The sequence below is a fragment of the Serratia sp. X10 genome, from assembly GCF_017811775.1.
GTDB classification, from domain to species: Bacteria; Pseudomonadota; Gammaproteobacteria; order Enterobacterales; family Enterobacteriaceae; genus Serratia; species Serratia ureilytica.
In genome coordinates this window covers 618,704-675,775 of record NZ_JAEIOH010000001.1, presented here as the reverse complement: position 1 = coordinate 675,775, position 57,072 = coordinate 618,704, and the positions used below count along the sequence as shown (strand labels likewise).

The window sequence follows — 57,072 nt, the reverse complement described above, 5'->3', positions numbered from 1 at the left end:
AGATCCTGCAGGACGCCGATCGTCTCGACGCCATTGGCCTGATTGGCGTAGCCCGCTGCTTCTATATCGGCGGCCGCATGCGCAGCGCGCTGTATGACGCTGCGGACCCGCGGGCCGAACATCGTCAATACGACGACAAGCGTTTCAGCCTGGATCACTTCGAAACCAAGCTCTTCAAGCTGCAAGACGGCTTCCAGACCGCCGCCGGGCGACAGATGGCCGAGCAGCGCACCGAACGCATGCGACGCTTTGTCGACGATCTGCTGGAAGAGGTGTAACCTGGGCTTACGGGGCATTTTCGTTATGCCCATAACATTTTCGGTCACATAACGCCGTTAAACTGAAAGCCAACTTCACCGAACGGGCGGCAAAGATGAAAAAGTTGACGTTGAAAGAGATGACGGAAAGCGAGCAACGGGAAGTCAAAACCGAGCTGGACAAAGCGCGTAAAAGCCACGGCCGGCCGCTGACCAACGCCGAACAGCACAAGGTCAAAGATGCAGTGGTGGCGCGCATCATGGCCGCCAGAGCGAAGCTCGCCAAGGCAGAGCGCGCGGAACGCAAGGCCAACCGCTACCGGCCAAGCGGCGACACCTTCAGTTGGTCCGCCACCATCGGTACCCGCCCGCCGCGCTGAGCCAGCCAAACAATCCCCGCCGCCGCGGGGATTGTCGTTTATTAGCCAAATTCATCTGCCCTCACCCATCATGAATAACAATGTTATCAATCTGTTGTAAATTGACAGCCTGATGAAGAATATTCATTATCACCCCCACATCCTCTTTTCACGAGACTGCCATGGCCTATCCGCGCAACGTTAATACACCGATTCTCCCGGCGTTGCCCGTTGGCGGTTTGGCGGCGGTTACATCGAAGAAACAGACGCTCATTTGACCGGGGCGAGCTGTCCCGTCAGATGAGCTGACTGGATGGCCTGCAACGCCCCGCCTTCAATTTTCTCATCTGGCTTCTCTGTCGGTCACACAGAAGGAATATTTTATGGCCTCATTTTCGGGTATTTGGGTGGCGATGGTTACCCCTTTCAATCAAGATGCCGTCGATCTGCCGGCGGTTAAACGCCTGGCGCGGCACCTGCTCGACGCCGGCATCGACGGTCTGGTGGTCTGCGGCTCTACCGGTGAAGCCGCCGCGCTAAGCAAGGAAGAACAGCTGGCGGTGCTCGACGCCGTGCTGGAGGTGGCGCCCGCCCATCAGGTGGTGATGGGACTTTCCGGCAATAACATGGCCGCCACGCTGCAGATGCAGCAGGCCATTCAACTGCGCGACATCGCCGGCGTGCTGATCCCGGCGCCTTACTACATCCGCCCTTCGCAATGCGGCCTGATAGACTATTTCACCCAGTTGGCCGACGCCTCCACCGTGCCGGTGATCCTGTACAACATTCCGCAGCGCACCGGCATCGCCATGGAGCTGGCCACGCTGCGCCGGCTCGCACGTCACCCGCGCATCACCGCCATCAAGGATTGCGGCGGCAACCCTGACGCCACCATGGCGCTGATCGCCGACGGCGAAATCGATGTGATGACCGGGGAAGACAATCTGATCCTCACCACGCTGTGCCTCGGCGGCACCGGCGCCATCTCAGCCGCCGCGCATGTTCACCCTGAACGTTTCGTCCAGCTGGTGCAGCAGGTCGCCGCCGGCGATCTGGCCGCGGCGCGCAGCAACTTCTATGAGCTGTTGCCGATGATCCACCAGATGTTCAGCTTCCCGAATCCGGCGCCGGTCAAGACCGTGCTGGCCCAACAGGGGCTGATCGCCAACGAACTGCGCTCGCCGATGCAGGTGGCGCCACAGGCGCTGCAGCAGCAGATCGCCGCGACGCTGGCGCAGCTGCAGCCCGCCGAGGCGATCGTCGGTTAAATTTGTTAGCTAAGCCGCTGTAATTTTGGCGCTGTGGGACTACGATGAGAGGTTAAGCATGCCCGTCATTCGTCATCAACAAGGAGCTTCCGATGAAACTGTTCTATAAAGCCGGCGCCTGTTCGCTGTCCCCGCATATCGTGCTGCGTGAGGCAGGGCTGGATTTTACGGCGGAGAAGGTCGATCTGGCGCAGAAGAAAACCGAGAGCGGCGCCGATTATCTCGCCATCAACCCCAAGGGACAGGTGCCGGCGCTGCTGCTGGATGACGGCAGCCTGCTGACCGAAGGCGTGGCGATCGTGCAATACCTGGCGGACCGCGTGCCGGACCGCAACCTGATCCCGGCGGCGGGCACCCTGTCGCGCTACCACGCGATCGAATGGCTGAACTACATCGCCACCGAGCTGCACAAAGGGTTCAGCCCGCTGTTCAACCCGAAGACGCCCGAGGAATATAAAACCATCGCGCGCGCCAGGCTGGAGCAGCAGTTCAGCTATCTGGATTCGGTGCTGGCGAAGCAGCATTTCCTGTTGGGAAGCCGTTTCAGCGTGGCCGACGCCTACCTGTTCACCGTGCTGCGCTGGGCATTCGCCCTGCAGTTCGATGTGCGCCAGCACGCCCATCTGGCGGCCTGGTTCGATCGCGTTGCGGCGCGCCCGGCGGTGGATGCGGCGCTGAACGCCGAAGGACTGAAGTAAGGTTCAGCCTCGGCGGCTCTCGCCGGGGCCCGATGCCGCTTACAGTTTGACCGCTTTGAACTCGCTGCGCGGCTGCACGATCCGATCCTGCGCCGCCACCACCTGCAGTTCGTACTCGCCCATCTCCTGCGTGGTCAGCATCACCTCATACACGGCGGCGGTCACGTGCTCCAACGCTTTATCCAGCGCCTCGCCCTTCAGCAGATCCACCAGCAGCAGACCACTGGTCAAATCGCCGACGCCGACCGGCTGACGCGCCCCGAAGTCCACCAGTGGCCGGCTGATGTGCCAGGCTTCGTCCGCCGTCACCAGCAGCATTTCGAAACAGTCGGTGTGATAGCCGGCACGGGCCAGATGCTTGACCAGCACCAACCGCGGCCCCTTGGCGATCAGCGCTCGAGCGGCCTGCACCGCGTCGTCCACGTTGGCGACGGCCATCTGGCTCAGCATTTCCAGCTCCAGCAGGTTCGGCGCCACCATGTCGCTGCACGGCAACGCCTGACGGCAGTGAAACTCGGCCACCCCCGGCGCCACGATGCAGCCCTTTTCCGGATGTCCCATCACCGGATCGCAGAAATACCAGGCGTTCGGATTCGCCTGCTTAACCTGACGCACGATCGCCAGAATATGGTCGCCCTGCTCCGGCGAACCGATATAACCGCTCAGCACCGCATCACAGCGCTTCAGCTGATCGATATTGGCGATGCCCTGCGCGATCTCGCTCAGGTGGCTGGCCGGCATGACGCAGCCGGTCCACTGGCCGTATTGCGTATGGTTGGAGAACTGCACCGTGTTCAGCGGCCAGACGTTGACGCCCATGCGGCGCATCGGAAACTCCGCCGCACTGTTGCCGGCGTGACCAAACACCACGTGCGACTGGATAGAAAGAATGTTTTTCATCGGAACAACTGACCTCGCCATGCCGTGTGCATCAGCCCGCGGCGAAATGAAAATGGGTGCATAACGCGAAAACGTCATACCGGCGCTGTTAAAAACAAGAAATGAGAGGAATTTTTATGCTTTCGACGGCGGCATATTGTAGCGAAAAGTCCGATTCAAAAAAAGCCGAGAACCGCCATGCAAGGCCTCTGCGACCTGAAAATCCGGGATCTTCCCACGGCCGCTGAATTGCATTTCGACGACATTAGCCATGACGTGATGGTCATTAGCGGCCGCCTCGCGTCGTGGGAGGCCGCACTTTCAACAAATACAGAATTTCCTTAGGTTCACTCACATTGCAATCAGGCTGTTTTGGGCTGTACTTGTCGATGCCTCGCACTTATTTTAACAACACACAGGGAAATATCATGAGCCTACTGACCTTGCAACAAGGTGTAGCCAAGCTGTTCTATGCCACATTGGGCAAAAAAGCCGATGATGACGCGTTGAATTATTTCGCCAAAAAACTGGAGAAAGGCGATTACACGCAAAGTGAATTAGCCAATATGTTTATTCGTTCGCAAGACGGGCAACATCGCTACGATGGCCTGACCACCAGCCAAAAAATACAATACATCTATCAGAATACCACCGGCGCACAGCCGGATGCCTTGACGCTGAACGCGCTCACCACGCAGGTCAACGCGGGAAAATCTCTCGGCAACCTGACGACTGAATTGATCGCCAACGTCATAAACTACACGGGCAACGATGCCGGACTGCAAGCTCAACAACAGCATTTGCAGACGATCGTCAACACCACGCTGTATCCTTCAGAGCTGCTGCAACCGTCACAGCTCTCTGCAGCAGCAGATGTACAAGGTCTCTATTATCTGCTCGGTAGCATGACCCATTCCGCCGCCGTCCAATACTGGAGCGACCTGCTGGTTAGCGGCAAGAAAAACACCGTCGACATCGCCAATGCATTCATCGCCTCGAAAAGCTATATCCATTCACTCAGCAACGACGATTTTGTCAGGAAAATATTTTCGACGGGGTTTGGTAAAAGCGCCAGTGAGAGTGACCTGCAACAATACGTGAAGGGATTGAACGATCACAGTGAAACACGCGGTGATGTCATAGTGCGCATGATGGATGACATCAGAAATGACGCCGCCGCCACCACCGCCAAGCAAAACTTCACGGCGGCAACTCATGTCTATGGACCAGGTGAATTACCGCCGCCCGTTTATACCGAAGCGGTGATGGCACTGTACCTGACGGTTGCCGGAACCGCCGCTGACGCCACTGCGCTCGATACCTTTAGCCGTTTGTTGGCCAGCGGCACCTCTCACAGCGATCTGCTTAAAATGTTGTCAAGCGCTTACCAATTCCGCAACGCCGGAGATTATCAAAAGATTTACCTCAAACTCTATGGCCAGCCACTCGACAGCGCTTCAGCGCAGGCTATCCTGCTGAAGGCCGGCAACGACAATATCAAGGCTTCCTCGCTGATTATCGATGCCTTCCGCGAAGGCAAATTCCCACTGGATAATCACCCCTACCCGCCCCAGGCCAGTCTGCTGAAAAACTTCGATATAAAATTGGGCGATGCATTGGGCTATCAACGGGACTTCAACGGAACGTTCAGCCTGTCGGATAGCGGTAAACTGGTGGCCAGCATTAATGGCAGAGGGGATCATGAGGTCACCAATGCCGAGATAGTCACGTTGAGTCAGATCAACCTCAACGTCAATACGCCCACGAACCTTGATGTGACAGCCTTGAAGAATGTTAATTCCATCGTGCTGTCCGGTCTCTATGCTACGAACACCATGGTGCTCTCTTCGCTGGGCAATAAATTCGTTTCTCTGCGCCTCAACGATGCCAATATCGCCAATGCGGATGCCGCTTTACCCATCAGCTTTTTAAACGTCGTGGTTGAAGGAAGCAGCAGCCTGAACAATGCCCATATCAGCCTGATGGCGAAAAACTTGCTCTGGGCCGGCAATGGCGTCAACGGCGGCGCCAACCATATCGGCAGCCATTTTTTGGCAGAGGCTAAATCCGCGAGTTCGTCCACTATCACAATGCTGTCAGCTAACTTCATTACCAAATCAGTTTATCTGACCACAAATCAGCTCGGTAATCTCGACGGCAGTATCGTCAGCAACGTCAACCAATTCAGATATTTTGACTATATCGATCTGACTCACTACAAAGGAACCGGCGACATTTATCTCGACGGAAAATGGGTTGCCAGCGAAGGCAGCAAGGTCTTCGACTTTGGTCTTTTCAGCCAAAATGCCGGCATCCACAACGCGGCTTACGCCAACGTATCCTCCCTCACCCAAGCCGAGTTGCCCCTGAGCAACGGCAACGGTTATACCGGCCACGCCGGTGGGATTATTTCGGCTTATTCCGGCGACCTGACACTGCTTAACGTCAGCAATGACTCGTTCAAACTGGCCGGCGGTCTGACAAGCAACAGCCATATTCATATTCATGATACCCGGCAAAGCGATACCCGCTTTACGTTGGAATTCACCAAAGACAGCGGCAAGTTCTTCGATTTGGATATGGGCACGTTCAGCTTTACCTCTGACCATAAACAAACGCTGGAAGTCTATATGGGCAGCAACGCAGAAATGGTGCAAAACCGCACCATGACGCTCAGCGGCGGGGACAACTCAATTTCCGACCTGCTACTGACCGGTGCGATGTATGCCGGCGATCAAGCACTGGTGCTCAACCTCACCGTCGCGGCGGATTTCAGCGATAATCTGCAAACCATTCGCGGAAACGACTACATCGATCGCCGCTTTTATTCGGATATGAAGCTGCAGTTAGTGGCGGAGAAAGGCGGCACCGGTGGCGGCAGCTTCTACAACACATTGAACTCCTTGGCCAACAAAGACGATTTCAGCACTGTCATCAACGCATTGAACGGGCATCAACTGACCATCGACGATACCGGCCTGACGGTGTTGAAAGCACAGGTAAAAGGTAATACCACGGTGGACTCGGCACGGACACTCTCCTTCAGCGACAGTAAAATAGATGACATGGTCACCTTGAACGTCGGCTATCAGAATAGCGTGATCAATGTCGGTGATGCCGCCAGCCAATGGGTCTTCTCCAAGGCCGGCGATAAAACCGCCACGCTGTATGGCAGCGCGACCAGCGCCACCGAACTGCAGGCGGCGTTTAGCGGTCTGACGGGCGCCAACAACGCCCAGGCGCTGTTCTCGCAGGTTCTGGCGAAAATGACCAACGGCGCCAGCACTCACCAGTTGGCGGAAGTCGGTTTGCTTAAACTGGATAAGTCGGTCTATGTCATCGTGGATAAAAATCATAACCAGACGTTTGACGCCGATGATGTGGTGTTCTCGATCGGCAATCAGGATCCCTATCTGGCCGCCGTCTCTCTGCACTACCATGCGCCGGCCGTCACCGTGAACGGTCTTGCGGCCGAAAATTCGCCGTCGGAGGCGTTTGCCTAATCTTCATCCGCGCCATGCGAAAAAAAAGCCCGGGGAGACCCCGGGCTTTTCATGTCATGTAGCCTGACGCTTACTGCCAGTCCACCAGACAGTAGTGTTTCTTGCCGCGGCGCAGCAGCGTGTAACGGCCAAACAGACGATCCGCATCGCTGAAGCGGTATTCGGCATCCGACTGTTTCTCGCCGTTGATGGTCACCGCGTTGGAACCGATCATGGTGCGCGCCTGGCCACGTGACGGCACCAGTTCGGCATTCACCAGCGCCTGTTGCAGATCGGCGTCGCGCTCAAGTTTGATGGTCGGCATGCCGTCCTGCGCCAGCTGGGCGAAGTCCGCTTCGGTCATGTCATGCAGCGCGCCGGAGAACAGGCTCTGGGTGATGCGCTTGGCGGCCGCCAGGCCTTCCGCACCGTGCACCATGCCGGTCACTTCTTCCGCCAGCACGTACTGGGCGCGCGGCGCCTTGCCGCTGTTCTTGTCTTCTTCTTCCAGCGCGTTGATCTCTTCCAGGCTCATGAAGGTGAAGAACTTCAGGAAGCGGTAAACGTCGGCGTCGGCGGTGTTGATCCAGAACTGGTAGAACTTGTACGGGCTGGTTTTTTCCGGCGCCAGCCAGACCGCGCCGCCTTCGGTTTTACCGAACTTGGTGCCGTCTGCTTTGGTGATCAACGGCACGGTCAGGCCGAACACCTGCTTCTGATGCTGGCGACGCGTCAGATCGATACCCGAGGTGATGTTGCCCCACTGATCGGAACCGCCGATCTGCAGCTCCACCTGGTGGCGGTTGTACAGTTCGGAGAAATCGAAGCCCTGCAGCAGGTTGTAGGAGAACTCGGTGAAGGAGATGCCGGAGTCGTCGCGATTCAGGCGCTGCTTGACCGCTTCCTTGTTGATCATCTGGTTGACGGAGAAGTGCTTGCCGATATCACGCAGGAAGGTCAGCACGTTCATGCCGCCGAACCAATCGTAGTTGTTGGCCGCGATAGCGCTGTTGCTGCCGCAGTCAAAATCGAGGAACGGGGAAACCTGTTTGCGGATCTTCTCCACCCACTCGTTCACCGTATCGGTGGTGTTCAGCTTGCGCTCCGCCGCTTTGAAGCTCGGATCGCCGATCAGGCCAGTGGCGCCGCCCACCAGCGCTACCGGTTTGTGGCCGGCCAGCTGGAAGCGCTTCAGGCACAACAGAGGAACCAGATGGCCCAAATGCAAGCTGTCAGCGGTCGGATCGAAACCGCAATACAGTGCAATTGGCCCTTGCGCCAGTCGCTCCGCTAACGCTTCCTCATCCGTAACCTGGGCAACGAGGCCCCGCTCTTGCAGTTGTTTAATCAAGTTGCTGCTTGCCATCAATGACTCCATGTATAAACGAATGCACCTTTGCCGGTACACGGCCTTTCGCCCAGTGGCGAAATAAAAATTCAGGGTAGAGCATAGAATAAAGCGCCGGCGGCGTCAGCACCAGCGCTTAGAGGGGGATTTTACGTCTTCAAGGTGCCAGTCGGTCAATTTTCCAGTCATTCCCGTCCCGCTGATACAGGAAACGGTCATGCAGGCGGTGGGCGCCGCCCTGCCAGAACTCGACGGAGTCGAATTTCACGCGGAATCCGCCCCAGAAACTCGGCAACGGCACCTCGCCCTGCTGGAACTTTTGCTTCAACTCGAGGAATTTGCTTTCCAGCACGCCACGCGCGGAAATGCGTGACGACTGCTGCGACACCCAGGCGCCGATTTGGCTGTCCTTCGGCCGGCTATGGAAATACTTCAGCACTTCGAGGGTCGACAGGCGCTCCGCCTGACCGAGGAAAATCACCTGACGATCGAGCATGTGCCAGGGGAACAGCAGGCTGATATGCGGGTTTTGCGCCAGCTGCTGCGCCTTGCGGCTGCCGAGGTTGGTGTAAAACACCAACCCCTGCTCATCGAAATGCTTGAGCAGCACGATGCGCTGATACGGCTGGCCGCGTTCGTCGACGGTGGCGACGCACATGGCGGTCGGATCGGCCAGGCGCGCGTCGCAGGCCTGTTTCAGCCAACGCTCGAACAGCTCGAGCGGATTGGCGGTCAGATCGTTGCGGCGCAGGCCGCCTCGGGTATATTCACGGCGCAGGTCCGCAACATCAAACTCATTCTTTTCAATCATCTGGGTTATCGACCAACTGAAAAATCCGTCGTTACATTCTGCGCCTGCGGCGCCAGGAACTCAATCGCTCCGACGCCGCCGCTGACCGTCACTCCGTCAACACGCAGTCGCTCATGACTACCTTGCCGTTGCGCTCAAGATAGGCATTGCGGTCTTTCGACCAAAAAGTGTATTTGCCGTCGCTGTATTTGGCGCCGGTCAGCGCCAGCACCTGCTTGAGATGCAGCTGCTCGCCATCCATCAGCAGGCTGACTTCGCTCGCCTTGCCGTCGAGCGCCACCGTCAGCGGCGTAGTGCCGCACTGGTAGTGCATCGTCTGGCTGCTCTGCGGCAGGATGTAGCTGCAGCCGGACAGCGCCAGCGCGCCGGCGACGAAAATGACTTTTTTCATGCTGTTGCTCCTTAGAAAAATCCTTCACAGGCTATCCTAACAGAGCTAACGGCCCCTCAATGGCAAAACCGGATAAATCCCACCCAGCAACGTTTCACGGCTGGCGCCGGTCACCGAAGGCAGGTTGCCGGCCTGGCCGGACAGCGTGCGAAACGCCAGCCAGGCGAAGGCCAGCGCTTCCATGTCGTCGCCGCTGACGCCGCAATCGTCGGTCAGGCCGACCTCAGTGCCCGGCAGCAGCGCCGACAGGCGCGCCATCAGCAGCGTGTTGCGCGCCCCGCCGCCGCAGACCAGCAGGCGCTCACACCCGCCGGCCAGCTGCACCTGTTCGCTAATGCTGACGGCGGTCAGCTCCGTCAGCGTGGCCTGCACGTCGACCGGCGCAATCGCCGGTAATCCGGCCAGCTGGCGCTCCAGCCAGGCGATGTTGAAATACTCGCGGCCGGTGCTTTTCGGCGCAGGCAGCGCGAAGTAAGGGTCCGCCAGCATCTGCTGCAACAGCGGCAAACAGACGCGCCCCTGCATGGCCCAGCCGCCGTCCTGATCGTAAGGTTGCGCGCGGTGGCGCCAGATCCAGGCGTCCATCAGCATGTTGCCCGGCCCGGTGTCGAAACCGCGCACCGGCGCACCAGGCAACAGCAGAGAGAGGTTGGCGATGCCGCCGATGTTCAGCACCATACGCCGTTCGACGGGATGCCCCAGCAGCGCCTGATGAAACGCCGGCACCAGCGGCGCGCCCTGCCCGCCGTAAGCCATGTCGCGCCGGCGGAAATCGCCGACGGTGGTGATATTGGTCAGTGCGGCGATGCGGTTGTTGTCGCCGAGCTGCATGGAGAAACGCGCATCACCTTCCGGTTCGTGCCATACCGTCTGGCCGTGGCAGCCGATGGCGGTGATATGATCCGCGTCGATGCCGGTTTGCTTCAGCAGGCCGAGCACCGCCTCGCCAAACAGCGTGCCCAGCTGTGCGTCCAACCGGCCGACCGCGGCCAGCGTGGTTTGCTGCCCCTGGCACATCCCCAGGATCTCTTTTTTCAGCGCGATCGGCATCGGATGGCTATAGCTGGCCTGCTGCGCCACCATGCGATCGTCAATCGCGGCCAATACCACATCGATTCCGTCCAGACTGGTGCCGGACATGACGCCTATATAGCGGCCTGACTTCATAGCAACATCCTCTAACCCGCACGGTAAGCAAATTTTATCCTGACAAATAAACCAGAATTGACGAATTAACGCCATGAATTATGATGCTTTTTTTACGCGCCGTGAGCCAGATGCGTCGCTGTGGCACATTTTATGTGTTAAACCGTGCGTTAACCGGCAACGGAATGTCGGTGAGGCTGTCATAAAGGTAAACCGCGGTTTATTATTGGTTGAACAGAGAAAAGTTAAGCTGCGTGCAGCGATGAGGCATGGCGCTGTATCAACTTTCAGCCATACTTTGTCTATCATTTTCACTGAATCTTGCCTGGTGAGCTTTGCCAGGTTATGGACTACTACCATCAGGAGTTTTATATGATCAAGCGTCTTCTCGTCGTTGCCGTCGCCGCCGTTACGTTGGCTGGGTGTGCCAATGAATCCATGTCCGGCGATGTCTACTCGTCCTCGCAGGCCAAGCAGGTGCAGAACGTCACTTACGGGACGCTGGTTTCCGTGCGTCCGGTTAAAATTCAGGGCGGCGAAGGCTCCAACGCCTTGGGGATGATCGGCGGCGCGGTAATTGGTGGGTTGTTGGGCAACACCGTTGGCGGCGGCACCGGCCGTACGTTGGCTACCGCGGCGGGCGCTATCGCCGGCGGCGCGGCGGGCAACAGCATCGGTGAAGTGGCCGGTCGTACCTCAGGCTACGAGCTGGAAATCAAAACCGACCAGAAAGAGAACATCGTCGTGGTGCAGAAAGCAGGCGACACCAAGTTCAGCCCGGGTCAGCGCGTGCGCATGGCGCGCATGGGCGACACCATCACCGTCTCTCCGCTGTAAGTCAGCAGGCGGCACACGGCAAACCGGAGGCAATCGCCTCCGGTTTTATTTCTGATGCTGTGAAACTGTAATCGTAGAAAAATAAGAATATTATTATTTGTTCTGCAGTTCGGTGATATTTTGTTCTAACTTGCCAATCAGCCCTACCAACAGATGCACTTCGTCGGCGGTAATGCCGCTTAAAATCTCACTGCGCGTAGACGTGATCACACTGTCGACTTCCCTGATGATCGGATCGGCCGCTTCGGTCAGCTTGATGCGCTTCGCGCGGCGATCGTTGGCACAGGTGTGACGCGTGATAAGCCCCTTCTCCTCCAGTTGGTCCAGCGTGCGAACCAGTGACGGTTGCTCGATACCGATCGCCTTGGCCAGCTGGATTTGCGACTGCTCCGGCGGCAAGCGATTGATATTGTGCAACGTAACCCAATGCGTTTGGGTCAGCTCCAACGGCTTGAGCCGATGATCGATGAGCGCTCGCCAAACACGAACCAATCGTGCTAAATCTGAACCTAATGTTGACTCCACTTACCCCTCCTTATAATTAGCATGCTAACATTACCTCCCAGAGCTTAGACTATTTTGGGTAACTCACATTAAAAACACAAATGTATATAATGTATATTGTGGAAATAACCACTATTTTTAGCCGCTATTGTTTAATCGTTATGCAAATATTCAACATATTCACCCGTAGGGATTGTTAATGTGAATACATCATGGTTACACGCCTCATCGCCCTTACCCGATTTGGTCCTGGGGGCATCGCTTTATTTTCCACCCATATTTAAAGCTTTTTTGCTAGGACTGGTCTTATGGCTGCTGATTCATCAGCTGCTCAGGGACTGGATGTATTCCGGTGAAATCTGGCACCCCATGTTGATGGACCTGTCCATTTTCGTCCTGACCGTCAGCGGTTCCTTATGGATTTTAGCGAGTTGGTAACCCATGCAGCATAAAACATTAAAATACTTTTCTACGGTGATCGTCTGCGCCATTGCCGTCTGCGCCGGTTGGTGGCTCTGGAATTATTATATGCAATCCCCATGGACCCGTGACGGAAAAGTGCGCGCAGAACTCGTCAATATCACCCCTGAGGTTTCTGGAAGATTAGAGAAAATAAGTGCGAATGACAATCAATTCGTACCTGCGGGAAGTCTGATTTTTACCCTCGACCCGGTGCCTTATCAGATCGCGCTGGACAATGCCGAGGCCGCGGTGGCAAAAGCGCAATCGGATCTGGCCAAGGCAGACCACGAAGCCGCCCGACGCCGCGGGTTGCCGCGCAACGTTATTTCCGCTGAAGATTTGGATGAGTCCAATTTAGCCGCTCAGGCAATGAAGGCCGCCTATAAAGCCGCCCTGGCCAACCTGGAACAGGCCAAATGGAATTTGAGCAAAACTAAAATTTACGCACCGACCGACGGTTATATCACCAATCTGCAGGCGCGGGTCGGGAACTACGCCAACGCCGGCACGCCTTTGGTCGCACTGGTGGATGTCCATTCGTTTTATGTACTCGGTTATTTCGAAGAAACCAAGCTGAAACATATAAAAGAAGGCAATAAAGCCGATATTGTCTTATATAACGGCAACACCCCGCTGCAGGGGGAAGTAGAGAGTATCGGCCGCGCCATTTACGATCAGAGCGTTGACAGCAACAACGATCTATTAATGGATGTTAAGCCCAATGTTCCCTGGGTGCGTTTGGCTCAGCGCGTGCCGGTGCGGATAAAATTGCTCAACGTACCCGCCGATTTGACACTGGTTGCCGGCACCACCTGCACCATTTCGATTCATCAGCGGAACTAAAGTGTGAACCTGCCCTTTCTGGAGTGGAGCCGTACCCCTTGGGGTAAGGCGACCGGCGGCCAATGGCGCTATGCGCTGCGCAACTCGCTGGCGATGTGTCTGGCGCTGTGGGTGGCGTTCGTGCTCGAGCTCGACGAACCTTATTGGGCGCTCACCTCCGCCGCGGTGGTCAGCTTCCCCACCATCGGCGGCGTGATCAGCAAAAGCATCGGCCGCATCTTCGGCAGCCTGGTGGGCGCCGCCGCCTCGGTGGCGATCGCCGGCCACTGCCTGAACGATCCCTGGCTGTTCACGCTGTTCATCGCCGCCTGGATCGGGCTATGCACCTATATCTCCAACCATTATCAAAACAACGTTTCCTACGCGTTCGCGCTGGCGGGCTATACCGCCGCCATCATCGCCTTCGGTACGGTCAACGTCACCGATACCCAGCAGATCTTCGATATCGCCCAGGCGCGGGTTTGCGAAGTGATCACCGGCATTCTGTGCGGCGGGTTGATGATGATGATCCTGCCCAGCACCTCCGACGGCGAAGCCTTGTTGACTTCGCTGCGGCGCATGCAGCAACGGCTGCTGGAGCACGCCGCCATGCTGTGGCAACCGGAGGTCACCGCGCAGATGCGCACCTCGCACGAAGGGGTTATCGGTCAGATCCTGACCATGAACCTGCTGCGCATTCAGGCGTTTTGGAGCCACTACCGCCTGCGGCGGCAAAATAATCTGCTCAACTATCTGCTGCACCAGCAGCTGCGCATTACCAGCGTCATTTCCAGCCTGCGCCGCATGCTGCTGAACTGGCCGGATCGCCCCGCCAATCTGATGCCGGTGCTGACGCAACTGCTGGATGAATTGCGCGATCCCGCCACCGACAAATACCGTTTGGCGCGCCTGCTCCAGCAGATTGCCCCGCAAGATGCAGCGGACTACCGCCATCGCGCCTTCTGGCTGCGTTTGCGTGATTTCTGCTGGCTTTACCTACGCTGCAACCGCTGGCTGCAACGATTGGAAAGCGCCACGGCGGTCAGCGTTCTCCAGCCGCCGCGCGTCACCTCGCTGGCGCGCCATACCGACAGCTACGAAGCCGCCTATAACGGCCTGCGCACCTTTTTATGCATCGTGATCGGCTGCGCCTACTGGATCAACACGCAGTGGGACGCCGGCAGCGCGGCGCTGACGCTCACCGCCATCAGCTGCGTGCTCTACTCCTCCACGCCTTCGCCAATCAACAGCGTCAGCACCTTGCTCAAGGCGGTGCTGCTGCTCTCGGTCGCCTGCTTCGTGGTGAAATTCGGTTTGATGATCCAGATTGATGATTTCTGGGTGTTCTGCGCCTTCCTGTTCCCGATCCTGGTGACCATGCAGATGCTCAAACTGCAGAATCCGCCTTATGCCGCGCTTTGGGGGCAGCTGATCGTCTTCATGGGCTCATTTCTGACCGTCAGTAATCCGCCGAGCTATGACTACCAGTCCTTTATCAATGACAACATCGGTAAAATTGTCGGTGTGCTGCTGGCCGGGCTGGCGTTTCAGATCCTGCGCCCCAGCTCAGACAAGCGAAAGAGCCGCCGTATTATCCGCGCGCTGCGCCGCGACTTTATCGATCAGTTGAGCAAAAAGCCGCAGCAGAGCGAAAGCCAGTTTGAATCGCTGATCTACCATCGCATCAGCCAGCTCAATCAAAGTCAGGATCAGGAGGCGCGCACCTGGTTGCTGCGCTGGGGCGTAGTGCTGCTCAACTGCAGCCATATCGTCTGGCAGCTGCGCGACTGGCAAACCCGCTCAGATCCACTGTCGGCGGTGCGCAACGTCTGTATCCACTGCCTGCGCGGCATCATGACGGAGAAAGGCGTGCAGCACAGTTCGCTGGACGCCACGCTGCAAGAACTGCTGCGCATGAGCAACGCCCTGGCGCACCACCCGGAACAGGCGGCGCGCGATCTGGCCGGCCTGATTTGGCGGCTCTACTGCTCGCTGCAGCAATTGCAACAGGCCATTGGCCCGCCCGCCGCCACAGCGGCCGTCAGCGGCAGATGATCACTTGATCACGCCGCAGGCGAAGCGCTCACCGCCGCCGCCGAGCGGCAGCGGATGATCCGAGTGATTATCGCCGCCGGCGTGCACCATCAGTGCCTTGCCCTCAATTTCACTGATTTTTTTCAGCCGCGGCGCCAACACCGGATCGTTCGCCATGCCGTCGGCGGTCACATAGATGGCCGGCAAATCGCCCAGATGCCCGTCGGCATACGGCCCGAGGTGTTTCCCGGTTTTTTGCGGATCAAAATGCCCGCCGGCCGCCAGCGCCGCCACCGCCTTACCGTCCTTCATGCCCGGCTCACAGCTGCCTTTCTCATGCACATGGAAACCGTGCACCCCGGCCGGCAAGGCTTTCAGGCTCGGCGTGAACAGTAAGCCGTAAGGCGTTTCGCTGATGGCCACTTTGCCGATATCCTGACCGATGCCCTGCCCGGTCACCAAGTTCATCTCAACGTCGACCGTCGCCGCCTGAGCGGCCCCGCAGGCCATCAGGCCAAGCGCCGCATACCAATAACGTTTCATCAATCAGTCTCCTTAATGACTCTATCGAGTTATCAGTATAGGAGAGCCAGCGCCAGCACTGTTAACCAACGCACAATCTCGCCAATTTGATTCGCGGGCCTAATATTTAGCACCAATAATAATTCTACCGATGTTGGTCCTCTGACCAGCTGTCGTTCGGCTAACGTTGTTTCCCTGTTTCCACCGCCGACGCGCGAGAGTTCACTTCCCGGCCAGGCGGCATACTTCATAAGGAACTGATATGGGCATCTTTAGCTATAAGGATCTGGACGAAAACGCGTCAAAGGCGCTGTTTTCCGACGCCTTGGCCATCTCTACCTACGCTTACCACAATATCGATAACGGCTTCGATGAAGGCTATCACCAGACCGGTTTCGGCCTCGGTCTGCCGCTGACGCTGATCACGGCGCTCATCGGCAGCACTCAGTCGCAGGGCGGCCTGCCCGGTCTTCCCTGGAACCCCGATTCCGAACAGGCCGCGCAGGACGCGGTGAACAATGCCGGCTGGTCAGTGATCGACGCCGCGCAGTTGGGTTACGCCGGCAAAACCGATGCGCGCGGCACCTACTACGGCGAAACCGCCGGTTACACCACCGCTCAGGCCGAGGTGCTGGGCAAATATGACAGCGAAGGCAATCTCACCGCCATTGGCATCTCATTTCGCGGTACCAGCGGCCCGCGCGAGTCGCTGATCGGCGATACCATCGGCGATGTGATTAACGATCTGTTGGCCGGGTTCGGGCCGAAAGGCTATGCCGACGGCTATACGCTGAAGGCCTTCGGCAATTTGCTGGGGGACGTGGCGAAATTCGCGCAGGCCCACGGGCTGAGCGGCGAAGACGTGGTGATCAGCGGCCACAGCCTCGGCGGGCTGGCGGTCAACAGCATGGCGGCGCAGAGCGACGCCAACTGGGGCGGCTTCTACGCGCAGTCCAACTATGTCGCCTTCGCCTCGCCGACCCAGTACGAAACCGGCGGCAAGGTGATCAACATCGGCTATGAGAACGATCCGGTGTTTCGCGCGCTCGACGGCACCTCGCTGACCCTGCCGTCATTGGGCGTTCACGATGCGCCGCATACCTCCGCCACCAACAATATCGTCAACTTCAACGACCACTACGCGTCGGACGCCTGGAATCTGTTGCCGTTCTCCATTCTCAACATTCCGACCTGGCTATCCCACCTGCCGTTCTTCTATCAGGATGGTCTGATGCGGGTGCTGAACTCCGAGTTTTATTCGCTGACCGACAAAGACTCGACCATCATCGTCTCCAACCTGTCGAACGTCACGCGCGGCAGTACCTGGGTGGAAGATCTGAACCGCAACGCGGAAACGCACAGCGGGCCGACGTTTATCATCGGCAGCGACGGCAATGATTTGATCAAGGGCGGCAAAGGCAACGACTATCTCGAGGGGCGCGACGGTGACGATATCTTCCGCGACGCCGGCGGCTATAACCTGATTGCCGGCGGCAAAGGCCACAATATCTTCGATACCCAGCAGGCGTTGAAAAACACCGAGGTTGCCTACGACGGTAATACGCTTTACCTGCGCGACGCCAAGGGCGGCATTACGCTGGCGGACGACATCAGTACCCTGCGCAGCAAAGAAACCTCCTGGCTGATTTTCAGCAAAGAGGTGGATCATCAGGTGACCACCGCCGGATTGAAATCGGATTCGGGCCTCAAAGCCTATGCAACCGCCACCACCGGCGGCGACGGCGATGACGTCCTGCAGGCTCGCAGCCACGACGCCTGGCTGTTCGGCAACGCCGGCAACGATACGCTGATCGGCCATGCCGGCGGCAACCTGACCTTCGTCGGCGGCAGCGGCGATGACATCCTGAAGGGGGTCGGCAACGGCAATACCTTCCTGTTCAGCGGCGATTTCGGCCGCGACCAGCTGTATGGCTTCAACGCCACCGACAAACTGGTATTTATCGGCACCGAGGGCGCCAGCGGGAATATCCGCGACTATGCCACGCAGCAAAACGACGATCTGGTGCTGGCCTTCGGCCACAGCCAGGTCACGCTGATCGGCGTCTCGCTCGATCATTTCAACCCCGATCAGGTGGTATTGGCCTAAAGACCGACGTAAAAAAAGCCGGGCGCTTTTGCCGCCCGGCTTTCCTCTTTCTACCCCGTCTCAGGGCACGTCATACCCCAACGCCGCCTTGCGAATGCGGAACCACTGCTGGCGGTTCAGCGCCAGTTTCTGCGCCTTCAACGCCGAACGCACCCGCTCGATCTTGCCGGAGCCGATAATCGGCAGCGGCGAAGACGGCAGGCGCATCACCCAGGCGTAAACCACCTGTTCAATGGTCTCGGCGCCGATCTCTTGCGCCACCCGCTGCAGCTCGTCGCGCAACGGCTGGAACTCGGCGTCGTTGAACAAGCGGCCGCCGCCCAGGCAGGACCAGGCCATCGGTTTGATGCGCAGCTGCTGGCACTGATCGAGCGTGCCGTCCAGGATCGCCGGTTGGTGAATCGGCGAGATTTCCACCTGATTGGTGACCAGAGAGAACGGCAGACGCGACTGCAGCAGTTGGAACTGCGCGGGCGTAAAGTTAGAGACGCCGAAATGGCGCACCTTGCCGCTTTTGTGCAGCGCGACAAAGGCTTCGGCCACGTCGTCAGCGTCCATCAACGGATCCGGGCGGTGGATCAGCAACAGGTCGAGGTAGTCGGTGTGCAGATGGCGCAGCGAGTGTTCCGCGCTCTGTACGATATGATCGCGGTCGGTGATGTAGTGGCCGATCGGGTTGCCGGGCTTGGCGGTGGTGGCAATGCCGCACTTGCTCACCAGCTCCAGCGACTGCCGCAACGCGGGCTTCAGGCGCAGTGCGTCGCCGAATGCCTGCTCGCAGGCATAACCACCATAGATATCTGCGTGATCGACGGTGGTGACGCCCAGTTCGACATGCTGTTCGATAAACGTCAGCAGCTGCTGCGGCGACATGCCCCACTCCATCAACCGCCAGTAACCGCAAATCATACGGGAAAATTCAGGCCCCTGCGGCGCGAGACGAATGCGTTCTACCATTGCGAAAACCTCATGACATTAGTTGTCAGCCAGCATACACAAGCCGGTGAGGCGCAGGGAAGCGCAAAGGCGCATGAACGTGCGGCAGATCAGGAAAGGGTCAAAACAGCGAAGGCTGTTCCGGCAGCGGCTCGTCGGGGGCTTTGTTGGCGCGCTGCAGGCGCAGGAAACGTTGGCGACACAGACGCAGCACTTCGCGCTTTTGCGCGTCGCTCATGCTCATCCAGCCGAACCGCTCCTCGCGGCTGCGCAGGCAGCCACGGCAGAAACCGCGATCGTCGGCCTGGCAAATGCCGCGACACGGGCTGGGGATGTCGAAAAATTCAAGCTGCTGTGCCACGGGCCCTCCTGCATTCTCCTGCTAATTGAAGACGTCATCGCCGCCGCTGGCAAGTCCCTTTTCGCCATTGCGGCGAAAATAGTCGCGCAAATAGCGCAGCGCCTGGCGGCTTTTCTCCGGCATAGTGCGTTCCAGCGTCAGCGCGTGCAGCCGCAGCGGCGCCGGCCGCCACTCCGGCAACAGCAGCAACAGCTCGCCGCGCTGCAGCTCGTCGCCAATTTCATACAGCGGCTGAACGGAAATGCCCAGACCGGCGCGGGTAAAGGCGCGCATCACGTTCATGCTCTCGCTGACGATCTGCCCCTCCGCCAGCCGCAGCTTGACCTGCTGGCCGGATTGATGCAGCAAATCCAGATGGGCCCCGCTGTAGCCGCTGGAAATCCAGCGGTGCTGCACCAAATCCTGTGGCTTTTCCGGCACCCCATGCTGGCTGAGGTAACGCGGCGCGGCGCACAGCACCATCGGCCACGCCGTCAGCGGGTGAGCGATCATATTGGCGTCCGCCAGTTGACGATTGGCGCGCAGCGCAATGTCGACCCGGTGTTCTATCATGTCGACGATGCGATCGTCCGCCAGCACCCGCAGCGTCAGCTTGGGGTGCGCCTGCAACAGCGGCGCCAGCGCCTCCGCCAACGAGCGGCCGCCGATGCCGACCGGGGTGGCGATGCGCAGCTCGCCCACCAGCGTGTCCCGCAGTTCCGCCAGCCGCTGCTCCGCCTGCTGCGCCTGTTGCAACATCGCCTCGCAGCCGGGATAAAACGCCGCCCCCGCCTCGGTCAACGCCAGACGGCGGGTGGAGCGGTGCAACAGCGGCACCCCGAGCGCCTTCTCCAGCGAGCGCATATGCTGACTGACCGCCGACGGCGTCATGCCCAGCCGCCGCGCCGCACCGGCCAACGATCCCTCCGCCACCACGGTGGCGAACACCGCCATTCGATTGAGTTTATCCACCATTATGAAGTTTTACTTAATCAAGAAAGCATGAATATGGCACTAATCACGGCTATTGTTAAGGACTAGAGTAGATCCCACGCAGCAGGCACATCGGCCTGCCTTACGATACTGACCCATCCCTGAAGGAGCATACAGATGAAAGTAGCCATTATTGGAGCAACCGGTTTTGTTGGCCGCCGTGTGGTGGATGAAGCGCTGGCTCGCGGCATGCAGGTAACGGCGATCGCCCGTCAGAAAAAAGATTTGCCGGACCACGCCAATCTGACCGTCGCGCTGGGCGACGTCGCCGATACCGCCTGGCTGGCGGGGCAGTTGCACGGTCAGGATGCGGTGATCAGCGCCTACAATCCCGGCTGGGGCGAAGACAACCTGTATGAGAAGACTACGCGCGGCGCCCAGCAGATCCTTACCGCGGTCGAGCAGGCAGGCGTCAAGCGCCTGTTGGTGGTGGGCGGCGCAGGCAGCCTGGAAGTGGCGCCGGGCGTTGAACTGGTGGATACGCCGCAATTCCCGGAAAATATCCGCCCCGGCGCGCAGGCGGTGCGCGATCTGCGCAATAAACTGCGCAACGAATCAGCGCTCGACTGGACCTACCTCTCTCCGGCCGCCCTGCTGGAACCGGGCAAACGCACCGGCCAGTTCCGCCTCGGCACCACGCAGCTGCTGATGAACGGCGACGCGCCGGCCAGCATTTCGGTGGAAGATCTGGCGGTGGCTATCGTCGATGAGATTGAAAAACCTCAGTTTATTCGCGCCCAGTTCACCGCCGCCTACTAATTCCCCTCACCGCCAGGCCACCGGCCTGGCGTTTTCCCGCGTTCGCCGCCGCCAGTATTCTGAATTTCTAAGGTTTTCTTAAGTTTCATCCGGTAGATTTCAAGGCATTATCCACTCTCAGGATCCAGATTTGGCAATGTGGTTACGTCAACGCTTACAGTGCAACAGCCTCGGTTTTATCCTCGCCACCGCCCTGTTCTTCACTCTGTTCCAAAACGCGTTATTCCTGCATCGCGCCTGGTCGTATATCACCTTCGATAGCGTCCACAGCGTGATATTCGCCGCCAGCATGCCGGTGGTGATCTTCTGTGCGCTGAATATTATCTTCAGCGTGTTGACCGTGCCCTACCTGCGCAAACCGCTGATCGTCTTTTTCTTGCTCGGCAGCGCCGCAGCCAACTATTTCATGTACAGCTATGGCGTAGTGATCGACGGCAACATGATGCAAAACGCCTTTGAAACCAACACCCACGAAGCGACGGCGTTGCTGACGCCGCGCATGGGGCTGTGGCTGGCGCTGCTCGGCGTCCTGCCGGCGGCGGCGGTTTGCTTCACCCATATTCGCCAGACCCGCCCCTGGTGGTACATGGTTGGGCTGCGCGCCGCCAACGTCATGCTGTCATTGGTGGTGATCCTGATCATCGCCGCGCTGTTCTACAAAGACTACGCTTCGCTGATCCGCAACAATAAAAGCGTGGTGAAGATGTTAACGCCTTCCAACTTCGTCGCCGGCACCATCAAGTTTACCGAGCAGCGCTACTTCACGCGCAATCTGCCGCTGGTGAAGATCGGTGAAGACGCGCGCAAAGGGCCGCTGATCGCCGGACAGGCCAAGAAAACGCTGGTGATCCTGGTGGTGGGCGAAACCGCCCGCGCCGAAAACTTTTCTCTCGGGGGCTACGATCGCGAGACCAACCCGCGCCTCAAGCAGGACAACGTGGTCTATTTCAAGAACGCCAGCTCTTGCGGCACCGAAACGGCAATCTCCGTCCCCTGCATGTTCTCCAACATGCCGCGCAAAGCGTACGACGCAACTCAGGCGACGCACCAGGAAGGCATGCTCGACGTGCTGGCGCATGCCGGCGTCAACGTGCTGTGGCGCGATAACGACGGCGGCTGCAAAGGCGCCTGCGATCGGGTGCCGCACATCGACATGACCAAACTGAAACTGCCGCAGGACTGTGACGGCGAGGTTTGCATGGACAATGTGCTGTTGTACAAACTGAACGACTACATCAATAGCCTGAAAGACGACGGCGTGATCGTGTTGCACCAGATGGGCAGCCACGGCCCGGCTTATTACCGCCGCAGCACGCCGCAGTTCCAGACGTTTTCGCCGACCTGCAACAGTAATCAGATCCAGGATTGCAGCCATGAGCAGTTGGTGAACACCTACGACAACTCGATCCTGTATACCGACGCGATGCTCGATGCCACCATCAAGCTGCTGCAGCAGTATGACGACCGGTTCAATACCGCGCTGGTCTACCTGTCCGATCACGGCGAATCGCTGGGGGAAAACGGCATGTACCTGCACGGCACGCCTTATGTGTTCGCGCCGAGCCAGCAAACTCACGTGCCATTCCTGATGTGGATGTCGGCCGACTATCAGCGCAATTTCGGCATCGATCGCCAGTGCCTGAGCGCGCTGGCGGAAAAGGACGACGTGTCGCAGGACAATCTGTTCCACACCCTGTTGGGCATGCTGAATGTGCAGACGCGTGAATATCAATCCCAGTTGGATATTCTGCAACGCTGCCGCAACGCGGCGTAAGCGCTTAACTTCCGCGTGCCGCTGAGGCACAATGCTTGAGACCAACCGGCGTTTTGTGCGCCGGTTTTTTTATTCCCATTGACCTAGACCAATCGGTCTATTATGCTCGGCACCATGATGACCAAATCAACGCATTGCAACGTGGATACACGTGAACATCTGCTCGCCACCGGCGAAACCCTCAGCCTGCGCCTGGGCTTTACCGGCATGGGGCTGAGCGAACTGCTGGCCACGGCGGGCGTGCCGAAAGGGTCGTTCTACCACTATTTCCGCTCGAAGGAAGCCTTCGGCGAAGCGATGCTGCAACGCTATTTCGCGCACTATGATGCGCAAATGCAAACGCTGTTTGCCGACGAGCACACCGATGCCCGCCACCAGCTCTTGGGGTATTACGCCCAGGCCATCAGTTACCACTGCCGCAGCGAATGTCATAACGCCTGTCTGGCGGTGAAACTCTCCGCCGAGGTGAGCGACCTGTCGGAGCCGATGCGCCATGCGCTGGAAACCGGGACCGCCCGGGTGATCGGCCACCTGCAGGCGGCCATTGAGCGCGGCATCGCGGAGGGATCGCTGTCGGTAGCCATGAGCCCGGCGGCAACCGCAGAGACGTTGTATGCCCTGTGGCTTGGCGCCTCGCTGCGCGCCAAGATCCGGCGCTCGTTGGCCCCGTTGACCAGCGCACTGGAAAGCATTGAGTTGCTGCTGCGCCCGCCGCAGCCGTAACACCACCGTCTTTTTTCGTGAAAATGCAGTTCGTGTTTTTTTATCGCCCATAACTAGACGACCGGTCTATTAAATACAGGATGCACTATGAAGACTGAAAAATTGCTCTCTCCGCTGAAAGTTGGCGCAGTCACCCTGCCCAACCGCGTGTTTATGGCTCCGCTGACGCGTCTGCGCAGCATCGAACCGGGCGACATTCCCACGCCGCTGATGGCGGAGTATTATGCCCAGCGCGCCGGCGCCGGTCTGATCGTGACCGAAGCGACGCAGATTTCCTTCCAGGCGAAAGGCTACGCCGGTGCGCCGGGCCTGCATACCCCGGAGCAGATCGCCGCGTGGAAACACATCACGCAGGCGGTACACGACAAAAACGGCCACATCGCCGTACAGCTGTGGCACGTAGGCCGCATCTCCCACACCAGCCTCCAGCCGGGCGGACAAGCGCCGGTCGCCCCTTCGGCGATCAACGCGGACACCCGCACCACCGTGCGTGACGAAACCGGTGCCTGGGTGCGCGTACCGACCTCTACGCCGCGCGCGCTGGAAACCAGCGAGATCCCGGGCATCGTCAACGATTTCCGCCAGGCGACCGCCAACGCGCGTGAAGCCGGCTTCGACTTTATCGAGCTGCATGCGGCTCACGGCTATCTGCTGCACCAGTTCATGTCTCCGGCATCTAACCAACGTACCGATCAATACGGCGGCAGCATCGAGAATCGCACCCGCCTGACGCTGGAAGTGGTCGACGCCGCCATCGCAGAATGGGGCTCCGAGCACATCGGCATCCGCATCTCGCCGCTGGGGCCGTTCAACGGCCTGGACAACGGTGAAGATCAGGAAGAAGCGGCGCTGTACCTGGTGGAAGAGCTGAACAAACGCAACATCGCCTATCTGCACATCTCCGAACCGGACTGGGCCGGCGGCAAACCGTATTCCGACGCCTTCCGTGACTCGGTGCGCGCCCACTTTAAAGGAGTGATCGTCGGCGCCGGCGCCTACACCGCTGAAAAAGCCGAAGCGTTGATCGAAAAAGGCTTCATCGACGCGGTGGCCTTCGGCCGCAGCTACATCGCCAATCCGGATTTGGTCGAGCGTTTCCGTCAGCACGCACCGCTCAACGAACCTAAGCCGGAAACCTTTTACGGCGGTGGCGCCGAAGGGTATACCGACTATCCGTTTCTGACGAAGTAACCCGTCCTGATCCTAAACGGCCACGCAACCGCCTGGCCGTTTTTTTATGCACGCAAAAAGGCCCGCACAAGGCGGGCCGACGTTCCCTGGTGTTGTTATCTGCTACAGGTCAATTTCTACACGGTTACGGGCGGAATTGATAATTGATTGTGCAGATCAATTACTTCGTATCGATCGGTACACTCGATCAATATTTAAACACCCATGGCGAGGGGGTAAAAAGTGACATCGTCACCAGTTCGTCACGTTGAATTCCCTTGCGGGACAAGGCTATACTCGCTTGTGCTTCAATCCACCCGCCGTCTGCCACGGCACAGTCAATTCAGAGGAATTATGCGCTTACTCCATACCATGATCCGCGTCGGTGATCTGCAACGCTCCATCGACTTCTACACCAAGGTATTAGGCATGCGCCTGCTGCGCACCAGCGAAAACCCGGAGTACAAATACTCGCTGGCTTTTGTCGGCTATACGGAAGAGAGCGAAGGCGCGGTTATCGAACTGACCTATAACTGGGGCACCGACAGCTACGACATGGGCACCGCCTTCGGCCACCTGGCGCTGGGCGTGGACGACGTCGCCGCCACCTGCGACAACATCCGCCGCGCCGGCGGCAACGTCACCCGTGAGGCCGGCCCGGTGAAAGGCGGCACCACGGTCATCGCCTTCGTCGAAGATCCGGACGGTTATAAAATCGAGCTGATCGAAAACAAACACGCCGGCCAAGGCCTCGGCCACTAAGCCTTTCTCGGGGCGCGCCTGCGCCCCGCTGATTCTCCGCGCGATAGCGCCTGCAACCGGGCGCAAAATTTGCCATAATGCGCGCTGCATTCGATGAAGATAAGAAACTGATGGCCGAAAAAAGTGATCTTAACGCCCTGAGTGGTCGTTTTCGTGGGTTTTATCCCGTAGTAATAGATGTTGAAACCGCCGGCTTCAACGCCAATACCGATGCGCTGCTGGAAATCGCCGCCGTGACGCTGAAAATGGATGAAGACGGCTGGCTGCAGCGCGACGAAACCCTGCACTTCCACGTGGAGCCTTTCGAGGGCGCCAACCTGCAACCGGAAGCGCTGGCGTTTAACGGCATCGATCCGCACAACCCGCTGCGCGGTGCGGTCAGCGAATACGACGCGCTGCACGCCATTTTCAAAGCGGTGCGCAAAGGGCTCAAGGATCGCGGTTGCAACCGGGCCATTATCGTCGCGCACAACGCCAACTTCGATCACAGCTTCCTGATGGCCGCGGCCGAACGCGCCGGCTTGAAGCGTAATCCGTTCCATCCGTTCGCCACCTTCGACACCGCTGCGCTGAGCGGCCTGGTGCTGGGGCAAACGGTGCTGGCCAAAGCCTGCATCGCCGCCGGCATGCCGTTCGACAGCAGCCAGGCGCACTCCGCGCTGTACGACACCGAACAAACCGCCCTGCTGTTTTGTGAGCTGGTTAACCGCTGGAAGCGTCTCGGCGGCTGGCCGCTGCCCGCCGGCGATCTCGCCGAATAGGCCCAATAAAAAAGGCGGCCCAGTTTGCACTGGCGCCGCCCGTTACGCGGTAACCGCAAGTCTGTCGATTAAGACTGCTGGTCTTCCTGTGCTTTATACTTTTCTGCCGTTTCTTTGATCAACTGCTGCAATTCGCCGCGCTGATACATTTCGATGATGATATCGCAACCGCCGACCAGCTCACCGTCTACCCACAGCTGCGGGAAAGTCGGCCAGTTGGCGTATTTTGGCAGCTCGGCGCGGATGTCCGGGTTTTGCAGAATATCCACATAGGCGAAACGTTCGCCGCAGGCGGACAGCGCTTGCACAGCCTGAGCAGAGAAGCCGCAGCTCGGCAGCTTTGGCGAACCCTTCATGTACAGCAGAATCGGGTTTTCAGCGATCTGGTGCTGAATTTTTTCAAGTGTCGTCGTCATTTATTGCTTCCTCAAGCCATATTTCATGGCTACAACATGCATCACGCGGGCTATTGTAGCGGCTGGAACAGTCGCAAGAAAACGCCATCTTTTGCAAGGATATTCGCCCGCCGCCGATCGCGTTTCACCGGCCACGTCATTCCGGTCAAAACATACGTTGAGAATAACATTTTTAATCCGACCATTTCACTAATATATTGCGCCGCGATGACGGCGCGGCTTAATTATATCCGCCACCGCCGCCTGGCGCTTTTTTATACATCAACAGGCTGATTTTAAACCAAAAAAAATGTCATTAACGTTTTCTCACAATATGGATTATTATTTATGAGTTCTTCGCTGTTTTATATGGCGAAATTCGGGAATACTGTAACTCTTTCGATATCCGTTTCGGGGCCAAGGTTGGTGACGTCGACATGCGTTTAATTCTTACGCTCTTTGCGCTGCTGTTTACGCAGCTCTTCTTCAATTTGGCGCACGCTGCGCCACAGGCGCGTGTTGCCGCCGAGCAGCGTAAAAGCCATGCCAATGAAGCGCGGCCCGATGACCGCAGAAAAAAGAAAGCGGATAAAGCCGCCAAAAAAGCCAAAGTGACGGCCCCCGAGAAAAAAACCAAGACCGCCAAGGTCAAAAGCGAGAAAAGCGCGAAAAAGATCGTCAGCGCCAAACCCAAGGCCAAAGCGCAGAAAACCGCCAAAATTAAAGTCACCCCGCCGAAAAAGGGCTACAAAAAAGGCTATGGCCGCCACCGCGAAGCCGGTATGGCCACCGCCAAGCTGGCGCGTGATGAAAAACCGTTGAAACTCAGCCCGGCGCACAAAAAGCGTTACCAGCACGCCAAGCAGACCGCGATGGCCAAGCTGATGGATCAGATGGGCAAGCCTTATCGCTGGGGCGGCAGCTCGCCGCGCACCGGCTTCGACTGCAGCGGCCTCATCTATTACGCCTATAAAGACGTGGTGAAAATCAAGATGCCGCGCACCGCCAACGAAATGTATCACCTGCGCGACGCGGCGCCGATCAAGAAAAGCGAACTGGAAAGCGGCGATCTGGTGTTCTTCCGCATTAACAACCGCGGCGTGGCGGATCATGTCGGCGTCTACCTCGGCAACGGCAAATTCATCCAGTCGCCGCGCACCGGCGAAGAGATCCGCATCAGCCAGCTCGACAACGACTATTGGCAGAACCACTACATCGGCGCTCGCCGCGTAGTGACGCCGAAAACCATCCGTTAATTCGCTGCTCTGCGCGGTTGTGGCCTCGGCCGCAACCGCCTGCTCAAGCTATCGCCCATCGCACTCCCCCACGCGCATTTCTCGCTTTTCCTCCTGTTTTTTATGATGAAAATTGTTAAGATTGAATGACCACAATAAAAAACGGCCCATCCGGCGTTCGCCCCGACGAAAAGCTGAATGGCGCTGTAAAGGAGGAAGCAATGTCGTTTGAATTACCTGCATTACCGTATGAAAAAAACGCGCTCGAGCCGCACATCTCCGCCGAGACCCTGGAATACCACTACGGCAAACACCACAACACCTACGTGGTTAACCTGAACAACCTGGTGAAAGGCAGCGAGTTCGAAGGCAAATCGCTCGAAGAGATCATCAAGACCTCCAACGGCGGCGTGTTCAACAACGCCGCGCAGGTGTGGAACCACACCTTCTACTGGCACTGCCTGTCGCCACAGGGCGGCGGTGAACCGCAGGGCGAACTGGCGGCGGCGATCGTCAAATCCTTCGGCTCTTTCGCTGCGTTCAAAGAGCAGTTCACCGATGCCGCCGTGAAAAACTTCGGTGCTGGCTGGACCTGGCTGGTGAAAAAACCGGACGGCGCGCTGGCGATCGTCAACACTTCCAACGCGGCAACCCCGCTGACCGGCGAAGACAAACCGCTGCTGACCGTTGACGTGTGGGAACACGCGTATTACATCGATTACCGCAACGCGCGGCCAAAATACCTGGAAAACTTCTGGGCGTTGGTCAACTGGACCTTCGCGGCAGAAAACCTGGCGTAAGCGCAGGCCTTGCCTAAGTGATGAGGCGCAGCTTGGCTGCGCCTTTTTTAAAACTGGCGGGAAATCAGTTCAACGCGGCGACAAAGCTGAAAGCGATGATCATCGCCAATGCGCAAACGGTGGTGAACAGCGACATCTTCAGATCGGTATCCATGACAACTCCTTTAAAATGGGCTTTCCTAAGGATAAAAGGCGCACAATTAGTACGTCAAATCATTTTCCCACAGTTCGCCGATAAAATCTTGTTATCATTTCCCGGTTTATAATCTCGATTACCTCTTCCACTTTTGTTCAATATGCGACAAAATTCGCAGTTCACAACTGCGTACCGGCATTCATGCCCCTCCTGATTAAGCGCTGACGACTTCAACACTAAAAACTCAGTTTTCGCTTCTCTGGAGAAGGATCTACGTAGGCAAACGATTAACATCACACTTACATGCTGTAAACATGTGAGTTCAGGAGTCATTCCTTACATGGCAACGATTAAAGATGTGGCCAAACGCGCGGGCGTTTCCACCACCACCGTTTCGCACGTCATCAATAAGACTCGTTTCGTCGCCGAAGAGACCAAAGCGGCCGTGTGGGCCGCCATCAAAGAGCTGCACTACTCGCCGAGCGCCGTAGCGCGCAGCCTGAAAGTCAATCACACCAAGTCTATCGGTCTGCTGGCCACCTCGAGCGAAGCGCCCTACTTTGCCGAAGTGATCGAGGCGGTGGAAAACAGCTGCTACAGCAAAGGCTATACCCTGATCCTGTGCAACTCGCACAACAATCTGGACAAACAGCGCGCCTACCTGGCGATGCTGGCGCAAAAGCGCGTCGACGGCCTGCTGGTCATGTGTTCCGAATACCCGGATCAGCTGCTGGGCATGCTGGAAGACTACCGCAACATCCCGATGGTGGTAATGGACTGGGGCGCCGCGCGCGGCGACTTCACCGACACCATCATCGATAACGCGTTCGAGGGCGGCTATCTGGCCGGGCGTTATCTGATCGAACGCGGCCACCGCGATATCGGCGCTATCCCGGGCCAGCTGTCGCGCAACACCGGCGGCGGTCGGCATCAGGGCTTCATGAAGGCGCTGCAGGAAGCGCATATCGATATTCGCGAAGAGTGGATAGTCCAGGGTGACTTCGAGCCGGAGTCCGGTTACAAGGCGATGCATCAAATTCTGTCGCAAAAACAGCGACCGACCGCGGTATTCTGCGGCGGCGACATCATGGCGATGGGCGCCATCTGCGCCGCCGACGAACTGGGGCTGCGGGTGCCGCAGGATATTTCCGTGATCGGCTACGACAACGTGCGCAACGCCCGCTACTTCACCCCGGCGCTGACCACCATTCATCAGCCGAAAGAGCGTCTGGGCGAAATGGCCTTCACCATGCTGCTGGATCGCATCATCAGCAAGCGCGAAGAATCGCAGGTGATCGAAGTGCATCCGAAACTGGTCGAACGCCGTTCGGTCGCCGACGGTCCGTTCATCGACTACCGCCGCTGATCCTCCTCCCTACCGGAAGCCGACACGGCTTCCGGTGCCGCCTCACTCAGCCACTCCTGATTCAGCGTCTCGCCATCGCCCAAATACGCCAGCAGCCAGCTCATCGCCGGTGACGGTTTATCCTGTTGCCAGGTCAGGCAGCAGGGGCTGGCGGGAAACGGCTGCTGCAACTGCAACGCCTTCAGCTCACCGCGCTGCACCCGCGGCAGCGCCAGATGCGCCGGCATCATGCCGACGCACAATCCGGCGCACAAACAGTCGAGCGCCGAGGTCCAGTCCGGCACCACCAGCCGCCGCTGGTTATCCAGCGTCCAGGTGACGCGCTTGGGCAGATTGCGCGAGGTGTCTTCCAGACAAAGCGCAGGGTACGGCCTCAACCGGTCGTCATTCAACGGCCCTGCCAGCTGCGCCAGCGGATGCTGTGGGCTGACTACGCACAGCCAGTTCATATCCCCCATGTCGCGGAAAGCGAAGCCGCCGCCGACCGGCACCGCGCGGGTGGCGCCGATCGCCATGTCCACCCTGCCGTCCACCAATGCATCCCACACGCCGTTAAATACCTCGGGTTGCAGCATCAGCTCGACGTCGGGGAAATGGCGGTAGAAATCCAGCACCAGCTGGCGGCTGCGCTGCGGTTTGACGATGATGTCCACCGCGATATTCAGCTGACCGCGCCAACCGTTGGCCACCTGTTGACAGTGGCGGCGGGTGTCGAGCATTTTTTTGATAACAGCTCGCGCATCCTTGATAAACAGCGCGCCGGCCGGCGTCAGTTCCACATCGCGATGACGCCGCTCAAACAGCGGCACCGCCAGCCATTGCTCCAGCTGCCGCACGGTATAACTTACCGCCGACGGCACCCGGTGCAGCTCCTGCGCCGCCGCGCTGAAACTGCCGGTGCGCGCCACCGCATCAACGACCTCGAGAGAATATTCAGACCACATCGCTTTGCCTTCAATTTTTTTAACAGCACTTTGCAAATATTACCGTTTCACAAGCAGAGATCCAGCCGGATACACTGGCCGGCGCTAAAAACCTGCGACACTAAAATATTAACGAGAAATACCATGCGAAATTCCTTTGGTTTTATGTTCTACCTCGCCGGCCTGAGCATGCTGGGTTATCTGGCGACCGATATGTACCTGCCCGCCTTCGGCGCCATGCGGGAGGAACTGCAAATTTCCGCCGGCGCGGTCAGCGCCAGCCTGAGCATCTTTTTGGCCGGCTTCGCCTTCGCGCAGCTGCTGTGGGGGCCGCTCTCCGACCGTCTGGGGCGCAAACCGGTATTGTTGATTGGCCTGACGCTGTTCGCGCTCGGCTGCCTGGGCATGCTGTGGGTGGAAAATGCCGCTCAGCTCTGGATACTGCGCTTTATTCAGGCCGTAGGCGTCTGTTCCGCCGCCGCCATCTGGCAAGCGCTGGTGGTCGACCGCTATCGTGAAGGCCAGGCCAACCGCGTATTCGCCACCATCATGCCGCTGGTGGCGCTATCGCCGGCGCTGGCGCCGCTGCTGGGCGCCTGGCTGCTGAACCACGCCAGCTGGCGCGCGATCTTCGCCGTGCTGCTGGCCATCACCGCCTTGTTGCTGCTGCCGACGCTGCTGCTCAAAGAGAACACCAGGCCAAAACCCGCCGTCGACGCGCCAAAAAGCAGCGTCAGTTTTTGGCAATTATTGAAATCCCCGGTATTCAGCGGCAATGTCGCCATGTACGCCGCCTGTTCGGCCGGTTTCTTCGCCTGGCTGACCGGCTCGCCGTTTATCCTCGGTGATATGGGCTACGGCCCGAGCGACATCGGCCTGAGCTATGTGCCGCAGACGCTGGCCTTCCTGCTGGGCGGTTACGGGTGCCGCGCCGCGCTTAAGCGCATCAATGGCAAAACCCTGCTGCCGTGGCTGCTGGTAGCTTATGCTGTCAGCATGGTGGCCCTGTATCTGGTGGCGACCCTGACCAACCCGACGCTCACCACGCTCCTGATCCCGTTCTGCGTGATGGCGCTGGTCAACGGCGCCGGCTATCCGATCATGGTGGCCAACGCGCTGATGCCGTTCCCGGACAGCAGCGGCAAAGCCGCCGCGCTGCAAAATACGCTGCAGCTGGGGCTGTGTTTCGTGGCGAGCATGCTGGTATCGACGTTTATTGCGCAGCCGCTGTTGGCGACGGTGACGGTGATGGTGTCCACGGTGATACTGGCCGCGCTGGGGTATTTCCTGCAGCGGGGAAAAGCGGCCAAGGCGCCGCAAGAAACGCCGCGCGAGCATGCTAACTCAGCGTCATAATTGCCAAGCTAAATAGTCACTTAAAGAATATGCGTGCCGAATGCGATTTACAGTTGAGTCAATGACTCGGCGCGCCTATACTCAAAAACAACCTTGTAAAGTAACACCTTATAATCTCTATATCTCAATTAGCTGTTGTGTACGCGTCTTGCGTCACACTCTTTTTTAAAGAGGCGTTTATCCTGCGCCGTTTGCGTCGGGTCGCTTCTTTAAATTTCCTCTGTTCATAGTCGGATATCAGACGCCGCGGGCTTATTTCCCGTTGGTATACGTATGCACCCGCAGAAATTGTCTAAGCTGTTTCCTAACGGGTCATCAGTCAGAAGAAGGTGATGGAGAAGCTATGAGTTCATCGTGTATAGAAGATCTGAGCATCCAGGATAACCAGTGGTACCGTATCGCGCACGAAATGCTCGGTCTGGCCGGTATCGAAATTAACGGATCGCGCCCTTTCGATATTCAGGTTAAAAACCCCGAATTCTTTAAACGCGTTTTGCAGCAAGGCTCACTGGGTCTCGGCGAGAGCTATATGGACGGCTGGTGGGAGTGCGAGCGGCTGGATATGTTCTTCCAGCGCGTGGTCAGCGCCGGGCTGGAGAAGAAGCTCCCCCACCATCTGAAAGATACCCTGCGTATCGCCGCAGCGCGCCTGACCAATCTGCAATCGAAAAAACGCGCCTGGATCGTCGGCAAAGAGCATTACGATCTTGGCAACGATCTGTTTACGCTGATGCTCGATCCTTACATGCAATACTCCTGCGGCTACTGGAAAGACGCCACAACGCTGGAAGAAGCGCAGGAAGCCAAGTTGCGGATGATCTGCGAAAAACTGCAGCTGCAGCCGGGCATGCGCTTGCTGGATATCGGTTGCGGCTGGGGCGGCCTTTCTGCCTACGCGGCGAAAAATTACGGCGTGTCGGTGGTCGGCGTGACCATTTCCGCCGAGCAGCAGAAGCTGGCTCAGGCGCGCTGCGCCGGGCTGGACGTGCAGATCCTGTTGCAGGATTATCGCGATCTGCACCAGCAGTTCGATCGCATCGTCTCGGTCGGCATGTTCGAACACGTCGGGCCGAAAAACTACCGCACCTATTTCGACGTGGTGGAGCGCAATCTGGCACCGCACGGCCTGTTCCTGCTGCACACCATCGGTTCCAACAAGACCGATATGAACGTCGATCCGTGGATCAACAAATATATCTTCCCGAACGGCTGCCTGCCCTCGGTGAGGCATATCGCCGAGGCCAGCGAAGGCCATTTCGTGATGGAAGACTGGCACAACATCGGCGCCGACTACGATCGCACGCTGATGGCCTGGTTCGAGCGCTTCAAACAGGCGTGGCCGCAGCTTGCTCCGCGTTATTCCGAGCGCTTCGAGCGGATGTTCAGCTATTACCTGAACGCCTGCGCCGGCGCGTTTCGGGCGCGCGACCTGCAGCTCTGGCAGGTGGTGTTCAGCCCGAAAGGCGTTGAAGGCGGCATCCGCGTCGCACGCTGAACGCTCCCCTAATAAAAAAGCCCCGGCAACAACATCGCCGGGGCTTTTTTTGCTTTTTCGAACCAGGCGACTTAGCCGCAGTATACGCGGATGATTTTATCGTCGCGATCGCCGAGGAAGTTCAAACGACGCAGGTTGAAATCCATAGTGACGGCAGAGTTGTACGGAATGGCGCGCACCTTGGATTCGATCCGCACGCCTTCCAGCGACGTCATCGGCTTGCCGACGAAGTTTTGATACTGCGAAGCGCCGCAGGTGTCGTCCGCATCGGCCGCTTGCGCGCCGCCGCCCTGCTCAGGTGAACTGCTGCAGGCGCTTAGCGCCAGCAACGCGGTTAACAACAACGTTTTCCCATAAAACTTCACGCGTTTCTCCTCTCTGCTTATAATTCGATGTCGGCGGCAACGCCGCATCGCTGTCAGTCTTTGTGCGCCGGCGCTATCGCCGCCGCCAGCGTCGCTTCCCGATTGGCCAACACACGCTCGACGGTGTCCACCACCGCCTGCGTTTGCGGATCGATCTCGATGTTCACCTTATCGCCCAGGCGTTTTTTACCCAGCGTAGTGCGCTCCAGGGTTTCCGGGATCAGATGCACGCAGAAACGGTTATTCACCACTTCGCCGATGGTCAGGCTAATGCCATCGATGCCGATGAAACCTTTGTGCAGCACATATTTCATCAATTCCGCATTCGGCATGCGCAGCCATACCTGACGGTTATTTTCCGAGGTATAAATTTTGGCCACTTCCGCCGTGCAGATAATATGGCCGGACATCAAATGACCGCCAATTTCATCATTGAATTTCGCCGCGCGCTCGATATTGACGATGTCGCCCAGCGCCAGATCGCCGAGGTTGGTCAGGCGCAACGTTTCCTTGATCAAATCGAAGCTGACGCGGTTGCCTTCCACCGCGGTGACGGTCAGGCAGCAGCCGTTATGGGCCACCGACGCGCCCAGCTCCAGCCCCGGCAGCAGTTCTGCAGGCATCTCGATCACATGGGTGCGGAAATTGGGTTTCTCATCAATGGCGACCAGCGGCGCGGTGCCTTGTACGATACCGGTGAACATATGTGCCTCTTCTTACTCAATAGATTAAAACGCTTCCGGCAGTTTGCCCCAGTTGGCGCGGAAAACCAAATCCGCGACGGCAAAAAACGCGTCCCTGCGCATTTAATAACTATTTATCTGCGGCGTTTGCTTAACGACGCCGAGCAGGTACAATATTTTTGACAAAATTCCGCTATTTTAATTGTTGTCCTCTCGCGGCAGCCCTCCCTCCCACATATATAAATAGAAAGGTGTATGCGTGCAGAAGTACTTAATTGAAGCGCGTAGTTTATTGGCTCTCGCTATCCCGGTGATCATCGCGCAAATCTCGCAAACCGCCATGGGCGTGGTGGATACCATCATGGCCGGCGCTTACAGCGCCACCGATATGGCGGCGGTTGCGGTCGGCACCTCTATCTGGCTGCCGGCCATCCTGTTCGGCCACGGCCTGCTGCTGGCGCTGACCCCGGTGATCGCCCAGTTAAACGGCGCCGGCCGTCGCGATCGTATCGCCCATCAGGTGCGTCAGGGCTTCTGGCTGGCCTCCGGCGTTTCCGTGCTGTTGATCGTCGTGCTGTATAACTGCAAATTCGTCATCGACATGATGCACAACATCGATCCTCAGCTGGCGGATAAAGCCGTCGGTTATCTGCACGCCATCATGTGGGGCGCGCCGGGCTATCTGTTCTTCCAGGTGATGCGCAACCAGTGCGAAGGGCTGTCCAAAACCAAGCCCGGCATGGTGATCGGCTTCCTCGGCCTGCTGGTGAATATCCCGATCAACTACATCTTCATCTACGGCAAGTTCGGCATGCCGGAGCTGGGCGGCGTGGGCTGCGGCGTCGCCACCGGCAGCGTCTACTGGATCATGTTCCTGATGATGCGCTGGTACGTGAAGCGCGCACCTTCGCAGCGCGACATCAAGCGCCAGGCAGGCGATCTCGGCGGCCCGGACTGGGCGGCGCTGAAGCGCCTGATCGGCATCGGCATGCCGGTGGCGCTGGCGCTGTTCTTCGAAGTCACCCTGTTCGCCGTGGTGGCGCTGCTGGTGTCGCCGCTGGGGATCGTCGCGGTCGCCGGCCACCAGATCGCGCTTAACTTCAGCGCCCTGATGTTCGTGTTGCCGCTGTCGCTGGGCGTCGGCGCCACCATTCGCGTCGGTTTTCGTCTGGGAGAAGGGTCGGTAGAAGGCGCGCGCGTCGCCGCTTACTCCGCCATCGGCGTCGGCATCACCATGGCCGTCTGCACCGCGCTGTTTACCGCCACCTTCCGCGAACCGATCGCCCTGCTGTACAACGACAGCCCGGCGGTGGTGGCGATGGCCTCACAGCTGATGCTGCTGGCGGCGCTGTATCAAATCTCGGATTCAATCCAGGTGATCGGCAGCGGCGTGCTGCGCGGTTATAAAGATACTCGCGCGATCTTCTTCATCACCTTCATCGCTTACTGGGTGTTGGGCCTGCCGAGCGGCTATCTGCTGGCGTTGACCGATGCGGTGGTGCCGGCGATGGGGCCGAGCGGTTTCTGGATCGGCTTTATCATCGGCCTGACCTTCGCCGCCATCATGATGGCGCTGCGCATGCGCTGGCTGCAGAAACAGCCGACCACCGTCATCCTGCAGCGTTCTACCCGCTGAGCCCGTTCCCGGCCGGTTTTCTCCCCGGCCGGGCAGCGGGTTGCGGAAAAAAACGCCTGTCTGCGCACAACCTCAGCAATCGCGTGAAATACCGAATAAAATTGCGTTTTTCCCCTTGCCAGCACGCGGGTAGCTCGTTAATATTCGTCCCCGCTGTCAGCCATGACAGACAGGAAAAGATGCGTCCGTAGCTCAGTTGGTTAGAGCACCACCTTGACATGGTGGGGGTCGGTGGTTCGAGTCCACTCGGACGCACCAAATTCCAGAAGCAGTACAGTGCGTCCGTAGCTCAGTTGGTTAGAGCACCACCTTGACATGGTGGGGGTCGGTGGTTCGAGTCCACTCGGACGCACCAAATTCCAGAAGCAGTGCAGTGCGTCCGTAGCTCAGTTGGTTAGAGCACCACCTTGACATGGTGGGGGTCGGTGGTTCGAGTCCACTCGGACGCACCATATTGCTGATTCACCTCTCCCCCTATCGCGTTATAATTCTCGCTGTTTCGTCTCTGCCCGACCGCTCGATTTTTCATGTCGATTGCGCCGAACTACCGCCATCAGCCATCAGGAACGCCACATGACCACCTTCACCGCCAACACCGCCTTTTTACCGCTCGACAATGGCCTTGCCCGTCGTGAAGGCGTGATGAGCGACGGTTCGCCGGCAGCGGAAGTGCGTTTCGAGACCGGGGCCTTCGGCCAGCTGCAAAAGCCCGCGCAGGCGCTGCAAACCCGGGTGATATCGGGTGAATTCGAGTTCACCCTCGGCGGCGACACGCGGATAGTGCGGGCCGGCGAGAGCCTGACCCTGCCGGCCAACGTCGCCAGCGGCTGCTTCTGCCTGAGCGCCGGCGTGCTGCTGGAAATCCCGCAAACGCGCTAAGCCGCATTTACAGCAAGGTTATTTGCGCAACAAGCTGTACGCAACGCGTTGCATTTGCGCCACATTTGCCCTCGTTTTGACATATCCGCCGCACCGCCGCGGTTTTTTATTTTGTTTCCCGCCGCTTAGCCTTTATAATGCGCAACGTCTATCAGTTGAATGGTTTCAGCCCTTGATCTGCGAAAACGCAATAACAACACGATTTAATCTCACCCCGTTGCGCAGCATCCCCGCGCCCCCGCGCGGGCTGAATTTTTCCGCCCCACATCAACTGTCGTCACCTATCCTTAACTATGTTTTTCACCACCAGGCACGGCTCAAATTCCCTATCGGCGTAAACAACGCCGGTCAAATTCGTTTTTTTATCCATCACAACTTGTAGAAAACTCCGCCATGAAAAAGACCAAAATTGTTTGTACCATCGGTCCAAAAACCGAATCGGAAGAAATGCTGACCAACCTGCTCAATGCGGGCATGAACGTGATGCGTCTCAACTTCTCTCACGGCGACTATGAAGAGCACGGCAACCGCATCAAGAACATGCGCGCCGTGATGGCGAAAACCGGTATCAACGCCGGCATCCTGCTGGATACCAAAGGCCCGGAAATTCGCACCATGAAACTGGAAGGCGGCAAAGACGCCTCGCTGGTCGCCGGCCAAACCTTCACCTTCACCACCGACCAGAGCGTGATCGGCAACAGCGAACGCGTGGCGGTGACCTACGCCGGCTTCGCCGCCGACCTGAAGATCGGCAACACCGTGCTGGTTGACGACGGCCTGATCGGCATGGAAGTCACCAACGTGACCGAGAACGAAGTCGTTTGCAAGGTGCTGAACAACGGCGACCTGGGCGAGAACAAAGGCGTCAACCTGCCGGGCGTGTCCATCCAGCTGCCTGCGCTGGCCGAGAAAGACAAACGCGACCTGATCTTCGGCTGCGAGCAAGGCGTCGACTTCGTGGCGGCGTCCTTCATCCGTAAACGCTCCGACGTGCTGGAGATCCGCGAGCACCTGAAAGCGCACGGCGGCGAGCAGATCCAGATCATCTCCAAGATCGAGAACCAGGAAGGCCTGAACAACTTCGACGAAATTCTCGAAGCGTCCGACGGCATCATGGTTGCCCGCGGCGATCTGGGCGTTGAAATCCCGGTAGAAGAAGTGATCTTCGCCCAGAAGATGATGATCGAAAAATGCAACCGTGCGCGTAAAGTGGTGATCACCGCCACCCAGATGCTCGATTCCATGATCAAGAACCCGCGCCCTACCCGTGCGGAAGCCGGTGACGTCGCCAACGCCATTCTGGACGGCACCGACGCCGTCATGCTGTCCGGCGAAAGCGCCAAGGGCAAATACCCGCTGGAAGCGGTCAACATCATGGCGACCATCTGCGAACGCACCGATCGCGTGATGCCAAGCCGCATCGATACCCTGAACGATCGCCGCAAGCTGCGCATCACCGAAGCGGTATGCCGCGGCGCGGTTGAAACCGCCGAAAAACTGGACGCGCCGCTGATCGTCGTCGCCACCAGCGGCGGCAAGTCAGCGAAATCCGTGCGTAAATACTTCCCGAACGCCGTGATCCTGGCGCTGACCACCAACCAGACCACCGCGCATCAGCTGGTGCTGAGCAAGGGCGTTATCCCGCAGATGGTCAAAGAAATCGCCTCCACCGACGACTTCTACCGCATCGGTAAAGAAGCCGCGCTGGCCAGCGGCCTGGCGCAAAAAGGCGACGTCGTGGTGATGGTTTCCGGCGCGCTGGTGCCGAGCGGCACCACCAACACCGCCTCGGTACACGTGCTGTAATATAAAACGTGACATAATTATCTTGATCAAAACGCCGCTTTGCGGCGTTTTTTTTATCGCCAGTAAACTATTTTTCTCAAAACGCAACCGCGATCTGCTCATTATTTAGCTAATAACAAATCGGAGTAGTCCCATGGAAGCCGGCTGTTTTCCCTCGTTTTTTTAACTAATTTGTAAAACCAGATGCAAGTTTGAGCGAACGATCAAAATAAAGCACCTCAACACTAAAAAATTATTCTCTTTCGAAAAAAGTTTGTGTAATACTTGTAACGCTACATGGAGATTAACTCAATCTAGAGGGTGTTATAATGAATCGTACTAAACTGGTACTGGGCGCGGTAATCCTGGGTTCCACTCTGCTGGCTGGCTGCTCTAGCAACGCTAAAATCGATCAACTGTCTTCTGACGTTCAGACTCTGAACGCTAAAGTTGATCAGCTGAGCAACGACGTGAACGCAATGCGTTCTGACGTTCAAGCGGCTAAAGACGACGCAGCACGCGCTAACCAGCGTCTGGACAACCAAGCTCACGCTTACAAAAAGTAAGATAGCTTTGGTTATTGAAAACGGCGCACATTGTGCGCCGTTTTTTTTGCCTGTTTCTTGGACTGACTTTTCCTGCGCAGCAGACAAAAAAAGAGGTTCAGCACGCTGAACCCCTCTTCGACCGCTCAATCCGGCAAACTTAGTTCACCGAGCTGATTGGTGCTGCCTTGAATGGGCTCTTATTCGCCGCAGGAGCCTCTGCAGGCGTTAAACGCACCTCAGACGGGCTCTCCCCTACATTGACCAGCACCGGCATGCCAGAGCGGCGTACAACCGCGCTATCGAACACGGCGCGATCGGTTTGCCCATCGGCAGCAAAGGCTTTCTCCGCTTTAGACAACGCGATCGGCATGGTCTGCGGATCGTCGCTTTCCACCCGCGACAGCGGCTGGTGCACTTCCACATAGCGTTTGCCGTCCGGCTCGACCGAAATCTTCACCGGATCGTTGATCACTTGCACCCGAGTGCCGCGCGGCACCATGTTGAACAGCGCCTCGATGTCCGTCGGACGCAGGCGAATACAGCCGGAGCTGACGCGCATGCCGATACCGAAGTTGGCGTTGGTGCCGTGGATCAGGTATTCACCGCGCCCCATCGCCAGACGCAGGGCGAACAGCCCCATCGGGTTCTCAGGACCGGCCGGCACCACCGCAGGCAGCGTCACGCCCTGGGATTGATAGCGCTTGCGGATGTTGGCGGTGGGCGTCCAGGTCGGGTTCGGGATCTTCTGGCTGATGGAGGTCACTTCCAGCGGCGTGTGCATCCCGGTCTGGCCGATACCGATCGGATAGACGATCACTTTATTCTCGCCTTTCGGATAGTAGTAAAGGCGCAGCTCGGCCAGGTTGACGATGATCCCTTCACGCTTGGTGTCAGGCAGCAGCATTTGGGTCGGAATGGTCAGCACCGTACCCGGCTTAGGCAGGAACGGATCGGTGCCGGGGTTGGCTTCCAGCATGCCCAGCAGGCCAATCTTGTAGTCGGCAGCGATCGCCTCCAGCGGACGGCCGTCGTTTGGCACGGTATAAGTGGTGTTTTCACCGATCAGACGGCTGTCCGGCGGCGGCAGCGGGTATTCGGTCGCACTGGCGGCCTGCGTGCCGGCCAGTACGGTGGCGAAGACCATGCCCATTAAACTCAACGCACGTTTCATTATCATCCCTATATTTTTTATGACGGTTCGCCCCCAAGGCTAACGAGCGCCTGGCGGTGGGTAAATCAGACAATACCTGATTAATACTAGCAACGCTGGCATCAAAGGCAATAAGTTCTCTAAAAATCAACACGTTATAACGTAATCACCGTCGTTGATTGTCAACGAAACGTCAATGGGTAAGCTGCTGAAATATCACTGAATTGGGGGGTGATTCCTGGGGAAAACGGCGGATTGTAAAGACTCATTGACAAAGCGAATATATCAATGAGCCTTTAAAGAGCAGTGGCGTTAAGGATCAGGCCAGCTGAGCGGCTTTACTGCGAATGGCGCGGATCATCGCCTCCAGCCCCTGCGAGCGCGAAGGCGTCAGATGTTGGCTGAGCGCCAGCTCGGTGAAAAACGGCCGCACGTCGAGCTCGACGATTTGCTGTGGCGTTAATTGACGATAAAGAATAAACACCACCGCCAGCAGCCCTTTGACGATCGCCGCGTCGCTATCGCCATGGAATTCGACCTGCCCTTGCTCATCGCGGCGCATCACGATCCACACCTGGCTCTGGCAGCCGGAAATCAGGTTCTCGGCCTGCCGCTCGGCCTCGTCCAGCGGCGGCAATTTGGCGCCGAGTTCAATCACGTACAGGTATTTCTCCTCCCAGTTCAAACAGCGGGAGAAATTACGCACCAATTTGTCTTTGTCCGGCAAATTCGCCATGGGGATCCTTTTGTACCGCCGAGGACGCGCCCCGGCTAGCCTAACAGCTGATGAATGCGTTGCAGCCCGGCCACCAGCCGGTCCACCTCTTCGCGGGTATTATATAACGCCAGCGACGCGCGGCACATGCTCGGCACCTGATAAAACGCCATCAGCGGCATGGCGCAATGGTGGCCGGTGCGAATGGCGATGCCGTATTGATCGAGGAAGCTGCCGACGTCATAGGCGTGGTGTTCCCCCAAATTGAAGGCGATCACCCCGGCCCGATGCGCCGGACCATAGATTTTCAGCGTCGGCACCTGCTTGAGCGCCTCAAGCGCGTAATGCATCAGCGACTGTTCATAATCGCGGATCGCATTCAGCCCCAGGGCTTCGACGTAATCGAACGCCGCGCCCAGCCCCATGATACCGGCTGTGTTCGGCGAACCGGCCTCGAAGCGCCAGGGCGGATCGGCGAAGGTGGTGCCCGCCGTCAGGCTGACCTGACGGATCATCGAGCCGCCCCCTTCCCACGGCGGCATCTGCTGCAGGAGCGCCTGGCGCCCATACAGCATGCCGATGCCGGAAGGGCCATACAGCTTATGGCCGGAAAACACGTAGAAATCGCAGTCCAGCGCCTGAACATCGACGCGCTGGTGCATCACCGCCTGCGCGCCGTCCACCAGCACCGTCAGATCCGGCGCCAGGGCTCTGGCGCGGGCGATGATGTCGCGCACCGGGTTGACGGTGCCCAGCACGTTGGAGACCTCGGTCAGCGCCAGCAGTTTGCAGGACGCGTCGACCAGTTCCGGCAACCGCGCCAGATCCAGCGTGCCGTCGGGCTGCAGCGGCCAAACCCGCAGCTGCAGACCGCGCTCCTGCGCCAGCATCTGCCAGGGCACAATGTTGGCGTGGTGCTCCATCTCGGTGATGAGAATCGCGTCACCCGGCTGCAGCCGGTGGCGGCCAAAGCTGTTGGCCACCAGATTGATACCTTCGGTGGTGCCCTTGACGAACACCATCTCTTCCACCGAGGCGGCGTTGATAAAGCGCGCCGCCTGTTCCCGCACCGCTTCCATCTGCTGAGTCGCCTCGGCGCTCAGGGTGTGGATGCCGCGATGCACCGCGGCATAGCCGTGGCGATAGAAATCCAGTTCGCGGTCGATCACCGTCTGCGGTTTCTGCGCGCTGGCGGCGCTGTCGAGGTAGGCCAGCGGTTGGCCGTTCACCTCGCGCGCCAGCAGCGGGAAATCGCCGCGCACGCGTTCAATCGGATAACTCATGCAGCCTCCCCCGGCAGGCGCTGGGCGATGCGCGCCAGCACCCGTTCCCGGATGGTGTCGTTGGCGATGCCTTCGGTCAGCTCGGCGGCGAAGGCGAAGATGATCATCTGCTGCGCCGCGTGCTTGTCGATGCCGCGCGACTGCAGATAAAACAGCTGTTCTTCATCGATACGCCCCACGGTGGCGCCGTGGCTGCACTTGACGTCGTCAGCGTAGATCTCCAGCTGCGGCTTGGTATCCACTTCCGCCACTTTCCCCAACAACAGGTTGTGGTTGGTCATCTGCCCGTCGGTTTTGATGGCGTGTTTGGCCACTTTGATCATGCCGTTGAACACCGCTTTGCCGCGATCGCTGACCACGGTTTTATGCAGCTGGCGGCTTTCGCAGTAGCCCTTGTTGTGTTCCAGATAGGTGCGGGTATCGCAGATCTCCTTGCCCACCGGCAGCACCAGGCTGTTGATCACCAGATTGGCGCCTTCGCCGTTCAGCTGTGCGCTGGTGTTGTGGCGCGTCAGGCCGGCGCCCAGCAGGAAGCTGTCGCTTTTCACCCGCGCGTCGCGGCCGATGACCAGATCGTTATGGGCAAAGTGGTAGCTCGGCCGGCTTTCAAACGCCAGCTTGCAGTGCAACAGCCCGGCGTTGTCCGCCACGTTGGCGGTCAGGCGCGCGCCGGTAAAGTGCGCGGCCTCGCCCAGGCTGACATAGTGTTCGATCACTTCCGCCTCGGCCCCGCGCCCGATCTCCAGATGATGGCGGTGATGCACGGTATTCACTTCCCCCGTCACGCCGCGGCCGCTGCTGATATGCAGCAGGTACAGCGGCCGTGTGGGGGCTTTACCGGCCGGCAGACGGATCAGGCTGGTTTCCTGCGCCAGGCTTTCGGTCAGATGCAGGAAGACTTCGGGCTGAATGGGCTCCGGCAGCGCCTGCGGCGTGCCGTAGGCGGTCAGCTCGAACTGGTAGTCGCTCAGATCGCCATCGCTGAGCGCGGCACTGTAGCGGCCGTCGATAAACACCAGCCGGCATGCGTCGATACCGAGCGCCAGCGCCTCGAGCTGAGTGGCGTTCACGGATGCGGGCTGCGGCTCAAGGAATTGCTGCTCCAGCAGCCCCTCGAGCGGCGTGTATTTCCAGTTCTCATGTTTGCGCGTCGGCCAGCCGAGTCTCAGCGCCTGCTGCCAGTGCGCCAGCGCATGGGGCGAACGCTCGCCGCCGCGGCCTTCGAACAGACGATACAGCTGCTGCAACGCGTTGGCGTTACTGTTGGTCGGTAAGCCAGCCATAGCCTTGCTCCTCCAACTGTTTCACCAGCGAGAAATCGCCGGATTTGACGATGCGCCCCTGGGACAGCACGTGTACGTAATCCGGCTGGATGTAGTCCAAAATGCGCTGGTAGTGCGTGACGATGATAAAGGCGCGCTTGCCGTCCCGCAGCGAGTTGACGCCGTTGGCGACGATTTTCAGCGCGTCGATATCCAGACCGGAGTCGGTTTCATCGAGAATGCACAGATCCGGCTCCAGCGCCGCCATCTGCAGAATGTCGTTGCGCTTTTTCTCGCCGCCGGAGAAACCGACGTTGACCGAACGGGTCAGCAGATCGGCCGGCATATCCAGCAGCGCGATCTTTTCTTCGATGAAATCGGCGAAGTCAAAGCGATCCAGCGGCTCCTGTTCGCGGTATTTGCGCACCGCGTTGACCGACGTCTGCAGGAAGAAGTGGTTGCTGACGCCGGGGATCTCCACCGGATACTGGAACGCCAGGAACACGCCTTCGCCCGCGCGATCTTCCGGATCCAGCTCCAGCAGATCTTTGCCCTTGAAGGTGACTTCCCCTTCAGTCACTTCGTATTCTTCACGCCCGGCCAGCGTGGCGGACAGCGTACTCTTACCCGAACCGTTCGGCCCCATGATGGCGTGCACTTCGCCCGGTTTGATCTCCAGATCCAATCCCTTGAGGATCTCGTTGCCTTCCACGCTGACTTTCAAATTCTTGATGCTTAACATGCTGTGTCCTCAGATAGCGCCGACGGCGCTAAAAATGCGGCGATTAGCCCACGCTGTGTTCCAGGCTGATGGCCAAAAGTTTCTGCGCCTCGACGGCGAACTCCAGCGGCAGCTCGGAGAAAACGTCCTTGCAGAAACCGTTGACGATCATCGAAATGGCGTCATCCTCGCTGATGCCGCGCTGCAGGCAGTAGAACAGCTGGTCGTCGCCGATCTTCGAGGTGGTGGCTTCGTGTTCCAGCTGCGCGCTGTTGTTGCGCGCTTCAACGTAAGGGAACGTATGGGCGCCGCTGTCCGGCCCGATCAGCATCGAGTCGCACTGGGTAAAGTTACGGGCGTTTTCCGCCCCCGGCAGGATTTTCACCAGGCCGCGATAGGTGTTCTCGCTGTGGCCGGCGGAAATGCCTTTGGCGATGATGGTCGACCTGGTGTTTTTGCCGATGTGGATCATCTTGGTGCCGGTGTCCGCCTGCTGATGGCCGCTGGTCAGCGCCACCGAGAAGAATTCGCCGATCGAATTGTCGCCCTGCAGGATCACGCTCGGGTACTTCCAGGTGATGGCCGAGCCGGTTTCCGACTGGGTCCAGGACATTTTCGAGCCGGCGCCTTCGCACAGGGCGCGCTTGGTGACGAAGTTGAGGATACCGCCCTTGCTCTCGCCGCCGGAGAACCAGTTCTGCACCGTCGAGTATTTCACTTCGGCGTCTTTATGCAGGATCACTTCCACCACCGCCGCATGCAGCTGATAGCTGTCGCGCACCGGGGCGGAACAGCCTTCGATGTAGCTGACGTAGCTGCCTTCGTCGGCGATCAGGATGGTGCGCTCGAACTGGCCGGTTTTGGCGGCGTTGATGCGGAAATAGGTCGACAGCTCCATCGGACAGCGCACGTCCTTCGGCACATAGACGAAGGTGCCGTCGGAAGCCACCGCGGCGTTCAGCGCGGCGAAGAAATTATCGTTGGACGGCACCACGCGCCCCAGATACTGGCGCACCAGATCCGGATATTCCTGGATCGCTTCGCCGAACGAGCAGAAGATCACTCCGCTCTCCGCCAGTTTTTCACGGTAAGTGGTGGCAACCGAGACCGAGTCGAAGATAGCGTCCACCGCCACCTCGCTGCCCTCGCGCACCGGCACGCCAAGCTGGTTGAACGCCAGCTCCACTTCGCTGGTCAGGTAATCTTTTTCCGTCGCCGCGCCCGGTTGCTGCTCGGCGCCGGGCTGTGAACCGCAGGCGTCGTCGCAGCTGCCGCAGGACGGCGCCGAATAGTAACTGTAGTCCTGGTAGTTAAGGCGTTCGTAATTGGCCTTCAGCCAGTGCGGCTCTTCCATCTGCAGCCAGGCGCGGTAGGCCTCGAGGCGGAATTCCAGCATCCACTCGGGTTCGTTGCGCTTGGCCGAGATGGCGCGCACCACCTCTTCGTTGATGCCCTTGGCCAACTCATCGGTTGCCAGCTGGGTGAAGAAACCTTCTTTGTAGCGACCTTCGCTGACCCAAGCCTGCACTTCATTAGGCATTTCTACATTGCTTCGTGTCATGTTGATTGCATCGCTCAAACGCCAAAACTCTCGCCGCACCCGCAGGCATGCTGAGCTTTAGGGTTATTGAATTTGAATATCTGATTCAGCCCTTCGCGGACATAATCTACCGTGGTGCCGTCAATAAACGGCATCGCCTTCAGCGGCACATAGAGTTTGGCGCCGTCGCGCTCAAACAGCAGATCGTCATCGGCGGGTTCGCGGGTCAGATCCAGCACATAGGCAAAGCCGGCGCAGCCGGATTGTTTTACCCCTAGCTGCAGCCCTTTCACCTGCGGATCCTGCTGCATCAGTTTCGTTATTTGTCGTACGGCGCTGTCGCTGAGCGAAATGCCTTGCCAGACATTCTCGTCCAAAGAAAAAGTGCCGACATTTTCCGTTTGCATAGGGTCTACCTCACACTCGTGTTTGGCCACAGCCAATCTGGGTTACTTATATGTTAGTGATAACGATTATCACTTCAACCGTTTGTTTTGCGGGGGTATCCGCCGCGAGCGCGGTTTTTCGCTGCGGCGTGCGGCAAGCCAGCGGGACATCCGTGGCGGCTTGCGGCGTGTGGCGGCAAGGCATGCATGCTATCCCTATGAATTTGTTCTTTATCCTGCATCACCGTACCGCACTCCCCGGTGGCCCGTCAGCGTTACAGCGCCGCGGTGCGTTGCCGATCTAAACATTCATAGAAAATACCTATTTCTGCATTCTGTCTGTCGTAAATGTGCGTTTATCGGCATTTTGCGCCGCGGCGCAAGGCGCGGCCTTTACGTTAAAGTTTAGTCGCTCTGGGTTAAGTTGGGCCGTCGACGGCCTTTTACCCCCATGGAATGAAAAAACGCCGCCACGGGGATTGATCGGCAACGCGGCAGTTTATATGATAATGATTATCATTCAATTTGAATTTGAGCGCGAAGCCAATGACTCTTTCGATCAACGCATGGTTGCTGGGCAAGATTGATGACTACAAATTCAGCGTGCGCGACGCCACGGTGGACTTTTATATGGCCGAAGCGGCGCTGCGCCGCCCGGAATGCAATATTGATCATCTGAAGCGGTACAACAGCGTCAGCCTCACCATGGCCAATCTGTGCCTGGAGAACGGCGATGATGACAGCTATCTGCACGCGCTCAGCAAGCTGCACAACCGGCTGATCGTCGAGATCAACAATCCGCAGCGCTGCCAGCTGTTTCGGGTGCAAAGCTACCACTTCGCCCGCCACACGCTGACGCTGATCTGCCAAAAATATGCGATGGAAGGCACCTGGGAGAAGGCGAACGCGTTTCAGAAGGACTTCGTCAAACGCGTGCCGTTTCAGCTGTAAAACGAAGCGCTCCGCAGGCCGATCGCCTGCGGAAACCGGCGGGGATCAGTCGATGACCGCCGTGGTCAGACGCGAGGTGCAGCACAGCCGATCGCGCGCGTCGAAGATCTCTATCTGCCACACCTGATGACGGCGGCCCACGTGCAGCGCGCGGCACACCCCGCGCACCTGGCCATCGAACACCGCCCGCAGGTGGTTGGCGTTGATCTCCAGCCCCACCACCTTCTGTTCGCCTTCGCTGCACAGGTAGCCGGCCATCGATCCCATCGATTCCGCCAGCACCACCGACGCCCCGCCGTGCAACAGCCCGAACGGCTGCCGGGTGCGGCCGTCCACCGGCATGGTGGCCTCCAGGAAATCCTCGCCCAGCTGAGTAAACTCGATGCCCACATGGCTGACCATGCAGCCGTCGCCGGCGCGGTTCAGCTGCTCCAGCGATGTTTCACGTTTCCACAATTTCACTCAATCATCTCCAGAAGTGCCTGTAATGGGTGGCGCACGCCATTGCCCTCGATGCGTTTCACCTGGCTGCGGCAGGAATAGCCGGTCGCCAGGCAGCGCTGACGCGGCAAACGCTGCAGCGTCGGGTGCCATGATAGCTCATAAATGCCGAGCGAGTTTTGCAGGTTCTTGGCTTCATGGCCGTAAGTGCCGGCCATGCCGCAGCAGCCGACGCTGACGTTCTCCAGCCGGGCGCCGAAACGGGCGAAGATCGCCGCCCACTGTTGGCCGCTGGCCGGCAGTGCGGTGGTTTCAGTGCAGTGACCGAACAGATACCAGGGTTCGCCGGTCGCCGGCTGTTCGGCGCGATCCGCGATCCGCTGTTGCAACCATTCATGCACCAGCTGCACCTGGAAATCGCCGCGCTCGGCGCCGAGGATCTCGTGGTATTCGTCGCGGTAGCACAGCACCAGCGCCGGATCGACGCCCACCAGCGGCATGCCGAGCTGCGCCACGCGGTTGAGGAAATCGGCGGTTTTGCGCGCGGTGCGGGCGAACCGCGTCAGGAAGCCCTTCACATGCTGCGCCTTGCCGTTCGGCGAGAACGGCAGCAGCACCGGTTTATAACCGAGCTTTTCCACCAGCCGGACGAAATCCGCCACCACTTTGGCGTCGTAATAGCTGGTGAACGGATCCTGAACAATCAGCACGTGTTCTTCGCGTTGCTCGGCGTTCAACCCTTCCAACTGTTCCAGCGTCAGCGTGGTCGCCCGGTGGCCTGACAGCTGCTGACGCAGCGTCGGGCTGGACAACAGCGGCAGATCGACCATGCCGACGGCGTTGCGGCTCATCTCCCGCAGCCACGGCTGGCGGAAGAAGAAGTTGAACACCTTCGGCGCGCGGGCCATCAACGGGGTATAGCTCTCTACACCGGCGACCATGTAGTCGCTCACCGGGCGCAGGTAGCGGGTATGGTAAAGCTGCAGGAAGCGCGAACGGAACCCCGGCACGTCAATTTTGATCGGGCACTGGGTGGAACAGGCCTTGCAGGCCAGACAGCCGGACATCGCCTCTTTCACTTCGTGCGAAAAGTCGTACTCGCCCTTGCCGGCATGCCAGCTGTTGCGGGTTTTCTCGATTAGACCGCGCAAGCTGAGGCGCTGCTGCGGCAGCTGTTTCTCCAGCGCCACCGGATCGACACCCTGCTCGGCCAACAGACGCAGCCACTCGCGCACCAGCGTCGCCCGCCCTTTCGGCGAATGAATGCGGTTGCCGCTGATCTTCATCGACGGGCACATCGGGCTGCGCACGTCGAAGTTGAAGCATAGACCGTTGCCGTTACACTCCAGCGCGCCGCGGAACGAGGTGCGCACTTCGACCGGGATCTGGCGATCGAAGGTGCCGCGTTTGACCGCATCCACCTGCATCATCGGCGCATCCACCGCCAACGGCGCACAGATCTTGCCCGGGTTAAGACGGTTATCCGGATCGAACGCCGTCTTGATGCGGCGCAGCTCCTCGTACAGCGTTTCCCCGAAGAATTCAGGGCTGTACTCGGCGCGGAACCCCTTGCCATGCTCGCCCCACAGCAGGCCGCCGTATTTGGCGGTGAGCGCCACCACCCGATCGGAGATCTGTTTCATCAGCACTTCCTGCTGGGGGTCGCACATGTCGAGCGCCGGACGCACGTGCAGCACCCCGGCATCGACGTGGCCGAACATGCCATAGCTCAGCTTGTGGTCGTCGAGCAGTTGGCGGAACTCGACGATATAGTCCGCCAGGTGCTGCGGCGGCACGCAAGTATCCTCGGCGAACGGGATCGGCTTGGCGCGCCCTTTGGCGTTGCCCAGCAGCCCGACCGCCTTCTTGCGCATGTTGTAAATGCGCTCGATGCCCGCCAGGTCGCCGCAGATCTGGTACCCGATCACGCCGGCCTGCCGCTGGGCGATCAGTTCATCCAGCCGTTGGCACAGGGTCTCCATCTGGCCATCGATCAGCGCGCGATCGTCGCCGGCGAATTCGACGATGTTCAGCCCAAGCATCTCTTTGTCCGGCACGTCGGCGATCAGTTCGCTTACCGAATGCCAAACGATATCTTCACGCGCCAGATTCAGCACCTTGGAGTCGATGGTTTCCACCGACAGCGCCTTGGCCTCGACCATAAAGGGCGCATTGCGCAGCGCCGAGTCGAAGGTGTCGTATTTCACGTTAACCAGACGACGCACCTTCGGCAGCGGCGTGATGTCCAGCCGCGCTTCGGTGATAAAAGCCAGCGTGCCTTCCGCACCGGTGAGGATGCGCGTCAGATCGAAGGTTTGCAGATCGTCGCTCAGCACGTGGCGCAGGTCGTAGCCGGTGAGGAAGCGGTTGAGTTTGGGGAATTTTTCCAGGATCAGCGCGCGCTGCTCGCGGCAGCGATTCAGCACGGTGCGGTAGATGCGCCCTTCGGCGGTCTCTTCCAGGGCAATCGTTTCCGCCAGCGCCGTCGGCATGGCGCGGGTGTCGATCATCTCGCCGCCCAGCAGCACCGCCCGCAGGCCCAACACGTGATCGGAGGTTTTGCCGTATACCAACGAGCCCTGGCCGGAGGCGTCGGTGTTGATCATGCCGCCCAAGGTGGCGCGGTTGCTGGTGGACAGTTCCGGCGAGAAGAAGTAGCCGAACGGCCGCAAATATTGATTCAGCTGATCCTTGATGACCCCGGCTTCGACTTTCACCCAGCCCTGTTCGACGTTGATCTCCAGAATGCGGTTCATATGACGCGACATATCGACCACGATGCCGGTATTGAGCGACTGACCGTTGGTGCCGGTGCCGCCGCCGCGCGGGCTGAAGGTCAGCGTATTGAAACGCTCTTCCCCCGCCAGGCGGGCGATCAGCGCCACGTCGGCGGTGGAACGGGGAAACACCACCGCATCGGGCAACAGCTGGTAAATGCTGTTGTCGGTGGCCATCGTCAGCCGGTCGGCGTAGCTGGTGGCGGTATCGCCGTTGAATCCGTTTTGCTTCAGTGCTTCCAAAAAGTCGAGCACCCGTTGAACGAGGCCGGGCGCCTGAGAAATCTGTGGGATCATTCGCTTTTTTGACCCTGTCCGTCTATTTTTTATGCGCTGATGTACGCTGAATCGGGCCTTTAATTCAGACCCACCCTATTTTTTAGTGACACTAAAAACTAACATACTCGTTTAGTGAAGGCATTCACATTATTACCGCCCTGCGAGCGCCGCCACAGGCGGCCGCCCGGCGGTGATAAACCGACCGACAGGCACCCCGATTCGCCGGTGCCAGGGATTTAATTGACCAGGATGAGAACCCACTGATGCCACTCCCGCAATCGCGTTACGACTTACCGCGAATTATTTTCGGCGTGCTGTTTATCGCCATCATGATCGTCGCCTGTTTCTGGGTGATCCAACCGTTTATTCTCGGCTTCGCCTGGGCGGGCATGGTGGTCATCGCCACCTGGCCGCTGCTGCTCAAACTGCAAAAGCTGCTGTGGGGCCGCCGCTCGCTGGCGGTGCTGGTCATGACCCTGCTGTTGATCCTGCTGTTCATTCTGCCCATCTCCCTGCTGATCAGCAGCGTGGTGGATAACAGCGCGCCGTTGATCGCCTGGGCCAGCTCGCCAGGCAAGCTGCATATTCCCGACCTCGCCTGGCTGCAATCCGTCCCGATGATCGGCGACAAACTCTATACCAGCTACCATACGCTGGTTAACGCTGGCGGCGCCGCGCTGCTGGCGAAGGTACAGCCATACTTCGGCCAGACCGCCACCTGGTTCGTGGCGCAGGCGGCGCATATCGGCCGCCTGCTGCTGCACTGCGCACTGATGCTGCTGTTCAGCGCCTTGTTGTACGCGCGCGGCGAACAGGTCGCGCTGGGTATCCGTCACTTTGCGGTGCGCCTCGGTTCCGCGCGCGGCGATGCGGCGGTGCTACTGGGCGGCCAGGCGATCCGCGCGGTCGCGCTGGGCGTGGTAGTGACGGCGCTGGTGCAGTCGGTGCTGGGCGGCATCGGTCTGGCGGTAAGCGGCATTCCGGCCGCCACCCTGTTGACGATGCTGATCTTCATCTGCTGTGTGGCGCAATTGGGGCCGCTGTTGGTGCTGGTGCCGGCCATCATTTGGCTGTACTGGCACGGCGACACCACCTGGGGCACCGTGCTGCTGGTCTGGAGCTGTGTGGTGGCCACGCTGGATAACGTGCTGCGCCCGGTGCTGATCCGCATGGGCGCCGATCTGCCGCTGCTGCTGATCCTGTCCGGCGTTATCGGCGGTTTGCTGGCCTTCGGCATGATCGGCCTGTTCATCGGCCCGGTGGTGTTGGCGGTGTCTTATCGCCTGCTGACCGCCTGGATGGATGAAGCGCCGGAGCCGACCACCGCGCCGGAGCAAGTGATCGAAGAACTGGAAAAGCGTTAATCGCCCTCCCTTCCGCCCGCATCGCCGGGCGGAAGAGTTTCCCCTCTCATTACGCCTACCTCATTCGGGTAATATCTTCGCCAAATATAATGCCGTTGTTTATTGATTAAGGCGTGGCAAATGGAAAGGTGCAATGTAAATCCTTGTTTGCTGCAAAATGCAAAAAGAGATAACGCCCGCAAATAAATGGTGATACCGCTATCGATTAGGATGATTCTTAATGACTAGTCGCGTTCAAATATCTAGTATTATGGCCATCTATTGCTTCAAATCACTGATTTTAAAGCAACCTTTCTGAACAATGTAATGCCATACATGTGAATTGCTGTGTGTAGTCTTTGCCCATCTCCTACGATGGGCTTTTTTTTATTCTTTTTTCGCCAAATTGATTATTTAACGCGCCGTTATTTACATTCAGAAATAAAAAGGCCGCAGCGTAAACTGCGGCCGGGTATTAATGCCTTAGCAGCGCCGAAGCATTATTTCTTTTTCGACAAGTTGATCCAGGTCTGCACGACGGTATCCGGATTGAGCGACAGGCTATCAATGCCCTGCTCCATCAACCACTCGGCGAAGTCTTCATGGTCTGACGGCCCCTGGCCGCAGATACCGACGTATTTGCCGTGGCGTTTGGCCGCCTGGATCGCCATCGACAGCAGCGCTTTCACCGCGTCGTTGCGTTCGTCGAACAGTTCTGACACCACGCCGGAGTCGCGATCCAACCCCAGCGCCAGCTGGGTCATGTCGTTGGAGCCGATGGAGAAGCCGTCGAAGTGCTCAAGGAACTGATCCGCCAGCAGCGCATTGGACGGGATCTCGCACATCATGATCACTTTCAGCCCGTTTTCGCCACGCTTCAGCCCCTGACGCGCCAGCTCGGCCACCACCGCTTCCGCCTGCGCCACGGTGCGCACGAACGGCACCATGATTTCGACGTTGGTCAGCCCCATTTCGTTACGCACGCGTTTCACCGCTTCGCACTCCAGCGCGAAGCAATCGCGGAAGCTGTCGGCCACGTAGCGGCCGGCCCCGCGGAAGCCCAGCATCGGGTTCTCTTCGTGCGGTTCATACTTGTCGCCGCCCACCAGGTTGGCGTACTCGTTGGATTTGAAGTCGGACAGACGCACGATAACGCGCTTCGGCCAGAAGGCGGCGCCCAGCGTCGCGATCCCTTCGGTCAAACGACCGACGTAGAACTCGACCGGGTGGTCATAGCCCTGCATCAACGCGCGAATTTCGTTTTGCAACGCCGGCGTTTGCTGATCGAACTCCAGCAACGCGCGCGGGTGCACGCCAATCATGCGGTTGATGATGAATTCCAGCCGCGCCAGGCCCACGCCTTCATTCGGCAAACGCGCGAAGTCGAAGGCGCGATCCGGGTTGCCGACGTTCATCATGATCTTCAGCGGCAGATCCGGCAGTTCGGTCACTTCGGAGCTCTGCACGCTGAAGTCCAGCATGTCGCTGTAAACGAAGCCGGTGTCGCCTTCCGCACAGGATACGGTGACTTTCTGGCCGTCTTTCAGCACGTCGGTGGCGTGGCCACAGCCCACTACCGCCGGAATGCCCAGCTCACGGGCGATGATCGCCGCGTGGCAGGTGCGCCCGCCGCGGTTGGTGACGATCGCAGCGGCCTTCTTCATGATCGGCTCCCAGTCCGGATCGGTCATGTCGGTCACCAGCACGTCGCCCGGCTGGATGCGATCCATTTCGCTGATATCGTGAATCACTTTCACCGGACCGGCGCCGATGCGATGACCGATGGCGCGGCCTTCCACCAGCACCGGGCTGGAGCCGTTCAGCTGATAGCGTTCCATGGTCTGTTCGTTGGAGCGAACGGTCTCCGGGCGCGCCTGCACGATCAGCAGTTTGCCGGTATGGCCGTCTTTCGCCCACTCGATATCCATCGGGCGGCCGTAATGTTTTTCGATCAGGATCGCTTGATGCGCCAGCGCCTGCACTTCGTCATCGGTCAGCGAGAACCGGCTGCGCTGCGCTTCCGGCACGTCTTCGATGCGCACCTGCTTGCCGTGATCCTGCGACGGCGCGTACACCATGCGGATTTTTTTCGAGCCCAGGTTGCGGCGCACGATCGCCGGCTTGCCTTTTTGCAGCGTCGGCTTGTGCACATAGAACTCATCCGGGTTCACCGCGCCCTGCACCACCATCTCACCCAGACCGAAGGCGGAGGTGATGAACACCACCTGATCAAAGCCGGACTCGGTGTCGATGGTGAACATCACGCCCGAGGAGGCCAGATCGGAGCGCACCATGCGCTGTACGCCCGCCGACAGCGCCACGCCGCGGTGGTCGTAGCCCTGGTGCACGCGATAAGAGATGGCGCGGTCATTGAACAGCGACGCGAACACGTGCTTGATCGCCACCATCACGGCGTCGATGCCCTGCACGTTGAGGAAGGTTTCCTGCTGGCCGGCGAAGGAAGCGTCCGGCATGTCTTCCGCCGTGGCGGAGGAGCGCACCGCAAAGGAAGCTTCCGGTTCGCCGTCGGCGAGCTGTTGGTAAGCCTGATGAATTTCACGCTCGAACTCGGCGTGGAACGGCGTGTCGATCACCCATTGGCGGATCTGGGCACCGGCCTTGGCCAGTTGTGCAACGTCGTCAACGTCAGTCTGATCCAGTAACTGATAGATGCGCTGGTTAACACCGCTTTGTTCGAGGAAATCGTTAAACGCCTGCGCGGTGGTGGCAAAACCGTTCGGCACGGCCACGCCCAAATCGGAAAGATTGGTGATCATTTCACCGAGGGAAGCGTTTTTGCCGCCGACACGGTCAACGTCGTGCATGCCAAGCTGGTTGTACCAAAGCACATTACGCAAGTCTGGGCCATTGTTGGACATCGAGACAATCCTTATTGCTATCAGTAGGGTAAAGACGGATTTAATTCGCTTGCTTTACGGCGCCGCTAAACGCGGAGCCGAATCAGACTAGCACACTGATCCGGGGAAAATGGAAAGGTGAATCGATCAACCCACTGAAGAAAGTGGTTTTTAAGAGAATGTCCTAACCGGCTGATTTGCCTGGGAACCGTTCCCAAACGCACGAAAAGCTTAGTTCTCAACTAATTACGTTCTTTTTAAACTTCTGTTTTAATGACCGCGCAAACGCTACCGTTTTTGGTGAAAATAACGGCAAACTCGCGCTTCAGGTGGAAAAGCGCCGCTGGGCCGCACTTTTTACGGCCGCTAATCGCGCTTTCCGCCTGCGTCGCCGCATGGCGGTTTATCGCCCCTTCATCACAATTTTTTCTCTCGCCCCTTTACCGACGGATCGTCTGCGGCCCATGATATTGACAGTGATGACAGCAGGAACACCGTTTTCAGGTAAGGAGCCTCGGGTGGAAAGAAGCGTTTTTTATATTTCGGATGGTACGGCGATCACCGCCGAAGTGCTGGGACACGCGGTGCTGTCGCAGTTCCCGGTCACGGCGACCACCTATACCCTGCCGTTTGTCGAAACCGAGGCCCGCGCGCGCGCAGTTAGCCAGCAAATCGATGATATTTATCATGAAACCGGCGTGCGCCCGTTGGTGTTTTACTCCATCATCTCGCCGGAAGTGCGCGATGTGATCGTCCAGAGCCAGGGCTTCTGCCAGGATATCGTGCAGGCGCTGGTCGGCCCGCTGCAGGGCGAGCTGGATGTGGAACCGACGCCGGTGCCGAACCGCACCCACGGCCTGACCGCCAGCAACCTCGGCAAGTACGACGCTCGCATCGCCGCCATCGACTATACCCTGGCGCACGATGACGGCATTTCGCTGCGCAACCTCGATCAGGCGCAGGTGATCCTGCTCGGCGTCTCGCGCTGCGGCAAAACCCCCACCAGCCTCTATCTGGCGATGCAGTTCGGCATCCGCGCCGCCAACTACCCGTTTATCGCCGACGATATGGACAATTTGCATCTGCCGGCCTCGCTGAAACCGTTTCAGCATAAATTATTCGGCCTGACCATCGATCCGGAGCGCCTGGCGGCGATCCGTGAAGAGCGGCGTGAAAACAGCCGTTACGCCTCCTTGCGCCAGTGCCGCATGGAAATCGCCGAGGTCGAGGCGCTGTTCCGCAAAAACCAGATCCGCTACCTCAACACCACCAACTATTCGGTCGAAGAGATCTCCACCAAAATCCTCGATATCCTTGGCATGAGCCGCCGCATGTTCTGATCTTTCCCCGCGGGGCCATCGCGCCCCGCCGCCTGCCGTTTATTTCAGCAGCAGCTGATTTTTTTGTGCTTTTTTTCGCGGCTTTGATCAACAGAACGCAATCTCTACGGTTGAATTCAGCGCTTTTTGCGTTATTGTGATCGCCATCACTTCCCGGCGCTCCTGCCGCAGAGAAGAACAGTTTCCAGGGAACAACATGCACAAAACAGATGAACTGCGGACCGCGCGCATCGACAGCCTCGTCACGCCGCAAGCGTTGGCGGATAAGCTGCCGATCTC

The 57,072-nt window shown here is 58.6% G+C and carries 54 protein-coding genes, 3 tRNA genes and 1 other RNA gene (2 of these 58 only partly in view); 33 read left to right on the top strand and 25 right to left on the bottom strand.

Annotated elements, in window-relative coordinates; all coding sequences use genetic code 11:
- The 4 genes from J9788_RS03495 to gstA form a co-directional block, all read left to right on the top strand.
- Positions 1-278, top strand: the end of a protein-coding gene (locus J9788_RS03495; RefSeq protein ID WP_209333048.1) for an HD domain-containing protein. 418 nt of this gene lie to the left of the window's left edge; the window shows 278 of its 696 coding nt (coding positions 419-696); its start codon lies off the left edge, out of view; the stop codon is at positions 276-278.
- Positions 279-373: 95 nt separating this feature from the next.
- A complete protein-coding gene (locus J9788_RS03490; protein ID WP_182264554.1) occupies positions 374-637 on the top strand; it encodes a DUF3811 domain-containing protein in 264 nt (87 codons plus the stop codon).
- 362 nt (positions 638-999) lie between these two features.
- Entirely contained in the window at positions 1,000-1,884 is an 885-nt protein-coding gene (gene dapA, locus J9788_RS03485; protein ID WP_042784387.1) for a 4-hydroxy-tetrahydrodipicolinate synthase, read from the top strand.
- 92 nt (positions 1,885-1,976) lie between these two features.
- Positions 1,977-2,582, top strand: coding sequence for a glutathione transferase GstA (gene gstA / locus J9788_RS03480; RefSeq protein ID WP_046898475.1), 606 nt, complete (start codon positions 1,977-1,979; stop codon positions 2,580-2,582).
- A 39-nt stretch (positions 2,583-2,621) separates the two neighbouring features.
- Here the strand turns inward: gstA and pdxY are convergent, their stop codons facing one another.
- On the bottom strand, positions 2,622-3,482 hold the full coding sequence (gene pdxY / locus J9788_RS03475) for a pyridoxal kinase PdxY (protein WP_046898476.1): 861 nt from the start codon (positions 3,480-3,482) through the stop codon (positions 2,622-2,624).
- A gap of 407 nt (positions 3,483-3,889) precedes the next feature.
- Between pdxY and J9788_RS03470 the strand changes: the two genes are divergently transcribed.
- Positions 3,890-6,964 carry a DUF4214 domain-containing protein gene (locus J9788_RS03470; RefSeq protein WP_182264555.1) on the top strand — a complete coding sequence of 1,025 codons (3,075 nt, stop codon included), beginning with the start codon at positions 3,890-3,892 and terminating at the stop codon, positions 6,962-6,964.
- A 70-nt stretch (positions 6,965-7,034) separates the two neighbouring features.
- On the opposite strand, the gene tyrS is transcribed toward J9788_RS03470, so the two are convergent.
- The 4 genes from tyrS to anmK all read right to left on the bottom strand — a co-directional run bounded on the left by tyrS (position 7,035) and on the right by anmK (position 10,660).
- On the bottom strand, positions 7,035-8,309 hold the full coding sequence (tyrS, locus tag J9788_RS03465) for a tyrosine--tRNA ligase (protein WP_033642931.1): 1,275 nt from the start codon (positions 8,307-8,309) through the stop codon (positions 7,035-7,037).
- Positions 8,310-8,448: 139 nt separating this feature from the next.
- Positions 8,449-9,102 (bottom strand): pyridoxamine 5'-phosphate oxidase, encoded by a 654-nt coding sequence (gene pdxH / locus J9788_RS03460; protein WP_033642930.1) that lies wholly within the window; start codon positions 9,100-9,102, stop codon positions 8,449-8,451.
- A gap of 88 nt (positions 9,103-9,190) precedes the next feature.
- Entirely contained in the window at positions 9,191-9,493 is a 303-nt protein-coding gene (locus J9788_RS03455) for an MliC family protein (protein ID WP_004931294.1), read from the bottom strand.
- A gap of 45 nt (positions 9,494-9,538) precedes the next feature.
- Positions 9,539-10,660 (bottom strand): anhydro-N-acetylmuramic acid kinase, encoded by a 1,122-nt coding sequence (gene anmK / locus J9788_RS03450; RefSeq protein ID WP_046898478.1) that lies wholly within the window; start codon positions 10,658-10,660, stop codon positions 9,539-9,541.
- Positions 10,661-11,011: 351 nt separating this feature from the next.
- Here anmK and J9788_RS03445 point away from each other — a divergent pair, with 351 nt between their 5' ends.
- The gene (locus tag J9788_RS03445) at positions 11,012-11,476 is read left to right on the top strand and encodes a glycine zipper 2TM domain-containing protein (protein WP_025159710.1); all 465 of its coding nucleotides are present in this window, start codon (positions 11,012-11,014) and stop codon (positions 11,474-11,476) included.
- A 93-nt stretch (positions 11,477-11,569) separates the two neighbouring features.
- Here the strand turns inward: J9788_RS03445 and slyA are convergent, their stop codons facing one another.
- Positions 11,570-12,001: a transcriptional regulator SlyA gene (slyA, locus tag J9788_RS03440; RefSeq protein ID WP_004931301.1), complete on the bottom strand. Its 432-nt coding sequence runs from the start codon at positions 11,999-12,001 to the stop codon at positions 11,570-11,572.
- A 180-nt stretch (positions 12,002-12,181) separates the two neighbouring features.
- Between slyA and J9788_RS03435 the strand changes: the two genes are divergently transcribed.
- The 3 genes from J9788_RS03435 to J9788_RS03425 are packed head-to-tail and all read left to right on the top strand — an operon-like array spanning position 12,182 to position 15,319.
- Entirely contained in the window at positions 12,182-12,418 is a 237-nt protein-coding gene (locus J9788_RS03435; RefSeq protein ID WP_025159708.1) for a DUF1656 domain-containing protein, read from the top strand.
- Positions 12,419-12,421: 3 nt separating this feature from the next.
- Positions 12,422-13,285 (top strand): HlyD family secretion protein, encoded by an 864-nt coding sequence (locus J9788_RS03430; RefSeq protein WP_015377735.1) that lies wholly within the window; start codon positions 12,422-12,424, stop codon positions 13,283-13,285.
- Positions 13,286-13,288: 3 nt separating this feature from the next.
- Positions 13,289-15,319 (top strand): FUSC family protein, encoded by a 2,031-nt coding sequence (locus J9788_RS03425; RefSeq protein ID WP_182264556.1) that lies wholly within the window; start codon positions 13,289-13,291, stop codon positions 15,317-15,319.
- Here J9788_RS03425 and sodC read toward each other — a convergent pair whose 3' ends face one another.
- Positions 15,320-15,841 (bottom strand): superoxide dismutase family protein, encoded by a 522-nt coding sequence (gene sodC, locus J9788_RS03420; RefSeq protein ID WP_033642927.1) that lies wholly within the window; start codon positions 15,839-15,841, stop codon positions 15,320-15,322.
- 241 nt (positions 15,842-16,082) lie between these two features.
- Between sodC and J9788_RS03415 the strand changes: the two genes are divergently transcribed.
- On the top strand, positions 16,083-17,927 hold the full coding sequence (locus J9788_RS03415; RefSeq protein WP_182264557.1) for a polyurethanase: 1,845 nt from the start codon (positions 16,083-16,085) through the stop codon (positions 17,925-17,927).
- Positions 17,928-17,987: 60 nt separating this feature from the next.
- On the opposite strand, the gene J9788_RS03410 is transcribed toward J9788_RS03415, so the two are convergent.
- The 3 genes from J9788_RS03410 to J9788_RS03400 form a co-directional block, all read right to left on the bottom strand.
- Positions 17,988-18,884, bottom strand: a complete 897-nt coding sequence (locus J9788_RS03410; protein WP_033652596.1) for an aldo/keto reductase family oxidoreductase — start codon at positions 18,882-18,884, stop codon at positions 17,988-17,990.
- A 100-nt stretch (positions 18,885-18,984) separates the two neighbouring features.
- Positions 18,985-19,224 carry a DUF1289 domain-containing protein gene (locus J9788_RS03405; RefSeq protein WP_019455980.1) on the bottom strand — a complete coding sequence of 80 codons (240 nt, stop codon included), beginning with the start codon at positions 19,222-19,224 and terminating at the stop codon, positions 18,985-18,987.
- A gap of 21 nt (positions 19,225-19,245) precedes the next feature.
- Positions 19,246-20,175, bottom strand: a complete 930-nt coding sequence (locus J9788_RS03400; RefSeq protein WP_200900525.1) for a LysR substrate-binding domain-containing protein — start codon at positions 20,173-20,175, stop codon at positions 19,246-19,248.
- A gap of 138 nt (positions 20,176-20,313) precedes the next feature.
- Here J9788_RS03400 and J9788_RS03395 point away from each other — a divergent pair, with 138 nt between their 5' ends.
- From J9788_RS03395 to rnt, 6 genes are all read left to right on the top strand, one after another.
- Positions 20,314-20,955, top strand: coding sequence for an NAD(P)-dependent oxidoreductase (locus tag J9788_RS03395; RefSeq protein ID WP_046898484.1), 642 nt, complete (start codon positions 20,314-20,316; stop codon positions 20,953-20,955).
- A gap of 136 nt (positions 20,956-21,091) precedes the next feature.
- Positions 21,092-22,729: a phosphoethanolamine transferase EptA gene (gene eptA / locus J9788_RS03390; protein WP_046898485.1), complete on the top strand. Its 1,638-nt coding sequence runs from the start codon at positions 21,092-21,094 to the stop codon at positions 22,727-22,729.
- A gap of 102 nt (positions 22,730-22,831) precedes the next feature.
- Positions 22,832-23,452 (top strand): TetR/AcrR family transcriptional regulator, encoded by a 621-nt coding sequence (locus J9788_RS03385; RefSeq protein WP_046898486.1) that lies wholly within the window; start codon positions 22,832-22,834, stop codon positions 23,450-23,452.
- Between the two features lie 87 nt (positions 23,453-23,539).
- Entirely contained in the window at positions 23,540-24,643 is a 1,104-nt protein-coding gene (locus J9788_RS03380; protein WP_033642920.1) for an alkene reductase, read from the top strand.
- Between the two features lie 333 nt (positions 24,644-24,976).
- Positions 24,977-25,384 carry a lactoylglutathione lyase gene (gene gloA / locus J9788_RS03375; RefSeq protein ID WP_033652600.1) on the top strand — a complete coding sequence of 136 codons (408 nt, stop codon included), beginning with the start codon at positions 24,977-24,979 and terminating at the stop codon, positions 25,382-25,384.
- A gap of 77 nt (positions 25,385-25,461) precedes the next feature.
- Entirely contained in the window at positions 25,462-26,145 is a 684-nt protein-coding gene (rnt, locus tag J9788_RS03370; protein ID WP_016927925.1) for a ribonuclease T, read from the top strand.
- A 68-nt stretch (positions 26,146-26,213) separates the two neighbouring features.
- On the opposite strand, the gene J9788_RS03365 is transcribed toward rnt, so the two are convergent.
- Positions 26,214-26,561: a Grx4 family monothiol glutaredoxin gene (locus tag J9788_RS03365; RefSeq protein ID WP_004931329.1), complete on the bottom strand. Its 348-nt coding sequence runs from the start codon at positions 26,559-26,561 to the stop codon at positions 26,214-26,216.
- 416 nt (positions 26,562-26,977) lie between these two features.
- Between J9788_RS03365 and J9788_RS03360 the strand changes: the two genes are divergently transcribed.
- Positions 26,978-27,796, top strand: a complete 819-nt coding sequence (locus J9788_RS03360; protein WP_042784370.1) for a C40 family peptidase — start codon at positions 26,978-26,980, stop codon at positions 27,794-27,796.
- A gap of 200 nt (positions 27,797-27,996) precedes the next feature.
- Entirely contained in the window at positions 27,997-28,575 is a 579-nt protein-coding gene (gene sodB, locus J9788_RS03355; protein ID WP_004931333.1) for a superoxide dismutase [Fe], read from the top strand.
- A gap of 64 nt (positions 28,576-28,639) precedes the next feature.
- On the opposite strand, the gene J9788_RS03350 is transcribed toward sodB, so the two are convergent.
- Positions 28,640-28,729, bottom strand: a complete 90-nt coding sequence (locus J9788_RS03350) for a YnhF family membrane protein (RefSeq protein WP_094143265.1) — start codon at positions 28,727-28,729, stop codon at positions 28,640-28,642.
- 322 nt (positions 28,730-29,051) lie between these two features.
- On the opposite strand from J9788_RS03350, the gene purR reads away from it, so the two are divergent.
- Positions 29,052-30,077 carry an HTH-type transcriptional repressor PurR gene (gene purR, locus J9788_RS03345; protein WP_004931336.1) on the top strand — a complete coding sequence of 342 codons (1,026 nt, stop codon included), beginning with the start codon at positions 29,052-29,054 and terminating at the stop codon, positions 30,075-30,077.
- Here purR and punR read toward each other — a convergent pair.
- Positions 30,065-31,021: a DNA-binding transcriptional activator PunR gene (gene punR, locus J9788_RS03340; protein WP_046898487.1), complete on the bottom strand. Its 957-nt coding sequence runs from the start codon at positions 31,019-31,021 to the stop codon at positions 30,065-30,067. The two genes, purR and punR, sit on opposite strands and share 13 nt — an antisense overlap.
- 123 nt (positions 31,022-31,144) lie before the next feature.
- On the opposite strand from punR, the gene punC reads away from it, so the two are divergent.
- Positions 31,145-32,356: a purine nucleoside transporter PunC gene (punC, locus tag J9788_RS03335; RefSeq protein ID WP_046898488.1), complete on the top strand. Its 1,212-nt coding sequence runs from the start codon at positions 31,145-31,147 to the stop codon at positions 32,354-32,356.
- Positions 32,357-32,699: 343 nt separating this feature from the next.
- On the top strand, positions 32,700-33,851 hold the full coding sequence (cfa, locus tag J9788_RS03330; RefSeq protein ID WP_046898489.1) for a cyclopropane fatty acyl phospholipid synthase: 1,152 nt from the start codon (positions 32,700-32,702) through the stop codon (positions 33,849-33,851).
- 71 nt (positions 33,852-33,922) lie between these two features.
- Here the strand turns inward: cfa and J9788_RS03325 are convergent, their stop codons facing one another.
- Both J9788_RS03325 and J9788_RS03320 read right to left on the bottom strand, forming a co-directional pair.
- The gene (locus J9788_RS03325; protein ID WP_182264558.1) at positions 33,923-34,216 is read right to left on the bottom strand and encodes an I78 family peptidase inhibitor; all 294 of its coding nucleotides are present in this window, start codon (positions 34,214-34,216) and stop codon (positions 33,923-33,925) included.
- A gap of 53 nt (positions 34,217-34,269) precedes the next feature.
- Positions 34,270-34,920 carry a riboflavin synthase gene (locus J9788_RS03320; protein WP_046898491.1) on the bottom strand — a complete coding sequence of 217 codons (651 nt, stop codon included), beginning with the start codon at positions 34,918-34,920 and terminating at the stop codon, positions 34,270-34,272.
- Between the two features lie 238 nt (positions 34,921-35,158).
- Here J9788_RS03320 and J9788_RS03315 point away from each other — a divergent pair, with 238 nt between their 5' ends.
- The 7 genes from J9788_RS03315 to J9788_RS03285 all read left to right on the top strand — a co-directional run bounded on the left by J9788_RS03315 (position 35,159) and on the right by J9788_RS03285 (position 39,765).
- Entirely contained in the window at positions 35,159-36,535 is a 1,377-nt protein-coding gene (locus tag J9788_RS03315; RefSeq protein ID WP_182264559.1) for an MATE family efflux transporter, read from the top strand.
- Between the two features lie 181 nt (positions 36,536-36,716).
- Positions 36,717-36,793, top strand: a tRNA-Val gene (locus J9788_RS03310).
- Positions 36,794-36,813: 20 nt separating this feature from the next.
- Positions 36,814-36,890: transfer RNA gene (locus J9788_RS03305), tRNA-Val, on the top strand.
- 20 nt (positions 36,891-36,910) lie between these two features.
- Positions 36,911-36,987, top strand: a tRNA-Val gene (locus tag J9788_RS03300).
- A 121-nt stretch (positions 36,988-37,108) separates the two neighbouring features.
- A complete protein-coding gene (locus J9788_RS03295; RefSeq protein ID WP_046898493.1) occupies positions 37,109-37,414 on the top strand; it encodes a cupin in 306 nt (101 codons plus the stop codon).
- A 393-nt stretch (positions 37,415-37,807) separates the two neighbouring features.
- Positions 37,808-39,220, top strand: a complete 1,413-nt coding sequence (gene pykF, locus J9788_RS03290; protein ID WP_033642909.1) for a pyruvate kinase PykF — start codon at positions 37,808-37,810, stop codon at positions 39,218-39,220.
- A 308-nt stretch (positions 39,221-39,528) separates the two neighbouring features.
- Positions 39,529-39,765, top strand: coding sequence for a major outer membrane lipoprotein (locus J9788_RS03285; RefSeq protein WP_004931354.1), 237 nt, complete (start codon positions 39,529-39,531; stop codon positions 39,763-39,765).
- Between the two features lie 139 nt (positions 39,766-39,904).
- Here J9788_RS03285 and J9788_RS03280 read toward each other — a convergent pair whose 3' ends face one another.
- The 7 genes from J9788_RS03280 to sufA form a co-directional block, all read right to left on the bottom strand.
- Entirely contained in the window at positions 39,905-40,918 is a 1,014-nt protein-coding gene (locus tag J9788_RS03280) for a L,D-transpeptidase family protein (RefSeq protein WP_046898494.1), read from the bottom strand.
- 298 nt (positions 40,919-41,216) lie between these two features.
- The gene (sufE, locus tag J9788_RS03275; RefSeq protein WP_047026200.1) at positions 41,217-41,633 is read right to left on the bottom strand and encodes a cysteine desulfuration protein SufE; all 417 of its coding nucleotides are present in this window, start codon (positions 41,631-41,633) and stop codon (positions 41,217-41,219) included.
- A gap of 35 nt (positions 41,634-41,668) precedes the next feature.
- Entirely contained in the window at positions 41,669-42,895 is a 1,227-nt protein-coding gene (gene sufS, locus J9788_RS03270) for a cysteine desulfurase SufS (RefSeq protein WP_046898496.1), read from the bottom strand.
- A complete protein-coding gene (gene sufD / locus J9788_RS03265; RefSeq protein WP_182264560.1) occupies positions 42,892-44,178 on the bottom strand; it encodes a Fe-S cluster assembly protein SufD in 1,287 nt (428 codons plus the stop codon). Before sufD ends, sufS begins: the two co-directional genes overlap by 4 nt.
- Entirely contained in the window at positions 44,153-44,899 is a 747-nt protein-coding gene (gene sufC, locus J9788_RS03260; protein WP_016927936.1) for a Fe-S cluster assembly ATPase SufC, read from the bottom strand. Before sufC ends, sufD begins: the two co-directional genes overlap by 26 nt.
- Positions 44,900-44,942: 43 nt before the next feature.
- The gene (sufB, locus tag J9788_RS03255) at positions 44,943-46,439 is read right to left on the bottom strand and encodes a Fe-S cluster assembly protein SufB (protein WP_182264561.1); all 1,497 of its coding nucleotides are present in this window, start codon (positions 46,437-46,439) and stop codon (positions 44,943-44,945) included.
- A 14-nt stretch (positions 46,440-46,453) separates the two neighbouring features.
- Complete coding sequence (gene sufA / locus J9788_RS03250; protein ID WP_004931368.1) at positions 46,454-46,825, bottom strand: Fe-S cluster assembly scaffold SufA; 372 nt, start codon at positions 46,823-46,825, stop codon at positions 46,454-46,456.
- A 525-nt stretch (positions 46,826-47,350) separates the two neighbouring features.
- On the opposite strand from sufA, the gene J9788_RS03245 reads away from it, so the two are divergent.
- The gene (locus J9788_RS03245; RefSeq protein WP_004931369.1) at positions 47,351-47,755 is read left to right on the top strand and encodes a hypothetical protein; all 405 of its coding nucleotides are present in this window, start codon (positions 47,351-47,353) and stop codon (positions 47,753-47,755) included.
- 45 nt (positions 47,756-47,800) lie between these two features.
- Here the strand turns inward: J9788_RS03245 and menI are convergent, their stop codons facing one another.
- Both menI and J9788_RS03235 read right to left on the bottom strand, forming a co-directional pair.
- The gene (gene menI, locus J9788_RS03240) at positions 47,801-48,217 is read right to left on the bottom strand and encodes a 1,4-dihydroxy-2-naphthoyl-CoA hydrolase (protein WP_016927938.1); all 417 of its coding nucleotides are present in this window, start codon (positions 48,215-48,217) and stop codon (positions 47,801-47,803) included.
- Positions 48,214-51,270, bottom strand: a complete 3,057-nt coding sequence (locus J9788_RS03235; RefSeq protein ID WP_182264562.1) for an FAD-binding and (Fe-S)-binding domain-containing protein — start codon at positions 51,268-51,270, stop codon at positions 48,214-48,216. The genes menI and J9788_RS03235 overlap by 4 nt, the downstream gene beginning before the upstream one ends.
- A 245-nt stretch (positions 51,271-51,515) precedes the next feature.
- Between J9788_RS03235 and ydiK the strand changes: the two genes are divergently transcribed.
- Complete coding sequence (gene ydiK / locus J9788_RS03230) at positions 51,516-52,616, top strand: AI-2E family transporter YdiK (RefSeq protein ID WP_042784360.1); 1,101 nt, start codon at positions 51,516-51,518, stop codon at positions 52,614-52,616.
- A gap of 258 nt (positions 52,617-52,874) precedes the next feature.
- Positions 52,875-52,986: antisense sRNA RprA (gene rprA / locus J9788_RS03225), an RNA gene on the top strand.
- A 109-nt stretch (positions 52,987-53,095) separates the two neighbouring features.
- Here the strand turns inward: rprA and ppsA are convergent.
- Entirely contained in the window at positions 53,096-55,474 is a 2,379-nt protein-coding gene (ppsA, locus tag J9788_RS03220) for a phosphoenolpyruvate synthase (protein ID WP_033642901.1), read from the bottom strand.
- A 458-nt stretch (positions 55,475-55,932) separates the two neighbouring features.
- Here ppsA and J9788_RS03215 point away from each other — a divergent pair, with 458 nt between their 5' ends.
- Entirely contained in the window at positions 55,933-56,793 is an 861-nt protein-coding gene (locus J9788_RS03215; RefSeq protein ID WP_182264563.1) for a pyruvate, water dikinase regulatory protein, read from the top strand.
- Positions 56,794-56,989: 196 nt separating this feature from the next.
- A protein-coding gene (locus tag J9788_RS03210; protein WP_033642899.1) for a 3-deoxy-7-phosphoheptulonate synthase crosses the window boundary here: on the top strand, positions 56,990-57,072 show its 5' portion. The gene runs 964 nt beyond the window's last position; only the first 83 of its 1,047 coding nucleotides appear in the window; its start codon is at positions 56,990-56,992; its stop codon lies off the right edge, out of view.

Excerpts from the sequence above, each read along its gene's own strand:
- J9788_RS03490 (WP_182264554.1), top strand. The coding sequence starts at position 374 with ATGAAAAAGTTGACGTTGAAAGAGATGACGGAAAGCGAGCAACGGGAA.
- dapA (WP_042784387.1), top strand. The coding sequence starts at position 1,000 with ATGGCCTCATTTTCGGGTATTTGGGTGGCGATGGTTACCCCTTTCAAT.
- gstA (WP_046898475.1), top strand. The coding sequence starts at position 1,977 with ATGAAACTGTTCTATAAAGCCGGCGCCTGTTCGCTGTCCCCGCATATC.
- pdxY (WP_046898476.1), bottom strand. The coding sequence starts at position 3,482 with ATGAAAAACATTCTTTCTATCCAGTCGCACGTGGTGTTTGGTCACGCC.
- J9788_RS03470 (WP_182264555.1), top strand. The coding sequence starts at position 3,890 with ATGAGCCTACTGACCTTGCAACAAGGTGTAGCCAAGCTGTTCTATGCC.
- tyrS (WP_033642931.1), bottom strand. The coding sequence starts at position 8,309 with ATGGCAAGCAGCAACTTGATTAAACAACTGCAAGAGCGGGGCCTCGTT.
- pdxH (WP_033642930.1), bottom strand. The coding sequence starts at position 9,102 with ATGATTGAAAAGAATGAGTTTGATGTTGCGGACCTGCGCCGTGAATAT.
- J9788_RS03455 (WP_004931294.1), bottom strand. The coding sequence starts at position 9,493 with ATGAAAAAAGTCATTTTCGTCGCCGGCGCGCTGGCGCTGTCCGGCTGC.
- anmK (WP_046898478.1), bottom strand. The coding sequence starts at position 10,660 with ATGAAGTCAGGCCGCTATATAGGCGTCATGTCCGGCACCAGTCTGGAC.
- J9788_RS03445 (WP_025159710.1), top strand. The coding sequence starts at position 11,012 with ATGATCAAGCGTCTTCTCGTCGTTGCCGTCGCCGCCGTTACGTTGGCT.
- J9788_RS03430 (WP_015377735.1), top strand. The coding sequence starts at position 12,422 with ATGCAGCATAAAACATTAAAATACTTTTCTACGGTGATCGTCTGCGCC.
- sodC (WP_033642927.1), bottom strand. The coding sequence starts at position 15,841 with ATGAAACGTTATTGGTATGCGGCGCTTGGCCTGATGGCCTGCGGGGCC.
- J9788_RS03415 (WP_182264557.1), top strand. The coding sequence starts at position 16,083 with ATGGGCATCTTTAGCTATAAGGATCTGGACGAAAACGCGTCAAAGGCG.
- J9788_RS03410 (WP_033652596.1), bottom strand. The coding sequence starts at position 18,884 with ATGGTAGAACGCATTCGTCTCGCGCCGCAGGGGCCTGAATTTTCCCGT.
- J9788_RS03395 (WP_046898484.1), top strand. The coding sequence starts at position 20,314 with ATGAAAGTAGCCATTATTGGAGCAACCGGTTTTGTTGGCCGCCGTGTG.
- eptA (WP_046898485.1), top strand. The coding sequence starts at position 21,092 with ATGTGGTTACGTCAACGCTTACAGTGCAACAGCCTCGGTTTTATCCTC.
- J9788_RS03385 (WP_046898486.1), top strand. The coding sequence starts at position 22,832 with ATGCTCGGCACCATGATGACCAAATCAACGCATTGCAACGTGGATACA.
- J9788_RS03380 (WP_033642920.1), top strand. The coding sequence starts at position 23,540 with ATGAAGACTGAAAAATTGCTCTCTCCGCTGAAAGTTGGCGCAGTCACC.
- gloA (WP_033652600.1), top strand. The coding sequence starts at position 24,977 with ATGCGCTTACTCCATACCATGATCCGCGTCGGTGATCTGCAACGCTCC.
- rnt (WP_016927925.1), top strand. The coding sequence starts at position 25,462 with ATGCGCGCTGCATTCGATGAAGATAAGAAACTGATGGCCGAAAAAAGT.
- J9788_RS03365 (WP_004931329.1), bottom strand. The coding sequence starts at position 26,561 with ATGACGACGACACTTGAAAAAATTCAGCACCAGATCGCTGAAAACCCG.
- J9788_RS03360 (WP_042784370.1), top strand. The coding sequence starts at position 26,978 with ATGCGTTTAATTCTTACGCTCTTTGCGCTGCTGTTTACGCAGCTCTTC.
- sodB (WP_004931333.1), top strand. The coding sequence starts at position 27,997 with ATGTCGTTTGAATTACCTGCATTACCGTATGAAAAAAACGCGCTCGAG.
- J9788_RS03350 (WP_094143265.1), bottom strand. The coding sequence starts at position 28,729 with ATGGATACCGATCTGAAGATGTCGCTGTTCACCACCGTTTGCGCATTG.
- purR (WP_004931336.1), top strand. The coding sequence starts at position 29,052 with ATGGCAACGATTAAAGATGTGGCCAAACGCGCGGGCGTTTCCACCACC.
- punR (WP_046898487.1), bottom strand. The coding sequence starts at position 31,021 with ATGTGGTCTGAATATTCTCTCGAGGTCGTTGATGCGGTGGCGCGCACC.
- punC (WP_046898488.1), top strand. The coding sequence starts at position 31,145 with ATGCGAAATTCCTTTGGTTTTATGTTCTACCTCGCCGGCCTGAGCATG.
- cfa (WP_046898489.1), top strand. The coding sequence starts at position 32,700 with ATGAGTTCATCGTGTATAGAAGATCTGAGCATCCAGGATAACCAGTGG.
- J9788_RS03320 (WP_046898491.1), bottom strand. The coding sequence starts at position 34,920 with ATGTTCACCGGTATCGTACAAGGCACCGCGCCGCTGGTCGCCATTGAT.
- J9788_RS03295 (WP_046898493.1), top strand. The coding sequence starts at position 37,109 with ATGACCACCTTCACCGCCAACACCGCCTTTTTACCGCTCGACAATGGC.
- pykF (WP_033642909.1), top strand. The coding sequence starts at position 37,808 with ATGAAAAAGACCAAAATTGTTTGTACCATCGGTCCAAAAACCGAATCG.
- J9788_RS03285 (WP_004931354.1), top strand. The coding sequence starts at position 39,529 with ATGAATCGTACTAAACTGGTACTGGGCGCGGTAATCCTGGGTTCCACT.
- J9788_RS03280 (WP_046898494.1), bottom strand. The coding sequence starts at position 40,918 with ATGAAACGTGCGTTGAGTTTAATGGGCATGGTCTTCGCCACCGTACTG.
- sufE (WP_047026200.1), bottom strand. The coding sequence starts at position 41,633 with ATGGCGAATTTGCCGGACAAAGACAAATTGGTGCGTAATTTCTCCCGC.
- sufS (WP_046898496.1), bottom strand. The coding sequence starts at position 42,895 with ATGAGTTATCCGATTGAACGCGTGCGCGGCGATTTCCCGCTGCTGGCG.
- sufD (WP_182264560.1), bottom strand. The coding sequence starts at position 44,178 with ATGGCTGGCTTACCGACCAACAGTAACGCCAACGCGTTGCAGCAGCTG.
- sufC (WP_016927936.1), bottom strand. The coding sequence starts at position 44,899 with ATGTTAAGCATCAAGAATTTGAAAGTCAGCGTGGAAGGCAACGAGATC.
- sufB (WP_182264561.1), bottom strand. The coding sequence starts at position 46,439 with ATGACACGAAGCAATGTAGAAATGCCTAATGAAGTGCAGGCTTGGGTC.
- sufA (WP_004931368.1), bottom strand. The coding sequence starts at position 46,825 with ATGCAAACGGAAAATGTCGGCACTTTTTCTTTGGACGAGAATGTCTGG.
- J9788_RS03245 (WP_004931369.1), top strand. The coding sequence starts at position 47,351 with ATGACTCTTTCGATCAACGCATGGTTGCTGGGCAAGATTGATGACTAC.
- J9788_RS03235 (WP_182264562.1), bottom strand. The coding sequence starts at position 51,270 with ATGATCCCACAGATTTCTCAGGCGCCCGGCCTCGTTCAACGGGTGCTC.
- ydiK (WP_042784360.1), top strand. The coding sequence starts at position 51,516 with ATGCCACTCCCGCAATCGCGTTACGACTTACCGCGAATTATTTTCGGC.
- ppsA (WP_033642901.1), bottom strand. The coding sequence starts at position 55,474 with ATGTCCAACAATGGCCCAGACTTGCGTAATGTGCTTTGGTACAACCAG.
- J9788_RS03215 (WP_182264563.1), top strand. The coding sequence starts at position 55,933 with ATGACAGCAGGAACACCGTTTTCAGGTAAGGAGCCTCGGGTGGAAAGA.